Genomic DNA, 57,671 nt, shown 5'->3' with positions numbered 1-57,671 from the left:
TTTTAGGAGGATATTAATATGAAATTTAAAAATTTTAGAAAGAAGTTATCTACAATTTCTATGGCTATTATATTATCTTTCTCATTTATAACTAATACTCATGCCATAGAAATCACAGAAGATTCATCTAACGAGAGTAGGCAGGAAAAAGTAGTATATCTTACTTTTGATGATGGTCCTGGAGGGAAAATTACACTTCAAGTTTTAGATACATTAAAAGCAGAAAATGTTCCAGCCACTTTTTTTGTTATAGGATGCCAAATTAAAGGACAAGAAAATACTATTTTAAGAATGAAAAATGAAGGTCATAGTATTGGACTTCATAGTTTTTCCCACAATAGAAATAAATTATATTGTGAAAATGAAGGTTTTTTGAAAGAAATGAAACAAGATCAAGAAACATTATATGAGGTTACAGGAGAAAAATATAATATTTTAAGATTTCCATTTGGATGTAATAATCAATCTTACAAGTTAACACAAAAATTAGTAGATACACTACATGAAAATAATTTTAAAATATATGACTGGAATACCGATAGCGGCGATGGTGCAAATCCTAACTCATCTCCTGAATGCATAATAAAGAAAGCATGTAAAAGTCAAGATAAGGATACTGTTGTAATTTTAATGCACTGTACATATATAAATAAAAATTCCGCTAAAGCTTTACCTTCTATAATTAAATATTATAAAGATAATGGATATACTTTTAAAGCTATCGATGAAAATACTCCAGAGTTATACAAAGTAACAAAGAAATAATTTTTGGGAGCTGTCTAAGCACAGCTCCTATTAAAAGTTTTAAATTAACAATTTAACTTATTTACTTATTAGTACACCTGTGGCTTTTAATGCTATTCCAATAGCCTTATATAATATCATGCCTAAGAATACATTCATTATTGCAGCAGGTATAACAACAATACTAATTAGACTAACAAAAGATCCTGGTAAACCTACTAATAAACTTGCAGATCCTAAAAATACTAGTCCACTTACTATAGTCCCAAAACTTAAAGCTATTAGCATTTTTATATTATTGCTTAGTCTATTTCCTATTAATTTAAATATAAAATACATTACGTTTGCTGTCACAACTTTATCTATAATATTTGGTAGTTGTCCACCTGGGAATTTTGTAGTAAGAGCAGTTAATACTCCCATTATAATACCTGATATTAAAGAAGTCTTATAATCATTATTTATTATTATGATTATAAATAACATTGCTAACGCAAAATCTGGTTGCATAGGTAACCCTAAAGCTGGTGTTATTTGATGTAATAAAGCTCCAATAGCTATTAATATTGCATTTAGTATCATTTTTTTTACATTCATATTTCTATTCATATTCAAAATCTCCTTTTTAAAATAAATTTATATCAAAATAGTTTGTCCTCTCTACTTCATAACATAATTACCAGCTCCTTTAATCATTACTTTATTAATTTAAAATAAAAAACGCCCTATACAAAAATGTATAGGACGATATTATCCGCGTTGCCACCTAAATTGCTTTAAAAGCCTCTCTCATCAGGTACTAATATACCCTATTCCCTATATCGTGGGACCTACGGATCAACTACTTTAATAAAATTTCGTATCACTCCTCCGAGGCCCATTCACTATTTGTTATAGTACCGAAATCACACCATCTTCGGCTCTCTGAAACCTTACATAATAGCTACTCTTCCTCATCAAAGGATTAGTTAATTATTAATTTAATAATATACTATGCTATCTATTCATAATTGTCAACAATTTCAAGGAATTTTTTTCTATTCGGAACTATTACCATAAAAATAAATAATCCCAATAATAATAATCCCTTGATTATACTTGTACAACTTATACTCCACCAAACTCCGTTTATTCCAAGTGAAGGTATACTGCTTAATAATATTGCAAGAGGTATTCTAAGACCAGTAAACAATATACTAACCCAAGATGGCGTAACTGTATTTCCAAGACCTGAAAATGCTCCTGCTGTTGTAATTTCTATGCACATAAATAATTGGGAATATCCTAAGATTTTAAGATATATAGCACCTTGTGAAATTGCTTCAGCTTCAGGTATGAATACTGAAAAAACGCTTCCTCCTGCAAATACTAACAGTATAGTAGAAAAAATTCCTACCAAAGTTGCCATAACCATTGTTGCTTTATATCCCTTTAATATCCTGTCCCATCTATTTGCTCCATAATTTTGTCCTACAAAGGCTGTTAATGCTGCTGCAAAACCTTCTGCTGTCATCCATGATATTGCTTCTATTTGTGATCCAACCTTTTGAACTGCAATTGCTACTGGCCCCCATGATGCAATTACTCTTCCAATTATCATAGCAAAAACTGAAAACAAGCAATTTTGAAGTGCCGTTGGAATCCCAAATTTACATATTCTATACATATAACTTTTATCCAAATACTTCTTATTTTTCAAACTTAAGCTATATCCATTTTTTATAAATGATATTATAAATATAATAGTAACAATAGCTTGTGCACTAATAGTTGCTAGGGCTGCTCCAATCACTCCAAGCTTTGGGAATCCCCAAAGTCCAAATATCAATATTGGGTCAAATATTATATTAAAAGCTAGTCCAATAGCATTTATCAAAAAAGGAATTTTGCTACTACCAGCAGCATTAAAGATACCTGTAAATAATGGATTTAAAAAGCTAAATATCATTCCAAATGACACTACAATTAAGTAGTCTATAGACATTTTTATTATGCTTTCATCTCCTAAATTAAAGAATCCTATTAGTTGATTTTTAAAAACTATTAAAATAATCGTATATAATATTGCCATTACTATATTAATAAATAAACTATTATATATAAATTTATTTCTTTCCTTAACATCTTTCTTTCCTATTGCTTGAGCAACACCTATTTCTGCTCCAATTTTGGATATAAATACAAGTGCGCTTCCAAACCAAGTGAAGAAACCTGCTGTTCCTACTGCTGCTACTGACTCGCTACCTATTCTGCCTACCCACATCATATCTATCATATTGTAAGCCATTTGTATGAAAGATGTGCCTAAAATCGGTACAGACAATTTTAGTAGTACATTAAATATATTTCCTGACACTAAATCTACTGATTTTTTCATATGTACCTCCTTATTTATGATATTATTTATCTTCAAATTATATATTTAGTAGTATCTTTTTTCAATATACTTATATTTATTTATTCACTTTTTTTGAATATTAAATATTCTTAATAAAACTTAAAGGATTACCTAGGTAATCCTTTATTTACTTAGCATATTTATTATATTTTCAAAATGCTCAGGTTTACTATAATAAAAACCTTGTACTGTATCACATTCTATACTTCTTAAATAATCTACTTGCTCTTTTTCTTCTACACCTTCAGCAACAACTGTCATGCCAAGTTTATGTGACAATTGAATAATATTTTCTACTATGTACCTACTTTTGTCATTTTCAGACATATCAATAACAAAACTTCTATCAATTTTTAAAACATCTATTGGCAACTTAGTTAAATGATTCAAGGAAGAATATCCAGTTCCAAAATCATCTAAAGCAATGGAAGCACCTAATTCTTTTATTTGTAATAAACACTCTATGTTCTTATCTACTGATTTCATTATCATACTTTCAGTTATTTCTACTTCTATGTACTTAGGAGGGACATTAAACTCATCTATCAAAGAATTAAAGTATTCTAATAAATCACCATCTCGTAATTGTATTTCAGATAAATTAACTGCTATTTTAAAGTTATCATAGCCTTCTAATAATAGATATTTTACCTTTGCAAAAACTTCTCTTAATACAAATTTTCCTATTGGTATTATAAGCCGTGTATTTTCAGCTACAGGAATAAACTCTCCAGGACTAACAAAGCCTATTTCATCACTTTTCCATCTAAGTAATGCTTCAAATCCATTTACTTCATCATCTGTAAGCCTCACTTTAGGCTGAAACACAACAAACATCTCATTATTATCTAATGCAGTTCTAAGACCTCTTTGAATTGAGTAAATTCTATTTATCTCTCTTGATATGTTATTATTAAACATTTGCCATTGATTTTTACCATTGCTTTTAGCTATATACATTGCAGCATCAGCATTTTTAAGCAGCACTTCAAAATTTTCACCATCATCAGGGAAAACTGATACTCCTATACTTGTTGAAGAATAAATTTTATGACCATTTATGTCATATGGATTTTTTAATATTTCCATAATTTTTCTTACCGTAGCATTTATTTCATTTAAGTAACTTATAGATGAAATAAATATTAAGAATTCATCTCCACCAAATCTACATAACAATTGATCATCATTAAATATTTTCTTTAAGTCTTCTGAAAAATTCTCCAAAAATATATCTCCGCATTTATGCCCATAAGAGTCATTTATAAACTTAAAATTATCTATATCTATAATTATTAATGCTCCTCTAGATTCTGAAATAATGTGCTTCTCAAGTTCTTTCTCTATAATATTTTTGAATTGCTTTCTATTATTTAATCCAGTTAATTCATCATAATAACTAATATACTCTAACTTTAAATGTGCCTCTTTTTCTCTTGTTATATTATGAACATATCCTTCAAACCCTAAAAATTCGCCTTTATTACTATTTCTTGACTGGCCTTTAACACTAATCCATATATCTTCCCCTAAAATATTAGTCATCCTAACTTCAATTTCTTCTAAATTATTTTTTATACCATCAATTAATATATCAAAATAATCTTGGCGAAAGTAGCTTCTACACTCATCAAAAGTTATTATACTAAAATCATCTTTGTATCCTGTAATTTCTTTATTGTTCCCATAAAGCATTATTAAATCTTCTTCTTTATTTACAGAAATAAATAGTCCTTTAATAGACCTAATAAAAGATTCTTTTGAATTTAATAAAAACTCTTTTTGTCTATCTTTAAGATTATTCGAAGTCTTATCGTTAAGGGAACCAACATCCATGTTATAACTATTTTCCCTAATCATATATTTAAATCCTTCTCAAAGTATATTTTTATATTTATTATATAATTTAAAACTTATTTATTTTCTTCTACTTTCGCTTCATCTTTTGATTTTTCTTTATTATCATTTATTAATGTTGCAACTAAAGCAGCTCCAGCAGCTACAACTACCGCTAACTTACCCAAGCTTTTCATTTTCATAAATTGTTCCTCCTACCCATTATTTAAATTGATTTTGATCTCTTTCATATTTATATCCTATTGAACTTAATTTGTTTTTTAATTCTTCTTCTGTTACCCCTATGTCTTCACATAATGATGATAAATTAGAGTAGAAATCTCTTAATTTCATATTTATCATACTTAATAGAATATTAGGATCCATAGATAAAATGCTTTCTCTATCCATGCTATTTCTCCTTTTTATATATACAATTTCTATATATTTGGAATCTTAAATAAAATATACCATATATCTTTTAATAAAAAAAGTACATTATACATCTTTTTGTATATTTATTAAGATAAATATAGAATAATAATTTACTTTTTTATTATCGTAATTAATTATATTATTTTTATATGTTTCAACTATTTTTTTATAAAAGCTAAGGAGCTGTTGCCCGATTAAAAATGCAGAATTTATAATGTAGAATGAGGGTAAAAACTACTGAAAGTATTTTTAAAATAATATAAATTTAAATATTTCAGTACGAAATATCACCGAAATTTTAAATTTTACATTCTACATCTTAAATTAAATAGCATTCTGCAACAGCTCCTTATACAAGCTTTATTTAATTAATTATTTAACTTCTGGTACTTTAGAAGCTTCACTTTTCTTTGGAGATTTATATCCATTCTTCTCCCAACTTGCTTCTTGATGTTTCTTAGCCATTAGCTTTCACCTCCATTATATTATTAGTATTCATTATCTATTTTTTAATTATTCTATATTCAATTTAATAAATTATTATTTCATAAAAAAATAAAGATATTATGTAGACAATCTTTCTTACATAATATCTTTATTATAAAACTTTAATTATTCTTCATCGTAAACTTCTAAATACTTTGTCTTTATACCATCTTTTTCCCAACCAAGTATAGAGTCTAAATTAACATTTTCAGCTGCCTTAAATATTGATTTTTCAACGCCATCAAAATTTTTCTTAAGCTCTTTTATTAATTCTTTTATCTCATATCTCTTATTTCCTATTTTCTCAGCTGCAACCATACATGCACAATTTAATGGCCAAATTCCTGCATTATTAGTAAATCTCTTTATATACTCTTCTTCTACATAATAAAGCGGTCTTATAAGCTCCATATCTTCAAAATTAGCTGCCTTAAATTTAGGAAGCATAGTTTTAAAATTACCTGCATAAAGCACATTTAATAATGTAGTTTCTATAACATCATTGTAATGATGTCCTAGTGCTAACTTGTTACATCCAAGTTCTCTTGCTTTACTATAAAGAGATCCTCTTCTCATTCTTGCACAAAGATAACATGGATAATCTCTTGCCATCTTATCTATAACTTCGAAAACTTTTCCCTCATATATATGTACTGGTATTCCAAGATGGTTACAATTCTCTATAAGTAATTCTTTTATTTGTGGATGATATCCTGGATCCATTGCTATAAATTCTAATTCAAAGTTCATTTGTCCATGTTTTTTAAGCTCTTGGAAACACTTAGCCATAAGTAGCGAATCTTTACCACCAGAAATAGCTACTGCAATCTTATCTCCCTCTTCTACAAGATTATAATCTTTGACAGCTCTTACAAACTTAGTCCAAATATGTTTTCTATATTTTTTAACAAGGCTACGCTCTATTTCTTCTAAAGGCTTTTTTTCTTCAGTAGGAATTAGTCTCTCGCAGCCTTTACCTGCTATACTACTCATTTTATCACCTCATTTAATAATCCTTTTCAATTATATCACTTTTTAAACTTATTGTCTTTACATAAATATGGAGTTAGCACAATTAAAAATGTAGAATGTACAATTAAAACTAAAGAAATTTTAAATTTCACATTCTACATTTCAATTATTAGAAAACTTTCCAACACCTATATATAATATTTTACTTTAATTAACTTATCAGTTCATTTATTTCTATATATGGATTCTTATATCTATTTTTCTTTACTGTACTTTTTCCTATATTTATAGCTTTTTTAGGGCATAAATTTATACATGCCATACAGTCTGTACAATTACCTTTCCAAGTTGGAATACTATTTTTCATTATAATATTATCTGCAGGACATGCCTTCTTACAAATTTCACATCCAATACAGTCACTATTAACATTAAAATTTTTATCCTTACTTTTATACACATTTTTCCACATTGAATAAAGGATCTTATTTAATCCAAATTTATAATTGCATTTTTTAATTTTTCTTTCTTTAATTTCATTAATAAAATCTTCTAAAATTTTTTCATTTTTCTCAATTGCTTCAATAGCTCTTTTTTCACTTGGATTTCTACCTGCTCTTATATAGTTAGAAATATATTTTATACATACAAAATTTGATAAAGTATTCGTATCTTTAATTATTTCATTTATATGGGCAAAGCTACTTTTTGCTTCTCCTCCACCAGATACCCCTACTGCAAAAACATAGGAATTTTTCTTTAATTTTAATTTACTTAATAATTCTAAAGTTATTATAGGTAAAGAACCAGAATGTATTGGATATATAAACCCAACTGTATCATCATCACAAATAAAATCATTATCTCTTAATGCTTTCGTCATAGATATTAATTCTACATTTTCATCTAATGCTTCTTTTATTTTCTTTGAGACATATAAACTATTCCCAGTTGAAGAAAAATAATAAATTTTCATAAATAATCCCCTATCCTACTTTGTATAATCTATAAATAATTATAGAACTAATTGAGTAAATTTCTATTTTTCACTTTTAATAACTTGAGGATAATTAAAAACATTATATGGATCATATTGTTTTTTAATCTCTTTTAATCTTTTAATATTTTCTCCATAATATTCTTTTTCGTAATTATCTAATTCATCTAAAGGAAAATTAACAAAAGATCCTTCTGTTAGCCTTTCTATTGCTCTAAAATTACTCTTAACCCATTCCTTATTTATATCTGCATATTCATCTTTTTCCCAAACGGATTGAATTCCCATTATAAACTTAGCATCCCTATAATAATATGCTGTATCTAATTTATTTACATCAGCAATTGCTCCTCCAGCTCCATAAAATGATATTGCAGTATAATATGATCCTTCTGTTGGATTATCTATTATTTCTATAAGTTTTTTTATTTCGTTATTATTATAGTCTCTATATACAAACCTTCCTGTTGACTTATACTTTTCATAATCAGGATGACTATCTTGAATCCATCTATTACATTCTAATATGCTCATATCCTCTACTTTAAGCTCAATTGAAGTTGTTATATCTTCTAAAGGTTTAAGTATTTCTCTTGCTTCATTGGAACTTCCATAAAATAATCCTGTAAGTTTAACTCCTCTTCCTCTTTCAACTGAATTATATATTGCAGTTTTTAAATTCATTCTTCTATCTAAATTTTTATATAATTCTTGAAGAATCTCAATAACTTTAATATTATCTTCATTAGTAATATTAGGATAATTTATATTGATTAACGTGCCCATTTTAATTTTTTCTTTTAACTTTATAGTCATTGAAGTTATAATCCCAAAATTACATCCTCCACTACCTTTACAAGCCCAGAATAAATCACTATTTGATTGTTCATTAAGTATTAATTTTTTTCCTTCATAATTTATCATTTCAACTTCAAGTAAACTATCACATGCTAACCCTAGAAATCTGCTTGAATATCCCCAGCCACCACCAAGTACTAGACCTGCTACACCTACAGTTGGACATCCCCCTCCTGGAAATGCATAATTCCTACTTCCTAGCGATTCATATATTTCTCTATTTCTTACTCCACCTCCTATTTTTACAAAACCATTATTTTCATCTATATTAATTTCATCCATTTTACTTATATCTATAACAGCTACATCATTACCAGTTGAATATCCTTCATAACTATGTGCTCCAGATCTTACTCTTATTTCTATAGAATTCTTTCTAGCCCATAGTATTGCATTAATAACATCTTCATCATTATGGCAATATATAATTACTAATGGATATTTTTCAATAGCTCTATTCCAAGCTAATCTACTTTCTTCATATTCAAAACTTTCTTTGGTAATTATCTTGCCAGTTAATCCTGAATAATCAACATTTCTCATTTAATCACCTTCTGTATATTATTTTTATAACTTTTGTAAATTATTTTATATATAAGATGATAACATATCATTCCTTAAAATCAATAAAAAGAGTCATAATAAAATTCATTCATAATTATGATTTTTTCAATAATATAAATTATCAAAAAAAATTTTAATATTTTTTCAAAGCTTTACTCTTCTTAGGCACATTACGAATTAATATAATTCTCATTTTGGTCTTAATTTTACTTGAACACACTTCTAAAATATTCAACATTATTTATTAAATATCTTTATTTTTCATCTAATATATCTACAAATATTTAACTATTTTTAAATCCTTTTTATTTTTTATTTATTTTTTATCACATTTCTACTTTTTTCTACATAGTTTATAAATATAGATGATAAATGAAAGGATGTTAATTTATGTACTATCGTAAAGATGATGATTGTGAAAAATGTAATGATTGTGTAAAAGACCCTAGCAAGATTTATTGTGATATATCTTGTCCAGATACAAGTAAAAACTGTCGTGAATCATATAAGGTTTTTAATCCTCCTGTATATGCTAAGGCATTTATTGCACTTCAACCATATGAAAATTTATTTAATATAGAGGATGCATTTGCTGCTGGAACAATATTTAAAGACTTATATAGTCCTTATTGTGATGTTCAATATATTAAAGGAGGACATAGATAATGAGACGTGAAGACTACCTAGAAAAAATACAAAAATTACAATTTTTTGTTGTGGATTTAAATTTATATTTAGATAACTTTCCTGATTGTGAAAAAGCAAAACATGATTATGAAGTAATATCTTGTGAACTAAAAAAGACAATTTGGGAATATGAAAAACAATATGGTCCATTAACCAACTTTGGTTCTTCTTACTTCCAAAATCCTGAAGCTTGGGTTAATAGTCCATGGCCTTGGGAAAACATGAAAGGAGGAAAAAATTAATGTGGTATTATGTTAAAACATTAGAACACCCTGTAAACTTAAAATCAACAGACTTAAAAATGGCTAAGGTTCTTATAACTCAATATGGTGGCCCAGATGGAGAACTTAGTGCTGCTCTTAGATATTTAAATCAAAGATATTCAATGCCTACAAATAAATCTAAAGCACTATTAACTGACATAGGAACAGAAGAGATGGCTCACGTAGAAATAATAGCTACAATGGCTCATCAAATTATGGAAAATGCATCAATAGAGCAAATTAAAGCTGCTGGCATGGATGGTCATTATGCTGATCATGGAAAAGCTACTTTCTACACTGATGCTACTGGAAATCCTTGGACTGCTACTTATATCCAAGCTAAAGGTGATGTAATTGCAGATTTGCATGAAAATATGGCAGCTGAACAAAAAGCTAGAGCAACTTATGAATGGTTAATGAACTTGACAGATGATGCTGAAATAAAAAAAATATTAGGATTCCTAAGAGAAAGAGAAGTTGTACACTATCAAAGATTTGGTGAAGCTTTAATGGATGTACAAGATAATACTAATCTTACAGACTTTTGTAAAGAAAAATAGTATCAGGACTACCTTAAAAGGTAGTCCCTTATTTTTAACTCATTTATTAATTAAGGTATTATGCGAGTTCTATCCCTAGGAATAAGCGATGCCTCTCTAACATTTTCTAAATTTAATAATTGAGATGTAATTCTTTCTAATCCTATTGCTAATCCTCCATGCTTTGGCATTCCATATTTAAATATATCTGTATAGCTTTCATAATTTTTTGGATTTAATCCTTTGCTTTTTATACTTTTCATTAACATATTATAGTCATTAATTCTCTGTCCGCCTGTTGTTATTTCAACACCTTTAAAAAGTAAATCAAAACTTCTAGTTCCATTTTCTTCAAAAGGCATTGTATACATCGGTCTCTTACTCCTTGGATAATTTGTTAAAAAGATAAAGTCACATCCATACTTTTCTTGTGCATATTTACATATTAGTTTTTCTCCTTCTGGGTCTAAATCTCCATTTAAATCTTTCTTAGCATATACATTTTTTAATATTTCTATTGCCTCATTAAGTTCAATTCTCGGTATACTATCTCCTATTTTAGGCAAATTAACATTTAATATTTCTAAATATTTTCTTCCTTTTTCTTCTACAGTCTTTAATATAAACTTTATTAATTCTTCCTCTAAGTTCATTATTTCAAACTCATCATCAATAAATCCCATTTCCAAATCCATGCTTATATATTCATTCAAATGTCTACTTGTATTATGCTGCTCAGCTCTATATACATGAGCAACTTCAAAAACCCTTTCAAATCCAGCTCCTACCATCATTTGCTTATAAAACTGAGGACTTTGCGCAAGATAAGCAGTTTTTTCAAAATACTCTAATTTAAACACTTCTGTTCCACCTTCTGCTCCTTCAGCAACTATTTTAGGTGTAAATATTTCTGTAAATCCTCTATTTATTAAAAATTCTCTGAAGCTTTGAACCATTATATTTTGTATTTTAAATATAGAATTAACTTTTTCATGTCTTATACTAATTGCTCTATTGTTTAATATAGTGTCTAAATTTAGATCTAACTCTTTTTTGTTTATTTCTATTGGAAGTTCCTGTGCTTCACTTATTATTTGAAATTTTTCAACTAATATTTCAAATGGATTTAGCGAATTATTACTATCTTTAGCTATTCCAATGATTGATACTACAGATTCAAGTTTTAATGAGTTTAAATCAATTTTATTATTTTCTATAACACATTGTACCAATCCAGATCTATCTCTTATTATCAAAAAAGTTATTGATTTTAACTTTCTTATTCTATATAACCATCCTTCTATTTTAATTTCTTTTTCTATAAAATTAGGAATATCATTAATTAATACTCTTTTCATATCTACTTTCCTTTCACTATTTTATAATTATTTTTATAGTTTAAACCTATTAATCTTAATTAGTTATTGATAAAAAAATAGCCCCTTGAACAAAGTATGCTCAAGGGGCGATAAAACTTCGCGGTGCCACCCTTTTTTAACTTTATAAATATAAAATTAACTTTAACTTTAAGAAGTACATTTAAAGCGGGCCCACCTTAAATAAAAAAAGCCTCCACTCCATATAGGAGCGAAGGCTATGTTCACGGTACCATCCTAATTTAACTTAATTAAATAATTAAAAAGTTATCTCTATCTATTAACGCTAGAACACGTCTTACTCTACTTAATTTCAAGTAAGCATCTCAAAGATGTCTTTCGATATCAATTTCTCATGAAGCTCTCACCATCCTTCACTCGCTGAAGATACTCTTTAAATATCTACTCTTCTTTTCATCGATTTTTTCTTTTAATTTATATTATTCCCTTAATGAGTAAATGTCAATATAAATTACAAAAACTATTAAGAATATATTCAAATCCTTTTACTAATAATAAAATTGGAGGTGATACATCATGACTTCAAAAGAATTATTATATATTGAAGATGCCTTAGGACATGTACAATTCATGCAAACAAAGTGCCAAGAAACTGCATCAAAAATTCAAGATGCAGAGTTAAAAAATCTAGTAACTCAACTAGAAGCTAAGCATAAAGAATTGTTTGGAAAATTATATTCATTATTATAAAAGGAGGGTTGTAGCATGGATGATAAAAATTTAATGGAAAATATTTTATTACTCACAAAAGGTGCTGCTGATTTATATTTACATGGAACAATTGAATCTTCAACTGAAAATGTATATCAAACCTTTGATGATTTATTATGTGAAACATTAAAAATACAACATGAAATTTATAAAAAAATGGAAGCTAAAGGCTGGTATCAAACAGAACAAGTAGATGCTCAAAAAATTCAACAAACAAAACAAAAATATACTATGCAATAACATATTAAGAGAGATGCTAAGTAAAATTAACGTCTCTCTTTATCTTAGATAGTATTATCAATTAAATTAAATAAACTACTATTTTTATATTCTAATTATTAATTTTATAATAAACTTATATAACTAATCATCTACTATTTTCTTTCAAAACTCATAAATCTGCTTCATTGGAATTAAAGAATCCACTATCCCCTTATGCTAACAATTCCTATTCTATACCTAATAATTTTATTTCACACTTCCCTATTAGAAAATTAAAAAGTTAAATAATATATTGACATAGAATCTTGGTGATTATAATGAAAAACTGATTCCCTCTTCGATACAATCAAAGCTTCAGCTGGCATAATAGGCTGTTTATTATTACTCCATTACTACCACTATTTTCACTTGATTTCAATTCACTAATAGCTTTAATTATTGCATCTACTATATCTGGAGATGTTGTTAAAGGTTTTTCTTCTAAATCTAAAGATGCGTCATTTAATGCTTTGGTCGCTGATTTAATTTCTTCAATATTTGAATTATCATTGTTCATTATATTTAGCGCATTAACATATGCTTCTTTAAATAATATCCATGTTTCTTCTGTATAATCTTTTTCTACCTTATCTTTATTATTTTCAATACTTGTCTGCAAGTCATTTTTATCTAGTGGAGAGTTTGCTTCAGGTGAAAGGACCTTAAAATAATCCAGATTTACTTGATATTTACCAGAACGCTCTTTAGAAGTTAGCTTAATAGTATGCTCACCATTTTGTAAGTTTTTAAATGATGCAAGTAGTGATTGTCCTTCATCATTTCCTTCTAAAGAATAATTAGCTTTTTCTCCGCCATCAATAGAAATATCAAAACTAGCAAAATTAGTATGCTTGTGAACATAGACATCTATTCCAGTTCCATTAAATGTGTACTCAATACTACTGCCTATTGTCCCAGCTCCAAGCCCTGTTTCAGTCTTAGTAACACCATGATGTTTAGTTGGTTCTCCTGCCCATGTTGACCAAGTGCCTGTCCATATAAACTGAGAATTTTTTGTCCATCCATTGTTGTTTACAGCATCTTCTACAATAGTTTCACTTATTGATGTTGGTATAGCAATTTTAACGTCGATTGAATTTTTTATTTCTTCATTTTCTTTAGATATAACAGTAACCTTAACTACTCCATTCTTTGAATTTATAGTTAACAATCCATTTTCATCAATAGCCGCAAGATTAGTTGCATTTCCTAAACTATCTGTAACCTTCCATGATACTTCTTTATTAAATGCATCTATAGGCGTAACATTAGCCAACATTTGTAATCTGCTATTAGCTTTGCTTAATGTTTTTATACCTGAATCCGAGGATATATCAATCCCCGTTACAATTGTTGCTGAATTATCTATAACTTTAAATGCATCTAGTTCTACTTTAGCCCTACTTGCATTAGGATTTTTTGTTGCAGTTGCCCTAAGCTTAATTGTATGCTTTCCCTTTTTTAAATCATTAATAGTATATATAACCTTTTTTCTTTCTGTAGATGGGCTATAAGTATCTACTTCGCCTTTGCTAGCACCGTCTATAAACACTTCATATTTACCTCTATCTGCGTTAGTTACTACAAGCACTTCTATTCCTGTGCCTACAAAAGTTAATTCGGCTGTTTCATTTCCAGTTGGATTCTCTAAAAACTTTACTGTACCTGCATAATTAGCTGATTCAGACCAGTTTCCCCAATTCCCTACATAAGTTATACGAGGGTCTTGATCATCAATATATCCTGCCATGTTTCTTAAATCTTTAACACCTACTTCATCTGATAGCTTAGTTTCAATTCCATCAATAACTGCTGAAATACTATATTTGAATGTTCCTAAAATGTCCTTAGCATTTTCATCTGTTAAAAATGTACCTTCTATATTATTACCAACTAGTACTAAATCTCCCTTATCTATTTGACGATACACATTATAAGTTACATTTTCTCCTTCTACATCATTCCATTCTAGATCAATAACTTCATCACTTATTCTATAAGCACTTAATTTAGTTGGTGCATCTAATTTTGAAGTTGGAATATTAGTTATTATATAAGTTTCACCTTTAACTGTATCAAAAGATATTTTTTCATTTTCTAAAGCTCTATAATTAATCAAATTTCCTTTAGAATCTTTAACAATTGATAATCCTATATTTTCATATTTTCCAATAAATTCTCCACCATTATTTGAAGTTATAGAAAACTTAGTAGCTTGGTTATCTTTCCATTCCATACCAACTTCAAAATTTCCTCTAGCAACCAATCCAGATACAGAACCATCTACCCATTTATCAGGCATAGCAGCCATAAAATTGACATATCCCATATTACTTTGCATAAGCATTTCAGCTACTCCTGAAGTCATACCAAAGTTTCCATCAATTTGGAATGGTGCATGGGTGTCCCAAAGATTTGTAAGAATACCACGCTTAAATAATGTACGAATTAAACTGTATGCACGATTTCCATCTCCTACCCTTGCCCATGTATTAATTCTTTGTCCCATTGCCCAACCGGTACTTTGATCGCCACGATCATTTAGTGATACAATAGCTGCTTGAAGTAACTCCGGAGTTTCTACAGAAATTAAATCCCCTGGGAATAAACCTAAAAGATGAGACATATGTCTATGTCCTTTTTGCCCCATACTTCCTAATGTTGTTTCTTCATACCATTCTTTTATTTGACCACTATCACCAATTTCAATAGGACCCTTTAAATTTCTTTGTATATCTTCCCATTTTTCAATCTTCTCTGGATCTTCATCTACTAACTTAGCCGCTGTTATAACATCTTCGTACATTTGCCAAATTAAAGATTGTTCATAAGTATTCCCATTAGTTCTTGGTCCATGTTCTGGAGAATATGCTGGTGAACAAACTAATTTACCTGTTTCTGGATCTTCGATTAACATTTGCTCATATAAAATAGCCTCTTCCTTTAACATTGGATAAATTTTAGTTTTCATAAATTCTACATCGCCAGTGTACTCATAGTATTCCCAAACATTTTGTAAAATCCAAGGTACTGCTGCTGGAGACCACCCCCAGTCAAAGCTCCAACCTGGCGCGGTCCATCCAAATGGCGTATTTTGTGTATGAGCCATAAATCCATTTTCTTTATTTTCATCAGTACTCTTTATATTTGCATAAATTTCTGCTGTAACACGACCTGGTTCTCTTAATGATTCTATATAATCAATTAATGGCAAAGCTGTTTCCGCCATATTTGTTGAGTATGATGGCCAATAGTTCATTTGAAGATTAACATTCATATGATAATCTGAATGCCATGGAGAGTTGTTTCCCCCTGCCCATATTCCTTGTAAATTAGATGGTAATGATCCATCACGTGAGGAAGCTATTGATAAATATCTTCCGTATTGGAATAACATAACCTCAAGATCTCTTTGTTCAGTTTCTGGTGCAGTGCCATCATTATATTTCTTCAATAATTTATCAGTAGTCATACTTGATGGTGTTTGACCTAAATCTAAATCTACTCTTGAAAATATACCTTGATAATCTGATAAGTGCGACTCTATAAGAGCATCATATCCCTTTTTGCTTGCCTCTACAATATTTTTATTAACTCTAGCATCTAGATCTTCATCAGATTCTCCTGTTCTATATTTAGGATAGTCATTTTTATAATCTGTTCCTATTGAAGTTATTATAATAACTTCATCAGCATCTTTTACATTTACCTTTCCATCTGCTAAATCAGTAATTGTACCACCACTATTTATCACTTTAGTCTGAGAGCTAAACTTCATTTGATTATCATCTAACTCACCAGAAATAGTGATTAATCCATCTTTTGCAGTTTTATCAAATGTCCTACTATATCCATTATTTGTATTAGGCCCTCCACCTCTAGTATTATCTGGCTCTACTCTAACATCTAAAGATAATTTTCCTTTTTCACTAGCAGAGAGCTTTGTAACCATAACGTTATCAGGATAACTCATAAAATACTCCCTTCTGTAGTTAACATTATTATAATCATAATTAACGCTTGAAATTGCAGTATATAAATCTAAATCTCTCACATAATTTTTTACATTGTCAGCTTTTATATTATCTTTAAAATCTAAATACATGTTTCCGTAACTTAAAAAATAACCATATCCTTTTGTTCCTGCGTCGTCACTAACTCCTGTTAATTTATTGCATAAACTATTAGCTGTAGCTATATCCCCTCTAGCAAATGCATCTTGAATGGCCTTCATTATTGGAACATCTACCCCATTAACTTTAACGGTTGCATTAGATTCTATGTTTCCCCCATTATAATTAGGTCTACTTTCACTTGGTCCACCTGACCAAAGTGTTTTTTCATTTAATTGTACTCTTTCATACTCTACTCCACCAAATATACTTGCCCCCATATGTCCATTTCCTATAGGTAATGACCATTTCTCCCAACCATTATAGCTATCCTCTGCTGGAGCATCATACCATAACCTCAACTTATTATTATTTGTAACTTTGCTGTCATTTACTTTATTATCTAATGCAAATATAGTTCTACCAGTAGATAATAGCATTGATAAGGTTAGTATTGCTGATATTATCCTTTTTTTCCTTTTCATTTTTATCCTCCTTAAAATTTAAGACGTCCTGAACTATATTTTTGCTTATATTTCAAGACGTCTTTATACTTAATAAATTACTTTTATACTATTGTTTTTTCTTTTTTAACATAAATGCACCTAATAATGAAACTATTGTTCCAAATAGTCCTACTGCTGCTGGTGAAGTTCCTCCTGTAGCTGGTAATCCGTTATTACTGTTATTACTGTTATTGCTGTTATTACTGTTATTGCTGTTATTATTATTGGTACCGCCGCTATTATTATTTTCCCAATTACTACCACCATTTTCACTTGATTTTAAATCACTAATAGCTTTAGTTAATTTATCTGTTATGTCGTTAACTTCCTCTTGAGTAGCATCTTCCTTAACTAAAATAACCTTAGCATCTTTTAAAACACTTATGAAATTCTCCCAACTTTCCTTTGTATAATCTTCTTCCTTTAGAGCTTCTGCTATTGCTATTGATTTCTTTAATTCCTCTTTATTTACTTCTACTGGTTTTTCATCATCCACTTTTTCTAATTCTTTAATAGCCTTTTCTAAAGAAGCTTTTATGTTATTTACTTCTTCTTGTGTTGCATCTTCTTTAGATAAAATTGCTTTCGCTTCTGCTAAGATATCTACAAAGATTCCCCAACTTTTTGCTGTATAATCTTTTTCTTTTAATCCTTCTGACTCAGTTATTAAATTAGATAATTCTGTTTTATCCACTGCTTCTGGAGTTTCTCCTCTATTCCCAACTTTTATAGTCACAACATTAGAGGATACAGATTTCCCTTCAACTGTTACTTTAGCTGCTAAAGTAGACTCTCCATCTTTTAATCCCTTAATTTTTCCATTTTCTATTGCAATAACATTCTCATCTGAAATAACATATTCAACTGTTGCTTTTGATAAATCTACTTTTTTTCCATTAGACATAAGTGCATTGACATCAAAATCAACAGATAAATCTACTGGCAATTCATTTACACTTGTATTTAGATTTACATTCTTTATTACTGAATCAGATTCTTCTTTAATTTCTGAGACATAAATATCATCTAAAATAATCTCTTTAAATCCATTACCTTTATCTAAAGATATATAGTAATCATTTACATCTCCAGTAGTAAATTCCTTTACTATTGGCTTAGCATTAATATATTCTCCTGTTTCAACACCAGTATCCTCTAATGGGATATTTAATAATGTTCCTTGTGATAACGATTTAACATTAATAGAATATCCAGGTGCTGCATCTGCAAGTGAATATAAGAATCCAAGCTCATATTTAGTATTAGGCTCTAACTTTAATGTTGATGAATCTGTTACTATCATTTCCCCTACTTCGCCTTGTTGTTGATTACTCTTTAATGAGAATCTTCCATTAATAACCCAGCTCATTTTTTGTCTTCCATATAAATCTTTTTCTGCTAAGTGAGTTCTATTCGAAGTTCCTCTGTCTGGTGCTAAGAAGAATGGTGTTATTCCTTCATCAACATTTTCAAAATTTTCATAGAATACATATCCATCTTTATTTGTATGACCAGGATGCTGCCAAATTCTAAAATCGTCAATTAATACTAGATTTTCACCTTCCCCTGCTTCTATATAAATAATGGCTTTATCTATATTTTTAGGCACTGTAAATTCTACTTCCATTCTAACGTAAGTATCATCTAACCATTTAACACCTTCTCCTTGTCTTACTCTTCCACCTCGATTAATAGTGTTATTAAAACTCTCATCCCCTACGTCTACACCTAAAAGAACTTCTCTATTACCACTATTCTTTACCCAAGCAGAAATTGAATAAGTTTTTCCAGTTTCTAATCCACTTATTTCTTGGCTTATTTTCCCTTGCTTTTCTCCAATAGAAACTATATCATTTCCTTTTCTTCTATTTTCAGTTTCATTAACAAAAGTTATATGATCTGTTTCACCATTTTCTGATTCTTTAGTCCAGTAATTCCAACTTTGAGAATCAAATCCAGGATCATTTATTTTACTGCCTTCACCCCATGAATCTATTCTATCTTCTGAAACTTCTCCCTTAGTTACTATATATGGAGTATTTTGTTTAACATCTAAAGTTACTTTTCCATTGACAACATTTATACTTTTAACTTTAGTTCTACCTAAATCAGATAATTCATAAATCTCAACATTCTTTAAATTCCCCCAACTTTCAGGTAGTTCCCACTCCGAAGTAGTACCCATTGGATTCCAATGATAAATTTTCTCATCTTCTTCAACTGGATCCCAAGGTAAAAATAAAGTAGTCTTTCCTTCTCCAATTGAATTAATTGTATCTTCTGGAGTTGTTGCAACTAACCTCCCCTCTTTATAGTAATTTATATCATTTCCTTCTCTTACTGCCCTTAGTCCTTCATTAAAAATAACTTCATCTTCTGTCATTTTCATTATATCGAAATGTTGCATATACTTAGTTGGTAAAACTTGATTATAGAACCTTTCTACTCCATTCACTCCTTCTATTGAGTGATTATTTCCCCATCCACTTGATAATAAATGCTTACTTCCCTTTAATAACGGATTTGATAAGAAACCATCCTTAGTACTATTTCTTATAAATCTTAAAATATCACTTGTTCCACCTTGATTTGGATATGCTGGATCTGAACCCCAATGATTCCAAATTACATGTTCTTCTAAAGGACTATGAAATTCAGTAGCTACTGGATAACCTATATCATTAAGTTTTTCTCCAAGTTGATGAGCATTCCATCCATTTCCTGTATAAACATCAACATAAACCCATCCTAAATCTGGTACATCTTTTTTTAATTCATCTAATCTTTCAAACAACTTACCAGTTACAATATCAGCTCTTTGATCAACATAGTAAGATTGATCAAGCCATCCCCAACCAGGTGCCTTTTCATTTACTATTCCATCTGGATACTTAAAAGCATCTAGTTGATACTCTGTTGCATTTATATGGACACCAAATTTTGCATTATACTTAGCACCTTCATTTATTAATGTATTAAAATCTTCAACGCCTCCTTGTCTAATCCCTATATGTCCGCCATAATCTGGGATAGAATCATCATGTCCTTCAGCTTGATATCCTTTTTCAAGTACCATTTGTCCAAATCCATCTGTATAATTATATAATTTCTTTACAGTATCTAAAGTTCTTAAAAATGGACTTTGAGTATATCCAATATTGAACGCTATATAGGAAAGGCTATCTTTAATCATATCTCCTCCCATAGGTGCTTCAACATTATTTCTATATTCTATAGCTGCATCTTGCCAATCTATTGTTTCATCTGAATTCATATCCTTTGTTATCATGACTTCTGTCCATAATGTATCTTCGGCATAAACTTCTACTTCTGAGTCTAACACCTCTCTATAAGTCCATTCTCCTGTTCCCATTGCAGTAGACTTATATCCATTTTTATTTTGAGTATCTAGTATTATTCTACTTGAATATTCAATTACATTATTATTCATTGTTATAGCAAAATTATCGTTATTTATAAATGCATATGTTTTATTTTTTAATGATGGTTCTAAATCTTCAACTGTACTTATCTCATCAGTTATTTGATGCCATGCTCCTGTAGATAAAACTCCTGCTATTGCTCCACCTTCATTACTCTTAACTGTTGCAAAACTATTATTAGGTAAGTATATTTTCTTTACTTTAAAGTCACCATTTTCTTTTATATCTGTTATCTCCATTCTTATCTTGTTATCATTTACAGATACTTGCATAGTTAATGTAACTCCTATTTCGTCAATAGCCAAAGTATACGTAGCTACATTATTCTCAATATTGAATGAAACCTTTGGAGAATATTTTTCATTATTTATTTGAATTTTATTATATCTATCTTCTTGACCTATTAACTTTGAATTATCTCCTTTCCACACATAATCTACTATTCTTGGAAAGGTATTATCTAAATTAACTTTTATTTTATCTGATTCTATACTCTGAACTTGAACCTCTGGTAACTCTTCTTCAATTTCTGTGGTAATTTCTTCAACTTTTATATTATCTAATGTTACGGTTTTATTACCAAACCATCCTACTAGACCTATTTTACCTGCATTACTAGGTATACTTCCTGTTGTTGTACTTCCTAATAATTCATTATTTATCCATAAAGTAATAGTATTATCTTCAACTTTCAATTTTAATTTATAATTTTTATTTGCTTCAAGTTTAGTTGAACCTGGAAATGCTCCCCAACTCTCTTGTCCATTTTTAGCAGATTTCCATACCCATGAACCTGAATCGTAACATAATGCTCCCCAATTATTTACATCTTGGACTCTAAACCCTAATCCAATTCTTCCAGTATCATTATTTACACTAAAGTCTGTCTCATAAGTAAAATTCTTAATATTAGGAGACTTGTTATCATATGCTAAAGAAACTCCATTCATTGGAATCTTCACAGATCCATCTGATACAGTTACTGCTATCCCTATTGGTTTTAATACTTTCCAGTCCCCACTTGTTTCTGATGTATCAAAATCTGCTGAGTAAGATATTTTCTCTCTTACAGTTATATTTGCAATTGCTTTAGGAGCTTCTTCTGATGCACCCCTTATTGTTCCTTGAACTGTAAAGTTCCCAGCACTTTCATAACTACTTGGATCAACATAATCCCAAATAACTACCTCTTCAGCAGTTGTTCCATCTTCATATGTTACAGTAGTTGTATAAGGTAACTGTGGCTTAGCTTTAACTAAAGTTTCAATATCTATTGGTTTTACACTTGTTATATCATTTTTAACTTCATCATCAAGTGTCTTAATTTTTAAATAGTCAACTGTTATATCTTTACTATCAAACCAAGTTCTAAACCCAAATTTTCCTGCTTCTTGTGGAAAATTATTTATTGATATAATATCATTAAATATTTCTTGCCCATTAACCGTCAATGTTAAAGTATTTCTCTTAACTTTCACTTTCATAGTAACCCATTGTCCACTTTCTAATTTTGGACCTGCTATATCATCTTTCCAAGCGGTAGGTGATTCTATTAACCATCCTGTTCCTGTATTGTATCCTACAAAGCCATAACTATTAACACCTTTCCCTCTAAATACAAGACCAAACCTTCCTGGTAATTCCCCCTCTTTAGCTTCAAACTTAAATCTTGTTTCTGCTTCAAAATCTTTTAACTCTGGAGATTGATCTTCAATGAAAACCAAGTTATTACCCTTACTATCATCTCTTTTTATTGTTAAAGCACCTTTTGAACCCCCTTCAGTAAAATCAAAAACTTCTTTAATTTCACCATCCCCTGCAAGTCTTGTCCAAGAGTTACTATCATAGTCACTATACTCTTGATTGTACACAAAGGAGTCATTTACCTGTTTGATGTTGCCTACTTGCGTAGTATTAGTTGTTTCAGCTAAAGCCGATACTGGAATTTGACCAACTGCAACTGCAGCTGCTATTATAAAAGCAATACTTTTATTAATTGATTTTTTTCTCATAATATCCCCTCCACCTTTTGTATACATTTACAATTATATTTTAATATATAATACAATTTAATAATTTAGTAAAATTGGTAATTTTTTTAATAATATTGCTATTTTAAATATCTATGTTAAAATATTGTTCTCAATAAATTAACTTATATATTCGAATAAAAAAAATAAAAAGAGGTATATTAAATATATCTCTTTTTATTTTATAGTATTAATCAATAATATTAATTTAATAATTCTAAAACTTTATTGGTATAACCACATTATTTACACTTTTCTACTTTCGTCTTTTCTTTTTGGCTATTCTTTTACCTAATTATTATATCACGCAATTCTAGATATAATTTGAATCACTATCAAATGTACAGGATAGAACATATAAAACATCCATTTTGTAAATTTATTTTTTAATCCCAACTTACCATTGTATAATAAAATTAATGGTAATGAAAATACCATCATCCATTGGTAATCAAACAGCATAAGTTGCTCATATGCATCTTGTCCAAAAAACGCTGTAATAACAGGCAAAATAGAAAAAGCTATGTACGAAATTGATAATAAACATTTTCTATTTCTGAAGAAATAAAATATTAATGTCATGAAAAATCCATAAAAAGATGATTCCGTAAACATATATGCAACACCTAAAAATATTACTATAATTGTTGTTACAATGTAAGCCTTTTTATTATTCACTGCCTTGCCATACTCTAATACTAACAAAATCAAAATTGAAAGAGCTAAAGATAAAAATATATTATTACTTATTCCTAATAAATTATCTAGTCCTATCATTATCAATCCAAATAGAGATAAACGACCTAAATATTTCATTCTACTTTTAGTATGAAAGAATCCCTCTATTATAAGATAGAAAAATATAGGAGCTGAAAGCTTTCCTAAATAGCCAAACCAAATTGGGATATCATAAGCTCCACCTAAATATGTATATATATGATCCATAAGCATTGTAACAATAGCTATAATTTTTAATGTAAAAGAACTAAATATCTTCATTAACTTAACCTCCCTAATTTCATAAAACTATTGTACCTATGATTTATATTTCTATCTATTTATATTCCTTTCATTTACCTTACATTATTGTAAGACAGTAAAATACCACTAGTCTTCATCCTAGTGGTATCAAAATTAATTCATTGTGTTTTCTTTATGACCGCATTCTTCACATTTAAAATATTTCTTTCCATATTGATTATTATCATATGCATAATCAAATTCCTTCATAGTTTCTCCACAAATTGGACAAATCTTATCTGTAGTATTTTTCAATAGACTCCCTCCTCTAACTTACTATTCAATCTTTTATAATAAATAATTTTAGTAATTTAATTCTTTTATATAATAAATCAATAATAAAAAAGTTAGCCATTTTGACTAACTTTTTTATTATTGATTTATTATAACACATTATCTGCTTTCATTTCATTTAGTAACTTTTCAGCTAGTTTTAAATAATTATCCCATGCTGTATTTCTCTTAGTATATCCGCTTGATTTATAATCACCTGTATCCTCTATTGCAGGTAATCCTGTTAAATCTAGCATATCTTGAGTTTCTACAACCTTGTTATTTAATTCATCCATTTGAATATTAAACCCTATACGTGATGGCTCATGATACTCAATACTTTCATACTTTGATACTCTATAATACTTCTTTAATTCTGGATCTTCTATTTCATCTTGTGAATTTGCAAATATCTCATCATATCTACACTCTAAAATTTTACCATCTTTAACTATAACCTTTAATTTACCTGTTAATCCACCACCTAGTTCTTCTGCAATTGCATAGTACTTAATTCCAGAAGGACTTGATAATTCAGTACTAAGCTTTTCAGCTAATGGTGCCATAGCTTGCTCTATACTATTTGAAGCTCCAGATACAACATCGAATTCTCCTGTTAATCTTTGTTCATCTATCATTTGCTTTTCAACTTGAACAACACTTTGAATCCAAGCTGCCCCTTTAGCTAATCCCATATCAAAATTATACTCTGAATTACGCTTAGGAACATCTTGATAATATCTTTTATAGTAATTTGGTCTTGTCATTTCATTAAACTCAACCTCTACTATTTTCCCATCATTTTGAACGACTTCTAATATTCCTAAATGACCTTGTCTAAAACGTTCTTCAATTTTGTAGTAATCACCTTTTATTAATCCTAATGTAGGTTGAGCATCCCACTCTAAATCAATATCTTGTCCAACTGTTGTTGATGCTTGTGTATTTGCATCTGCTTTTTCTTCTGGCTTTTCTTCTTTAGCACATGATGTTAATACTCCCATTGCCATAATAATAGCTAAAGTAGAAATCATCCCCCTTAGTTTTTTACTTTTCATTTACTTATCCTCTTTTCGTATAAATATTGTTAAATTTTTGTCAATATATTATCATAATTTTAGATTCTCAGCAATTATTCCCATTTATATTTAACACTTTATAAATAATGTTTACATCAACTTAATAATCCGTCCTATTTTTCTATTTTTTCTTTATTTTATTTACCTTTCTATATTCAAATTATACAAATTATGGATTATAATTAATATAAAGTATATTTAAGGAGGTTATTAATATATCTAAATTATTTAAAAATAAAGCTATGATTACCATAACAATTATTTTAATCTTAGTAATTATAGCTATATCATCATTTTTTTATTATAAAGAACGTTCATCTGGTAACATAAATGCTAAATCAAATATATCTGAAATTGAAAAAATAAATAAAGAAATTTCTAAAGAAACAAGTATTGAAATCAAGGATGATGAATATTATCCTATTGAAAAAGTTTATGATATACTTCATAGAATGAGTAATACAAAAATAATTGCAGAAGATAATCAAATTTGGGGAAGAATATCTATGGACCCTAAATATATTGCATCATTAAAAAGCTTAATAGAAAGAGTTGATTATGAAGATAAAGATTACATGTTAGAAGTGCTTTCTAGATGGGAAAATAACGATTTTTCGAAAGCTGTTGAGGAACATAATTACTTTTGGAAAAAGCTTGGTGGAACTATCGGAAAAGCAATTTCTTTAAAAGAATAGCAAATTGTTATACACTTATTTATAAAAATAGTACAAGTTATAAACTCTTGTACTATTTTTATATTTATTTACTTAATAACTCTTTAATTTCTGGAATGCTATAGCCCTTATTTTTTAACTCCTTAATTTCTTCAATCCTCTTAACAGCATTTTCACGTGGAAATCTTCTTGTTAAATTTTCTTCCTCTTGCTCAAAAGGTATCATACCCTCTTCTGTATAATATTTAAGTGTACTATATCTAGAGTTAGTAATCCTAACAAGTTCTCCAATTGATACATACTCTGATTCTAATATTTTTTCCATCGATCTTTGTCTTGACATTAAATTTTACAACTCCTTTAAATAGGATATCTTCTAAGACGTACCCCATGAATAGCTACTCTTCCTTGAATTGCTTCTGGTATAGCTTCATAAATTATATTATCTATTTTAATTAAAGGAACTGCTCCTTCATGTATGACAGTATAATCGTGACCATTTTCCTCTAATCTTTTCCTTACTTCTCCTAGTCTTTGACTTGCGTTAGGAAACCATTCCTCCATATCAATAAAGATAGATTGAGAACGTTCAATATCAGGAAAAATAAAGTTTATTCCAGTACCTGTTGGAGTTTTAATTGCATTTTTCTTCATATTTAAAAATCCCTTTACAGCCATTTCAATTCCATGATAAATGTGAATATCATAAAGTTTCTTTGATATTTTATTATTTATAACTAAACTATGAATCTTTTTATATACTATTTCTAAATCTCCCTTAGAAAAAACATCTTGCATGCATCCACTTTCTCTAAGAAGCCACAGCATAAACATGTTTTCATCACTTAAAACTCCATCTTCTAAAATTTCAGCTCTAAGGAATTCAACTATTCTAGAATATTCATCCATATTACTTCTATACTCTCTTAATGATAGTCCAGCTGTTTTGTAATACATATCACAACCTAATAAACTAGGTATTTCCTCAATATAATCATATCCTTTTAAAGAATCTGTCATAGAAATTTCAAGATTTTTTAGATGTTTATTAGCTAAATTAGATGCTTTTGATAGCCACCAATTTAAATCTTCTTCTATAATTTCCTTCTTATTAAAAAGTGGTTTAAAAACTGCTTCCTGATATAAAGTGATATTAGGATTTTCAAGATATGATTTTTTTAAGGATAGTTTATCATTAACCTCTATAAAATTACCATTTAAATAAGACTCTAAGATAACTGCTGCTGAAATACAATGAAGTGATATTTTTTTGACTGTGGTCATATGCTTACTGTCCTGTGCATTTAAAGCAATAATTGAATAGCTTTGTGATAATTTTAAATCTCTCATACAATTCTCCTCTTTAACCCTAATTAATTTCTTATTATAAGTAAATTATATACAACTTACTTACTACTTACTACTTATGATTTGATAATACTACTATAACACTTATTTGTAAATACATTCCAAGTTAATTTTTACTTATTTATTTGTTTTATAATATAGAAAAAACTGTACAAAAAAGTAGCTAAACTTATACCATTAAATTTGGCTACCTTTTATCAATATAGATTTTTATAAGATTACTTTCATCACAAATTAACTTTTCAACTTCATTTAAATTTTTACCTATTTTATATTTAGGTTTTAAAATAGCTTATCATATATCCATTTATTAAAATATCCTTAATCTTTTCCATTTTAACCCTCTTATTTGCATATTTTAATTTATATATTTATTTTAAATCTCTATTAAATCATAAGCAATTAAAAAGCTATTTTTATAACTAACCCAAAGGACTTTACTCCTTTATAGAATTAAATATAGTTTTATTAAAGATTAAATTTCATTATCGGATAAATACTTTTATTTTCAAAGGGGCTCGCGTTTCGCGAGCCCCTTTAAAAGTTAGTAAAATTAACAACTTAAAATACTTTCATATGTAATATTTTCATATAATTATATATGCAATAAATTTAAAATTTTGGTGTTTTCAGTAAAATTTAATCAGGTAATTGATTCTTATATTGCTCATTACTTATTTTCTCAATTTCTTCAACATAAGTATTATCATCGTAATCATATTCATATTGTGGTGCATTTCTTATTTCATTAAACCTTCCAACAGATTGATAACTATCTTCTTCATCAAATCCTATTTCATCTTTATCCCCATATCTTGATTTATGACCAAATGGATTTCCAATTACAGTTTCTTCTACTACTCTTTGATTAGAATTATAAGTTTTTATTGTACTAACAACATCTTGACAGTCAATACAATTTAATGCATAAGGTAAAAACTCTAACCTCTCCTTATCTATCTCTTTTCCACAGTTCTGACATTTACCATAACTTCCTTCATCAATGGCTTTTAAAGCATCATCTATCTTATCTAGTAATGCCCTTTCATTAGCTTCTAGTGCTCTACCTTTTTCAACTTCAAAGGTTTCACTAGCTATATCAGAAGGATGATTATCATAAAATGATAATTCACTTGCAACCTCTGCATTAAATCTAGTCATTCCATTATCATCTAATTGCTCAATTAGATCATTAATTCTCTTTTTCTCTTGATTAAGTTTATTTTTATAATATATTAATTCATCTTTATTCATATAAATCATCCTTTCAAAATAATGCTCAATTATATTCTTCCTAAAAGATGATTTTTTAGTACATCAATTTATAATATTTGCTTAGAACAAATTTTTAATAAATATCCACCTAGCTTACAAACCAAAAATTCATTTATTTTAATATTTTTTAATTAAATTTTATATTTAAGAGCATATTTAAAAGAAATTTTTCTCCTATAAATTACTATCATAGTTAAAAAGTGCAGATAGAGATAAATTAAATCTCTATTTGCACTTTTATAAATTATATAATATTTATAACTCTCTCTTATGCTTAATATTATTTATTCACATTTTTTAGTTCTGCCAATTAACAACTACTGTACCTGTTGAATTTTTAGGTACTGTATATACATGATTATTACCATTTTCCCAAGTTACTGAATTTCCATTCTTCTTAATAAATTTGTATTCAATACTACTTCCTGCTGGTACACTTACATCATAATACCAAGTTGGATATTTATACACTACTTGGTTATATAATGATCCGATAGCTTTGGTAGCATTCCATGAACCTAACTCTGGAACATTCCCAACAAGAAATACATTTTCTCCTAGATTAGTATTAGCATTATTTACAACAAATCTTAAAGTTACTAAATCACCACTTACAATATCATAATTTTCATATATATTACTCTTTATACCTTCAGCTGTTTGAAGTGAAACTTTTACCTTTCCTGCAGAAACATTTGGTACTGTAACCTTAACTTCATTGTTAGTCCAAGATATAACTTCTGCAGCCTTATCAGCAAAATACACAGTTCCCTTCACATCTCCGAAACCCTCTCCTGTTATTACAACTTCTTGTCCTGCTTTAGCCATTGGATGAGCTACATTACCTATATTAGGTTTACTAGTGTTAGTATTATAACTCCATACTGCAGCAGAATTGCCTGATAAATTAAAACTAGAAACTGTACCTTGATTTACTACAATATCATTTCCTTTAACTCGTTTACCTAATACATCACTATAATTACCTGATGGTAATGATGTTACAAGACCACTAACATTAATACTATTATTGCTCTTATTCAAAGCAATCACCACAACATCATCACCAAATTTTCTTTCATAAATATAAACATCATCATTTATCCATCTTTGTTTAGTACTACCATAAGCAAGTGCAGAATTTGATTTTCTCAAAGGTGCCAATGCTTTAATAATTTGATAAGCATTTGTATTAGTGTTAAATCCACTCATCATTGCTCTATTATATGGATCTCCATTTCCTGTCATATATTGCTCTGTTCCATAGTATATAGCTGGTACACCTCTTGATGTAAGTGTTAAAACTAATGCTTGATCAACAGATGTATTATTATTTGCAACAGAGAATCTATCCATATCATGGTTATCAATAAAAATAACTTGATTATTAATATGTTCATAATCCTTTGCTGTTGAGGTAAACATTTCATCTAACTTATACATATTACTTTTATTATCTCTTAAAACTTGTCTAACTGTTTGTGCATATCTAAAATCTAATAAACTCATTCCACTATTATTTGCAAAATTAGTATTATTTGAATCTACTTCACCAGCACCTAAGAACCATTCTCCAAATGTAAAAACAGGATTATACGAATAAATAGCATCCATATAACTCTTTTGCCATTCATACGGCATGTGCTTTACTGCATCCATTCTAATACCATCGATCCCCATACCTATCCATAACTTAATTGCATCTTTTAAATACAAATCTACAGTTGGATTTATATGATTTAAATCAGCTAAATCATATAAATTTCTATATATTCCATCTTCCAATGTTGAAAAATCTGTACCACCATAATGGTTAAATAAGTTTTTACTATCATTAATTATTCCACCAAGTAATGTACCATTATCATATAACCTTCCATTTTCAGCGTAATCAGGGGTAATTTCTCCTGCTGGTGATGTATGGTTAGGCGCGAAATCAATTATTACTTTCATACCATTTTTATGAGCAGTATCAATTAATCTTTTAAAATCATCAAAGTTACCAAAAGCTGGATTAGTTTTCTTAAAATCTCTAGCCCAATATCCATGATAAGAGGTTCCTGCTTGGCTTAACACTGAGTAAATATTTTCAACTGGTTGAGAAACCCATATTGCAGTTATACCCATACCAGTTAGATATCCATCATTAATCTTATCTATAATTCCTTGCCAATCTCCCCCAAAGTATTTTTTATAATTACTCTTAGTTGAATCATATAATTCTCCTGTAGGATTATTTGCTTTATCTCCATCATAAAATCTATCTGTCACTACCTGATAGATTACATCATTTGAGTAATCAACCTTATTTAATTTGCTTTCTCCTATATTATTAATTTCCGCATTTGTCAAAGATTGAGCAAATACAGTTTTGTTATTAACTGGACCTAAATAACTTCCTACAAGTAATACTAATGATAACATTGAAACTGCAAATTTTCTTAAAACTTTCATTTAATACTACCTCCTTAACTATTCTTACTATACTTTTCTACAATTATTGAATAATTTTATTTACATCTTAAATCTTATGGTAAATTAACTTTTACCATACAACAATTTCCTTATCACCACCTTTTCATTCATAAATAATAACTCTATGCTTAAACCAATTGTCGGAAAACGATTGCAATCATTTATATTTTTATTATACTTATTACTATAATTAAATTTTGGTTTAAATTGTATTTTTTTGTTTATTTTGTATATATGTTTTACTATAATTAATATATAATTTACTTATCATTATTTTTTGGGGAGGATAATGCTATGTATGATTCTTATGATTCAGATGAGTTTTTATTTGTTAATCAGATTACTTTCTTAATAGAAAATAAAGATTATGAGACTTTGCTAAAACTAAATTTAGATAAGCATGAAAAAGAAAAAAAAGAAAATATACCAATACCCACCAAACAAAATGATCTTATTATGTGGAATGTAGTATTTGCTAGAGAAGTTATTAAAAATGGTAGTACAAAAACTTATCTCCATACTTTGTATAATAAATATTATAACGCTATAATAAACACTAAAAAACTTCATTCTTTACAGCAATTAGAACTAGATATGATAAATTCTTATTTTGATATATTAATTAATCATGTTGAATTAAGAAGCAATTTAATATTAAATAAGATAATTGGATATCTTTATATTAATCTAGAAAACACTTTAACTTTAGAAAGAATCGCTAGTGAACTAGATTTATCTGTTGGATATTTATCAAATACCTTTAAAAAAAATATGGGAATCTCAATAATGAAATACTTTAAGGAATTAAAAATTGAAAGGGCTAAGGTATTACTTCTCACAACCAATAAAAGTATTTTAGAGATATCTACTTCACTTTATTTTTGTGATCAAGGGAACTTTTGCAAAACCTTTAAGAACATTGTTGGTTTTACCCCAAGCCAATTTAGAAACAACAATATACAAGTATAAGCAATGCTTAATTATTATTTAAAGAAATTATTTGTAATAATACCATAAATAATAAAAACAGAAATTAAAAATTTCTGTTTTTATTGTTTTCCAATATTATGTCCACAACTCATTATTTAATGTTGTATTAACCACAATTTTTTCATCTATTTCTTTAATTTCGAGGGTAATTAATCTTAAATCTTTTCCACTTAATTTATCATAAGCAACAACGGTATTACTTATATCTTTATAGGTATAAGTTAGAATTAGATTACACCTGTTATTTACTTTCTGTGTATATAATGATACTTCTCTAGATTCATTACTTTTAAGTTTTTTTATCACTTCTTTATGATTACCATTCCACTCACCATCATGTGTTAATTTTATATTAGTTATAATATCATTAGTTAGGTTCTTAACAACAACTTTTTGCATTATGTCTTGCATTATAAACATATTTACCAACTCCTTTAGTATAATATTTATTTAATTTAATTACCTTCACATATTTTTCTTATTTTCACTCCTGCAAATAATTGATAAAATCCTTATTTTAAAGTAACCTTTTGTGATATTATATGAGATTACACTGTACCATAAAAAGGTACCTTTTCTCTCTTTAATATTTCTTTCTTTAATATTTCATTTTTTAATATTTCTCTATCATTATTATATTTTCTAACATCAATTCTTTCCTTTAAATAAGTAATCATATTATACTTATTATTGAAATCCAATAATTATATAATAAATACTAATGTTTAAATTATATCACCATTGGAATTTAATGTATAGGAACCCATATAATTACTATTAACTTTAATATCTATTATTTCCTTCTAATAAAGAATTATCCGGCTATACCTCTCACTTATTCGTTTTTTCTTTTATTTACAAAAAAATAGAGGATTTATGCCAATAATTGTAAGCATAAATCCTCTATATAAATTATCTTTTAAAATTAATTTCCTTTTCTTCACTCATATTTACAAACGATTTACTAGGAGTAGTTTTAGCAATAACTCTTCCTTCTCTTATGGAATATAAAACTTCTGCTCTTCTTCTAACAGCATCATAACCACTTTCAGCATTTAGTAAAATTAAATTGCCTGGTTTTCCCACTTCTATTCCATATTTATCTTCAATATTTAAAGTTCTTGCACTATTGCTTGATATAAACTTTAATGATTCATTTATATCGTCGTAGCCCATCATTTGACATACATGTAACCCAAAGTGCACTACTTCTAGCATATTTCCTGTTCCCATTGGATACCACGGGTCAAATATATCATCATGTCCAAAGCATACATTAATACCTGCTTCATTAAGCTCCTTAACTCTTGTAATACCTCTTCTCTTTGGATATGTATCAAATCTTCCTTGAAGATGAGTGTTTACTAGAGGATTTGAAACAAAATTTATTCCTGACATCTTTAATAATCTAAATAACTTATATGTATATGCATTATTGTATGATCCCATAGCTGTAGTATGGCTAGCAGTTACCTTATTCTTTAAACCTGTTTCTAAAGCTCTTGTAGCAACAACTTCTAAAAACCTTGATTGCTCATCATCTATTTCATCACAGTGAACATCTACTAATACATCATATTTTTTAGCTAATTCAAAAATCTTATTAATAGATTCTACTCCATATTCTCTTGTAAACTCAAAGTGAGGTATTGCTCCTATTACATCTGCACCTAATTTTAAAGCTTCTTCCACTAATTCTAATCCATTTGTATATGAAAGTATTCCTTCTTGTGGAAAAGCTACTATTTGTAATGTAACATAATCTTTTACTTCTTCTCTAACTTCTACCATTGCCTTTAATGCAACTAAGCTATCATCAGTAACATCTACATGAGTTCTTATAAATTGAATTCCATTAGCTACTTGCCATTCTATAGCTTTTTTAGCTCTATTTTTAACGTCTTCCTTAGTTAAAAATTCCTTTCTTTGAGACCACCTTTCAATTCCTTCAAAAAGAGTTCCACTTTTATTCCATTCTGGCTCTCCAGCTGTAAGAGTAGTATCTAAGTGAATATGTGGCTCTATAAAAGGAGCTGAAGCTAATGCTCCATTTCCTTCTATTACTTCTTCATTTTCTAATACTTCTAAATTTTCATCTATCTCTGTAAACTTTCCATCTACTATTCTTATGTCAAATAATCCTTCTCTATCTAAAAGTCTTACTTTTCTAATTAACATATTTTATCCTCACCTTATTTATTAGTTATTTTTGTTCCTATCACATAAACTAACATTGTTGTTATTATTGCATTTAATGCTATAACTCCTACTTGCACAACATTTGCAACGATAAACCCTGCTAAGAATGCTACTATAGCAATCCAGTTTATATCTTGGAATTTTGTCTCTTGTATATTATCATACTTTCTTTTCTTTATAAAGAAGTAATCAGCTATTATTATTCCACCTACTGGAGGTAACATTGAGTTTAAGAAAGTTAAGAATGCTGTAAAGTTATTATTTAACCATATTGCTCCTACTGTTCCTATTAACCCACTAATAATTACTAACTTCTTTTTAGGTAATTTAGTTATATTTGAAAGTCCAAGTCCTGCTGTATAAATTGCATTATCATTAGTTGTCCATATATTTAATCCTAAAACTAATATCGCAGGTAAAATTAACCCTTGTGAAAACATAACATCGGCTATATCTGAGTTACCTGTAACCATTGCCCCTACTGCTCCAAATAAGAACATTAATGAATTTCCTATGAAAAATGCTACTACAGTTGTTGATACTGCTACTTTTTTATTTTTTGAGAATCTCGCAAAATCTGGAGTAGCTGTTCCTCCACTTATAAATGATCCAACACATAATGTTACTGCTGTTACTAATGCCATCTTACTGCTTGGCTCTATGTTCATTAAGCCTTGAACTCCACCTACTGAATTTGTTGCCATTACTGCTGATGTACTACCCAATATAGCTATTGCTGGTACTGCAATTGAACTTAAAATCGTTAAAGATTTCATTCCAAAATAAGCAGTTGCTGTCATTAATAATCCTGTTATTCCAACTAATAAGTATAAGTTTATATTAAATCTATTTGCTACTGGTATTGCAAACATTGCTATTCCAACACCAAACCAACCTATTTGTGTAATACTCGTTATAAAAGATGCTAAATATGATCCTTTTTCACCAAAAGAATATCTAGCAAGTAAATGCATTGAAAGACCTGTGTCTGCTCCTATATATGCTAATAATCCTGTATAACACGCTAATATTAAATTTCCTATAAGTACTGCTATAAAGAAATCCTTCAACGGTAATCCTGTTCCTAAGTTTCCTCCTGTAAGCATACTTGCAGAGAAAAATGTAAATCCAAGCATAACCACAAACATTGAAAAGAATCCCTTCTTATCTTTTTTGTGCACATGATCTAACTCATAATCATGATTTTCATTAATAACTTCTTCTAATAATATCTTTTGTTCCATTTGTATCCCCCTAAATATTATATTTAAGGAAAACCAGTACTTATATTTAATAAAAAACGACCTCTCTATTATATAGAAAGGTCGTTAACGCTTAAAATTAGATATATAAATTAACTCTATATAACCTAATTATTCTATCTGCCGTATCATATCGACCTTATCAGTCTCTCTGGACTAAATTTAAAGGACTAGTTTTCTTGAGACAATTATATATTGATTCTCTAAAGAATGTCAACATATTTCTTATGGTAATAAATTAATTTTTAAATAAAATTTATACAAAACTTATTTTTTATTAGTTAAAAACAAAATCTTTTAATTTATCATTTATTTTATCTAATATTGATGGAACTATTTTTAGTATACTTGGTAAAAATAAAGAAACTACAAATGCCACAGCACATATTACAAATACCTCATAATACATAGGTTGTCCAATATAAACTTGATAGCCATGTATAGAAGCAACTGCAATTGCTGCTATTATGATAACCTTAGTCGCAATCCAAGATATTAAATTAATTATCTTACATAAAAATATTATTATAGATAATATGGCTATTATAGGCAATGCTATTATTTTAAATAAAATTATAATTACTCTACTTACTGTATCTATTTCACTTTTTTGTTTATTTACATCTTTTTTAGAACTTTGTCTTTTATACTTATCTTTATTACTTTCCTTATCTTTATCATTTGAAGAATTCTTTTTATTACTTTTTTGCTTCTTCATTGATGAATTATTAGAAGACGATTTTTTGCTTTTCTTCTTAGTTTCTTCTTGGTCATCATCATACTCAAAATTATTGTTATCAGCCCAATTATCTCTTTTAAAATTATTTTGAAAACCTTCATTTAAACTGTTATTATTAGAGTCATTAACGAAATTTTCTTTATATTGATTTTTTTCTCTTTCCTGTTTTATTTCTTCATAAGCTTTATCAAATACCTCTATAAAAGCCTTGGCTCTTTTCTCATCTCTAACTTCTTCTTTCAACTTATTGACTTTATTTTCATATGCTATTTTTATTTCTTCCATTGATGCATTTTCATCTACACCTAAAATCTTATAATTTTCCATATCTCTTCTCTCCATATTATTTTTTATATAATATATCCCCCATCTTTTGATTAACACTTATTATATCAATATCTATAAACTAATAAAAAGGTAATTCCTTCCTATATACTATTCTATATAAGTAAAAAGCCTAAAAAAGATAAATAACCTCATTATCAAGTTCTAATACCTCTTTGCATATGACTGTCTTCCCAAATCAGCAGTAACTTCTTTTTTAAGTTATTCCTAAATAAATCTCTAGTAAATTTATTTATTCATAAAATTATACTAATAAAATGTGCCCCTTCTCATTACAATTTTATCATCAGACAATTCTTGCAATTTTGAACTAACAATTATATCTTCTCCATATGATATTACTATATAATTGTTGAGTTCCATTAAAGACATTAGATTTTAATATAACTTCTTCTTATTTCGTAGCATTTGATACCATATGACACTCTAAGATATCTCTTGTCATCATATGCCATAATATTATGTTATATCATTTTGACATTAACCTTTATTAAGCATATACTAAGGATACAAGTTAGCAAAGCTAATATGTAAATTTAATATCGCGGGATGGAGCAGTTGGCAGCTCGTTGGGCTCATAACCCAAAGGTCGTAGGTTCAAGTCCTGCTCCCGCAACCAAAACCTTACTCTTACTGTAAGGTTTTTTATTATATTTAGAAAAGCCTAGTGATGTAACACTAAGCTTTTCTTATTTATCATATATAAAATTTTATAAACATATTAATAGTTACTAATTTGCTTGTCTTATTTATCAATTCATACAAATTAAATATGTAATCTATATGGATATATTATGGTAAATAATTACATAGTTCCTTAGATACCCTATACTTAATCTACATTGCAGTTAATCCACCATCTATAATGAATTCAGATCCTGTTGAATATCTTGATTCATCTGAAGCAAGATAAAGAACTAAATTTGAAACTTCTTCTGGTTTAGCCATTCTTCTCATTGGAATTTGTTTAGCAAAATTCTTAATTATTTCATATGATTCTCCTTCAGTAACCATTGGTGTTTCTATTACTCCAGGATGCACTGAGTTAACTCTAATTCCAAATGGTGATAATTGAAGTGCTGCTGCCTTTGTCATTCCACGAACTGCAAACTTAGTGTCTGTATAACCAATTGCTCCCCCTACCATTCCATTCATAGATGAAATATTAATTATTGAAGCTGATTCTGTTTTCTTCATAGAAGGAGCTAATGCCTTAATTCCAAGAAAAACAGACACTTGATTTATATCTACAATTTTTCTATATTCTGCTTCAGTCATTTCTAAAATAGATTTATTCATAGTTATTCCAGCATTATTAACTAAAATATTAGCTGGTCCAAATATTTTTTCAGTTTCCTCTACAACTTTCTCCCAACCTGAAGCATCAGTAACATCATGTTTAATAAACTTTGTATTACTACCTAATTCTTGTTCTAATATTCTACCTTCTTCTTCATTTAAGTCAGTAAATACAACTTTTGCACCTTCACTTACAAATAATCTTACATGTGACGCCCCCATTCCACGTGCTCCACCCGTAATAATAGCTACTTTATCTTTTAAACGTTCCATTAATAAATCCTCCTTAGTTAAATCTTCAAATTTATATTATCCTCTTAACTAGCGTTAACAACTTATTATTAACTAATAATTATTAATTAATATTACTATATTAGCAGTTATAAAATATATTATCAAGTTAATTACTATTCAATAATTGTATATTATTTATATTAATTTTATTCTTATAATCCAAGCCCTAATAGTTGAAATAAATAAAAGGTTGTCTCACTAAACAGCAGTGGGACAACCCATTAATATACATATATGTGAACTTTAAATAAATTAAATATATTTACAGCTTTAATAATAATCCTTCTTTTAAGTAATATTTTTACTAAACTAATTATGCATACAAAATCTTAATAAATATCCATTTATATCTTGTACAAGAAATTCTTTTTGTAATATTATTCTCCCATTAGATTCATATTCACTTATAGTTATATCTCTAAATAATTCTATATTATTTTTAACTAGATTATCTCTTATTTTTTCAACATTAGATACTTTCATCTCAAAATTTATTCCTCTTCCAAATGGGTACACTAATTCACCTGTATTCCAATAGCCATTTACCTCTTCTATCATAATTTGTATATCTCCCAGTGATAAAAAAGCAAATTTATCTTCTACTCTTTCGTATTCTAAGTTGAAACCTAAAATATCTATATAGAATTTCTTAGATTCTTCTATATTAATAACGGATAATTCTGGTATTAAACTGTTAAACTTCATTATTTTCATCCCCTTTACAGTAATTTTATCACATAATGATAAATTATAAATAAGCATCATCTTAAAATATTAATTGGTAACCATAGTTACATACTAAATTAATAATTTATATATAATTGTATATGTAATAACATTTAGTAAAAAACTTTAGGAGGTCAAATTATGAGTTGTGGTTGCGGAACAAAAAAAGATGGAAAATCTATTGTTGATAGACTTAGAGAAAAAGGGAAAGCAAATTTGAAATTAAATACTCCTTATCCAATAAAATGTTCATGTGGAGAAGATATCATAATGGAAACATTTGTAACTGTATGTCCAAATTGCAAAATGACTTATGCAATTACTCCATGTTCTCAAAGTGATATTAATAATATAAAAGAAGCTGGCATTAATTATTAATTAAAAGGTATGAGATTTCCCCTCATACCTTTTTTAACACTTCCATACTAATTTCATGTGCCCATATCACCATTCCAAATCTATTTCCTAATATTATTATAATATTTCTTATCTCTACGTCATATTTTCACTTCTTTTTGGTAATTCTAGATTTTGTTACCTTAACTTCTTTACTTATATATTGATTTCTTATATCTTTTTAATATTTATATTACAATCAATTTCTAAACTCCCTAAAGCATTTAATCTTATAATTTCTAACTAAAAAGAAGTTATCTTTTATACTTACTCTTCTTATAATCTAAGAAATTCCAAATGAAATTCACCTATCCTATTCTCTTTTACTTCTTAGTTTTAACTAAATTCATTTAACTAGGTTAAACAATTTTAGTAGCAAATAAAAAACTACGTTGGATGTGTATTTTATAGCAATTATTCTATAATTACTTTTTTCTTGCAGATACAAGTAACATCATCGGTCTGCGTAATTCATCAAACATACCAGGAATAGTATATAGTAAGTTCTCTGCTGGTTTTGGTTCAACAATTCCTGTTATTTCAAATCCCGCTTTTATAAGACTGCTTAAGTATGTTGTCAATGTTCTATGATATTTTATAACTTCTTCGCCTAAAAAACTTGCATTACGAAGACCTTCTGTAAAATATTTGTCAACTGGCCAATGTAGAATATTACCTTTGTCATCATAATACCAATCCTGTGTCCCTTGTGCAGTAAAAATAGGATGTTCTACAGAAAAAATAAAATCTCCACCTTTTGAAATACACTTACTTATTTTACTTAAAATATCCTCAAATGATTGAATGTAATGAAGAGCCAATGAACTTATAATAACATCAAATGAATTGTCAGGAAAATCAATATCCTCTATTGGCATGCATATATACTGAATATTTTCTGATTCTGTTTTGTTACTTGCTTCATTTAACATCTTTTCTGAAATATCAACTCCAATAACTGACTTTGCACCATTTTCTATTGCAAATCGGCAATGCCATCCAAAACCACAGCCTAAATCTAAAACTTTTTTACCTTCAAAATCCGGAAACATTTTTTTAAGTTCATGCCACTCTCCAGCACCTTTAAGTCCATTTTTCGAACGATCCATATTACTGTATTTATCAAAAAAATTTTTATCATCATATTTGTTTTGTTTCATTTCTATTACCTCCGTTTTTACTATATTGTATTGTTTCAATAAAGTGTATTCAAGATAAAAAATGATTCTGTATAATTTTTTATAAGTAAGGTCACCAATTGGAAACCCTACTTAATGATTTTTTGTGAATTATTTTCTTTATTTTAATACTCAATATAAAACGCCACCATAATCACATACTGACTTTGTATGAAGTAAATCAACCTTTCGATCTATTATAATATTTTAACCTCCTATATATAAGAAGATAGAAGTTAGTTCGTAATTTTGAACAAATTTATCCCAATATTATATATCGAATCTAAATCCATCGAAATAATAAAAAACAGTAATAATACTTATTAGTACTATTACTGTTCTGTTCTATTCTATAAAATAAATCTATATTTAAGCATCACTTTAAAAATTAACAAATTTTAGTAGTCCAATCCTCATATACCTTTCCACAAAAAAATTTAAATTTGAGAATAACTTTAGCTGGATGTTTCACACATAAAATTATAAATACTCTACTATAAAATTGTTACCCTTGGCAACTTTAATAAACCTAATTTTTTCCATCAGTTCTTCTCTTGTCAATTCTACCGTATCAAGTTTTGTAAGCTCCTTTTTTAGCTCCCTAATTGACTTTTCTACTTCTAACTTATCATTATCAATAGTATTCTTGCTTCTCTCCAATTCAAGGATTTTATTATTGTTATCCTGAATACTAATTTCTAAGTTATGAATCTTTTTATCAATAACATTTTTCATAACCTCAGAACACTCTAAAAAATTATCAACTAGCTTATCTAACTGTTGCTCTTGCTCACTATTTATCTGCTTAATGGCTTCTATTTCATTGTTGATAGTGATTGTTGACTTACTTTTCAAAGCTTTCAAATCAGCTTGTAGCTTGTACAATTTAGCTTTATTACTTAACTTTATGTTTTTATAGTAATTCTTACATAAGTCATCAATAAAAATATCCACTTTTCTTAATTGCACATTGTCATTATCACATTCATTCTTACCTTTTTTCTTTTTAGTTGAACAAATGTAATAAGGATAACTATTTATACTGCTACCAATCTTTTTACTATGGCAAATATATAAATTCTTTCCACAACAATCACAAATAAGCTTATCACTGGTATCTCTTCTATCAATATGTTTCCCTCTATTCCCATGTAGTAATCTTCTATTTACTTCTGCCATTGCCTGATTCCATATTTCTTCACTAACTATAGGTTCAATTCTACCATTCTTCTGAATAATCCAATCTTCTCTTTTGGTTCTTACATAAGTATGATTTTCAGTAAACAACCCTTTACTTTGCCATTGATTTCTAACATTATAACCACAATACTTTTTATTATGAATCATATTTTTTATTGTTGCAATAGCAAATGGCTTACCTTTAGCATTTAACATCCCCTCTTCTGCTAATATCTGTGATATTTTATCATATCCATTTCCTTGAATACATAAATCAAACATCCTTTTAACTACCTTAGCTTCATCATCTTTTATAACTAAAGAATTAGTTTCTTTAATATAATTATAACCATAAAGGCTATTATTTCTAATCTTATTAGCCTTAGCAGTAGCCATATTTCCAAACTTTGTTCTCTCTGATATATTAGCAGACTCTTCTTGTGCTAAAGTTAAGGACAAATTTAATATTAAACTATCTGTCTTGCTCGATGTATCTTTATTTATATCTGTAAAATGAACATATATGCCTTTCTGCTCAAGCTCTTTCCAAATAGCTAGAATATCAGTGTTTCTCGCAAACCTTGTAACTGACTTTGTAACAATTTTATCAAATAATGGCTTTTTAGTTTCGTCAGCGATAAATACAAACTTCTTTTTATTCTTAGTTATAAAATGTTGTTTTAACCCTGCATCCTTTAACATTTGAATAAATCCATCTCTGCCACTTATTTTAGTTCCACTTATACCAAAGTCTTGATATATTACTACTTCATCATTAGGGTATAATGATTTGATATATTCCTTTTGATTAATTAATGAACTTTCCATTTCCTCTCTTGATACTCTTACATATAGTGCTATTCTCATTTTATGCAACCTCCATACTTGTGGAAAGGTTGTTGTTAATAGTATATAAAATATTGTTTAATAGTTCAACTTCCCAAGCATCCCTATTCCCATATAGTAAAGCTTCTATTATTTCTATCACTTCCCTAATACTTCTACCCATTAGAATTAAAATGCCATCATTATAAATTTTAATGTCACCTTTCTCTTCAATTCTTATCATTGGTTTTCTCCTCCTTATACTTAATTCCCTCTATTATCCGTAAAGTATAAAAAGAAATGTAAAACAAACTAACTTTATTGCATAAATATCAATAAAATCAGTATTTCATTATATCAATTTGATTTCCTTTCAGTTTGTAATTTCTACAATCTTTACAACCTCCTTATATTAGTTTCGAGTTATTTTGAAAATTTATTTTTTCTACAGAAAGAAAAAAATGGGGATGCAATTACTGCATCCCCATTTGATTAATTCATTGATATTTTTACACTTGCACCAAATCTAAACAAATCATTTCTTCTCTGCTTTTCTATATAGCTTTTTATCTCTTGAAGTTTTTTATCTTGCTTTTCATACAAACTTTCCCTATTCTTATTTAAAACAAACTTCTGAGCTTTCTTCTCAGCACTCGCATAACTTCCAGCTTTAAATCCACGTGCTGAAGAATATGCACCTAAAGTCCACTTATCAAGAATAGATATCTCTCGAAGTTCTTGGAATGAATCAATTATCCTTATGTAGTCTATTCCTTTTTCATTAGATGAAGCTTTTCTTTCATTACCACATATAAATCCAAAGGAAAAACTAGCATTATCTTCTGATACATCTTCAAGTAATTCTAGGTTTCTTTGGGATTTGGGCAATGTAAATAAAAACCTTAATTCTCGCTCATCAACTTCATCAAACTCTAATTCATTTTCATATTCAAATTCATGGTTATATGAATGATTCTTTAAAAGCTTTGTCTTATAACCATGAGCTTTGTTACTCATTAGTGCTAACTTAAATGCCGAAGGCTCTACAATCTCTCTAAACTTTTTACCTGTCTTTCTATCTGTTATTGGATGACTTAAGCTTCTAATTGGCAAAGAACCACAAATATAAATGTGATTCTTATCCATACGTATTTCTATGTTTGAAGCTCTAAGACTTCTTATTTCATCTTGTAAAATTCTTGTTTCTATCATTATGCTATATCCTCCATAACATCCTCAAGATAAATTATCTTTTCTTCTATTCTGCTCTTGATTTCAGCTATCTTTGATGTAGCCATTAGATATAACATATTGTTTATATAATCTTCCTCAACTACATTAAAGGTTTCTTCTATACTATGAAGTTCTTTCCTTAATTCTTCTGCTTTAGCTTCACATGATTTCCTTAAGTCCTTGTTTAATTTTCCTATCGTAGAACCTTTTAAAACTTCTTTCTTAATTTCTGCTTCAAGTTCTAAAATTCTAGATTTTCTTTCTTCTGCTGGGAAAACTTCTTCAAGCTCTCTTTGCTCTATCATTTTCAAATAATCATTTCTATAGCTCATATAACTACAATTGCCAATATTTCTAATAAGCACTTCTGTTTCAGTCAACTCAGTATTTCCACCAAATATTCTATTACAATCAATCTCTTTAATATCAATATCGCAACCTTGTAATTCCTCTCTTAACTCTTTTAACTTTTTCAAATTCAATTCTAAACCGATTGGATTAAGAACTACTTGTTGTATAAGGTTTGGATTAGTTAACATCCCCAGTGAATAGCTATAATTCTCAATTTCTTGAATCTTCTTTGTGTTTATACCTTTGTTTGTTGTAATTTTTCTCATAATATTAATTTCTCCTTTTTCTCTAGTGTTTTGCTTTATCTATATCTTCTATCAGCATTAATTTTCTTCTTTTTCTTCTCAAGTTGTAGCCTTCTATCATTATCTACAATACTCTTCCATTCCTCACTGTCTAATCCATATTGACTTTTATAGAATTCTCTCAGCAAATCAAAAAGTGGGTCACCAATTAGATATGATGTATAATCTTTGCTACTGTTAATATTTTTTTTAATTAGTTTCTTAGCCATCATCCTTCCTCACTTTCATATGTAATGAAAATTTTATCTTTTGTTGTATTAGTCAATCCGTAACTCTTCATTATTAAATCAAGCTTAGTGATACTCTCATTTCTCTTAGCCAATAGTTTAAGATAAAGCTCTACATTATTCTCACATTGAGCCATGTAAGCATTTAACTTGCTTATTGTAGCTAACAACATTGCCATTGTAGTAATTGGAATAATATCTACATTCGTAATGTTTGGTATAGTCTTTATTAGCCATAAAAAGTATCTCCTTTCTTCTTTTGATGCTAATAACTCTAAGTCATTCCTTTTTTCTGCTAAATCGAAACCTATAGCACTATGAAACTCTTGTAGTTCTTGTAGCTTATCTTCCATTAGTAAAGCTCCCACTTCCTATCTTTTTTTATTTCTCTATTTGCAGTAATATCAAAGCTTCCCTCAAAGCCATGAAGTGAATAATACTCACGAAGGCTTTCTCTTATTGCGTCTGATAAACTACATTGTTTACTTTTGATTAATTCATTAATTGCTTCTCTCTCATCAGAACTAACCTTAAATGTTATTTTATAAATCCTTTTCAAAACTTTGCTCCTTTCTGTTGACAATAAATTTATTTTTATGTTAAGATAATCTCACAACAAAAAACACGTTAGAACTTGTGATTGTAACCACTAGTTTAACGTGTTTTTTTCTATGCCTTTTATCTTTAATTGTTCTAATCTGTCTTACTTAATTTCATTGAATAAAAAAGCACACATATTTTATTCTGTTGAGGGGCTGAACCCTATCAAGATAGCAATAAAAAAAGAAGGTCATCATCCCCCATTGTTAACTATACCAACAATAGAATTTATCCTCTTTTCCTCTATTTTTTATTTCTTCATATTTTCAAATATTATTTATAATCATATTTATATTATCTATTTCATCACACTCTTTAATTGTAATCATTACTTATATTTCTATAACCACATACTCATCTACTATATTTATTTCAATATGAATACTTAATCTAGAGCACCAATTTAATGATGCTCTAGCCAATACAATCAGTATTATGAATAATACTATATTACACTTCCTATATAAATTTTAAATATGAAACTTAGACTAAGCTATTACTACAAGAAAGGAAATAGTAATAGCTATTTGAAAGCTATAATTAAATATGGACTTTAGTTATCTTTTGGAGATATCTTGGTATTTATTATAGCCTTTAAATAACCACTATTTATCTCTATTTATCATCTGATGTACACAGAATCTAATATATTGACTTAATGTCATAAAATTGCTCTCTGCATTTATCTTAAATTTTTCTTTTTCTTCTTGTGTCATATTTAATAATAATTGATGTTTCTTTTTCTTCAAGTATTACTTACTCCTTTCTTTTTTAATAAATTAAAGCTCCAGTAAAAATCCCTGAAGCTTTAATAGTTTTGGTCGTTCCTATTTATGAGGAAAGCTCTTTCCTCCCTCAATTTTAATAGTATATAGTTTCCATATATTTGTCCTAAAGAAACGAATTTTTTTATTTTTTTATATTTATTTTTTGCTCGTTGTACCTAGATATCTTCTGACAAATCTTCTTAAACCTCTTTCTTACTCCGCTCTCTTGGATTCCAACTTTTAAACTAATTTCCTTAAGTGTATATCCTTCATTTATCATATAAACTACTGTTATATCATCATCAGTAAGCAATCCTTTATTCTTCATTTCATCTAATGCAACTGATATATCATATGCTATTAAACACATCATATTATCAGGTATTATATCACCTTTTAGATATATGTTTCTTATAATAGCTTCTACATGGTTCTCATTAGTGTAATCAATGGCATCATAATCCACCTTATCACCAAGCCACTGTTTAGATTTTTCTTTTTCAGTAGCACTCTTGCATATTTGTTTAGTAAGTAACATATCATCATTAATGTTGCCCATTAATCTTCTATATACCTTAACACTAAGTTTTCCAGCCTTCTGAAGGTCATCTAATAGATTCTTGTAAGTTTTATATTGTCTTAATATTAAACCCATTGCAGAATCTTCTATTAAATCCTCGTCAGTAATTTTCCAATCCATATTTATATAATCATTTTTTTCAGCTACAAATATATTAAGTGGCTCATTAGGATTGTCCACTTCTAACCCAACTCTTTGTCTTTCAATATAAGTATCAAATTCATTCTTATTCATAAGTAAGTATTTCTTTTTAATACCATTATCTCTTGGGACTTTCTTTAACAAATATGTAGATATGAACTCCTTTTGCCCATTTGTAATATTATTTAATTTACCCACTTCAATCAGTTCCTCAATGTGTGCTAACCTTTCTTCAAAAGTTTTTAATTCTAAGTTAATTTCTAATTTCATAATCTTTTATTCTCCCTTATTGTATGTATTTGATAGCCATTAATTAATTGACTATCCAATGAGTTTCCCTCCTATTTTTTATTTACAATAAAGTTATTCCCACATAGGGGTATGGGGAAAATGTGAAAGCTGTATTTTCGAAGCGTAGCGAAGAAAGATACAGCCCTTTTCCCCATCTTTAAAGTATGTACATTTTCTGTGATTTAATATATATATAGCTAGACACTGAAAATGTACATGAATTTTTAGATGCTTATTGTACTAACACTGGTTCTCTTTGCATCTGATAATCTTGAATTTTTAATTTTATATCCATTTTCAATTAACTCTTTAGATATTGCTTTCCACTTCTTTAACCTACCTCTTTCATCATATAGCTCAAGCTCATTACAAAGTTCTTGTTTCTCTTTAGATGTTAATGGTCTATTAAGCCACTTTTTATCTAGGTAAATCTTTTTATTATGTAATACATCATTAGATTTTAAGTAAAGTCTATCTATATCCTTTCTAGCTCTGCTTCTGGCTTGAATCTGAGTTGTTTTATTAGTTGAATTTACTAGAACCCACTCTATATCCTTATTCTTTATATTTATTCCAGTTTGTAACGAAGCATTTATTACTAAAATATCTACTTCTTCAGGAATTAAAGAATCTTTCACAACTGAATCTAAGCATTTTAATTGATAAGTATTCATAGCATTTTTTTTATTATTTAAACTCCATAAGCCAACTGCTTTTAAGCCTACTTCATAGCAGGTATTAACAATAAACTTTACAGTAGTTATCCTATCTGTATACACTAACATCTTTACTTTATTCTCTAATGTTAATGTCTTAAAATCTTTAATTATCTTTTTAATATCTTTATTTGTTGAGTATGGAATTATCATATTTTCTTTTAATCTTTTAATATTAGGCTCGTTCCTGAAGTCGAATATATTCTCTTTATTCAATCTCTTTAATTTTATAATTTCAGGAGTAGCACTTAATAATATAACTTTTGCTTGTTTACTCAAAGAATTAATTGTTTCAATAGCAACTCTATAAGTCTTCTTATCATCTTTATCAAATTTTCTATGATAATCTATTGCTTGATGTGCTTCATCACAAATTATCAGCTTTACTTTATTAAAAGAGTTTGGATATTTTTCAGCTAATAATCCAAATTGAGCATATGTCATCACAGTTATTTTATTTTCGCCAATTCCTTGACCAAATACAATAGAATTATTAACTACATTATTATCATCATTTTTAAAGTAAAATCTACATAAGTTCGAATAATCCTTATCTAAAGCAACTGCATTTTTTAAATTTCTTGTATCACATAAATAAATTATATTCTCTAGCTTCTCTTCTTTGATTAAAGTATTAAATGTAAAATAAGTTTTCCCACTCCCACAAGGTGCTACAATAAGATTAATTCCATTAGATATTTTATAACCTCTTTCATACCATAATTCATTAAGAGTCTTATAATTTATAATTTCATCCAAAATCCTATTTCCTCCATCTTTTGTATAACTTTGCTGGAGCTTTTATTACTCCAGCATTAATTGATTATGCAAGAAATTATTCTTCAAATAATCAATTACACTACTTTGAGTAGTAAAACAAATGCATTGATATTCTTTTTGATGTTGTAAAAACTCTACAAAATAATATCTATCATCTTTACATTTAGATATAGTAAAACTAGTTAGATAATCATAGTAACTGATTTTTTTAATACATCCATCATATTGTACTTTTATTTTTCCTTTCATGGAGCGTAAGTATTTTAGTATTCTCCATATGTCGTCATTAGTTTTTATCATTATCTGTTACCTCCATTTTCTAATTCATTTAATTTCTCTTCAATTATTTCTCTTATCCAACTTGAAACTCTCACCCTGTTTTTCCAGCAGAAATCTTCTACTCTCTTATTCAGTTCCTCACTCATTCTAATATTTATTGCTTTAGTCTGTTTTGTCATAATATCATTCTCCTTTTTCTATTTTTAATTTTCCTAACGTGTTATTATCCGGCTAAAGCGTTTCAAAATGTAAAATTATATTGTTGTTTTACTAAAATATTATTTTAAAAACAAAAAAAAGAGCTAGATTAACTCTAACTCTCTTCAATAAACATTATCTGTTATACTATTGTTCTTTTAACTTTTGAATATTTCTCTCTTAAATCATCAATATTTAATTCTAAGTTGATATTCTTTGCAAAATCTAATATTAGATTCCATAAACCACACTTTAAATATGCTGGTATATCATTTATTGGCTGATTTACAAATCCATCTAAATACTCAGTAATAGACATATCTTTTATCATACTAGCTGGAAAATCCAACTTTTGATTTGTGTTGTATACTAGTTCACTTCTTTTTAGTGTAGCAATGTTAAACCCTGCTATTATAGGCTCTGAAACCTTAATATCATTCATACCATTTGCAACAGTAATATCATATACTTCATTATATAACTCTATCCAAGAATGGTCAAAACCAGTACCTTTAAATCCTCCTACAACTCCAATACATAGTTTTGGATTTAACCCTATTTCATTCAATAAAATATATTGAATAGATGATAGTACGTGACAAGCACCTTGCCAATCATTCTTCTTCATAAATTGATATGTATCAAACATAATAGTTTTTAGCTCTTCTTTCTTATCAACAACTATATCAAGCTTATCAAAGTTCTCTTTCCAAACTAACTCAGGATTTTGTATTTTAATCATACAACACTTTTTATATTTCTTACCACTTCCACAAAAGCATATATCATTCCTACCAATATTCATTAATCTTATCCCCCATTTTACTACACTAATATAAATTTGACTTATACTCTCTCCAAACAACTTCAACAAAATTAAATACTCGTGTTATATCTACATAGTAACTATCTTCATATAAGTTCTTTTTTTCAAACAACACTTCATACTTTTTTGTGTCTGTTCTTTTAAATAGGTTATGTGAAAATGAACGCCTTAACCTCTGATTAGTTGACATTTTGAACTCATCATCATTTAAAAGAAACTCTTTAAACTCTTCTCTTAAATCTTTCAGTTCCTTTTCCTTTTTCGCCTTTTCTATAGCTTCCATTTCAGCTTGTTTTTCTTCTAACTCATAAATTTTTTCTTCATATTTTCCTTTTAATTCCTCTATCTTTTGATATGCTTCTACAACTCCATGTTCTTCAATCCAATTTTCATCTTCTATAAATGTAATATTATACCCCTCAAAAATTGTAAAAACAATTAATATATTAGGTCTTGAGAAATCTATTTTTTCCACTTGCTTATTATGAACTTTAATATCATTTTGCATTAGAGAATATATCTCTTCTTCAAGCTCTTCTTCAAATTCATCACCAATGATAAAATCTACTTTATCATAGTAACCATATGTATAGAAAACATTTTTTATATTATTAACCTTACAAAATCTAATCAACTCACTTATGTCACCTTTTTTTAAGGCAATCGATACTTTATCATAATCAGTTATTAATCCTTCTGTTTCAAAACAAAACAATTCTTCTTTTGAAAATAACTCTTCCAACTCTCTACTAAGAATCATACTATCCATCCCCTTTCTTCTATATTATACCATATTTGTTAAACCAATAAAGAGCTGAAACCATAAGCTCAGCTCTTAAATGAAATCAATATTTTATTAGCTAATATAGTATCTATCCACATATAATTACTCAAATTAAAGACGAATTAATATTTTTCTATTAATTCATCTACTGTCATTTTGTGACCATGAACCTTTCTATGACAATTTGCACATACAACCCTTAAATCAGATAATTTAGTTTTATGTCCTTCTTTCATATTAAATACTTCAACTTTATCATGGTGAACATCTAGAGCTACAATATCATCCTCACTACAAACTTCGCAAACCACTTTACCATCTCTTTTTATAACCTGTTCAAATTTTAACTCTCTTGCTTTTTTATTTCTCTTTCTAGAATTTATTACCCTCTTTATTTGTTCACCTTCATCAAATTCTAAACTCTCTAGATTTAAATTTTCATCTTCTTCTATATAATCTATTTCTACATCTATTGAATTTAAAATAGCGTTTACTTCTTCTATAGTTATTGTCTTTCCTGATACAATTGAATTAGAAAAAACTATTCCTATCTTACTTAAATATATAGGTTCTTCAAACATAACAATTTCATCAAGTATTATACTCCCTATTTCAGCTTCATCACTATTTAATTCGTACATATTATTTATTTTATCACTAAACAATTTAATATTACTACAACCATTACCTACTCCATATATATTCCAAGCATCTTCAATTGTTAATACTTCAAACTTTTTAAATATACCATATCCTACAATTTTTCTTTCTAATTTTTCTTTCTTCTCTTCAGCATTATTCTTTTTCAAAAAAAAGAATATATCTCCATTTTCAATAGCTTTAAATGAATGTTTTTTACACCAAAAATTAGCCTTACTTATACTATTATCCTTTATAAATTTAGCCCAATTATTATCTGTAACTCCTATATATCCTTTATTCATTTACTCTCTCTTATAACTCCTATTCTCATTTCATATTAAATACAATTATCTATTAATATACTTTATCATAACTAATTTCATTACATTAAATCATACTTTTATTAACTTTAAACATTCTATAGATTAAAAAATTCTTCTGATTTTAACATTCTAATATTGTGTTCATCTACTCCTATAGATAAAATTTTTTCCTTATACCCTACTTCATCGTCTTCGTTATAATAATAAACATTCCACATTGTATCGGCATTAACACTATTCCTTATCTCTTTAAAGTATGGTATATCAACGTCTCCTAGAGAATGCCCCACTATATATATATCATTAACCTCATTTAAACTTCTAAAGAAATGCTCGTTTTCACGCAAAAATTGTGGCACATCTTTCAATGTATCTCTATAATATCTTGCAACTGCATTATAAATACTGCTTCTTTTTTCATTATATTCTTCACTTGCTTCTTGAGAGATTTCAGTCATTTCATCAATCTTTTCTCTATCACCATGTCCAATTACTGGCGAAATATCATTTTCATCTATTGAACCATGTATATGTACAATATCATTCTCATCAATATTGTAAATCTCCTCTAGAACTAACGTATAATTAAATGTTAGGAATTTATCATTATCTTCTTGTCCTATAATGCTTGTTCGTCTATCTGAATGTATGTCCACTCCTTTAATCCAAGACATAACATATTCATTTAACTTTGTAATAAAACCATATTGCTCTTTCCAATATTCATCCAAGGTATCTTCAATACCTATATCTCCACCTTCTAATCCTAAATCTATATCTTCTCCATTATAGATAATTACTTCATCTATTTTTGAAAGGTTTGATTCAAAATCTCTCCATAAATAATTCTTAATTTGTTTCTTCCATAATTCTTCATCTATATGGTCTATCCAATCTCCTATAGCTATTCCATACATAGCTTCTAGACTACTTAAAAACTCCCAGTTTTCTTTCTCTAGATAATCTCTAAAATCACCATATGAAGTATTCAAATTATGTGCTATATCAAATCCATTTCCAATAATAAATAATCTCATATCAATCTCCTACTTATATACTTTATGTTAAGTTATATTTTACCATAAGTTTTATATTAAATAAAATTCATCTTTCATTTACACAAAAAAGAACTGGATTAGTCCAGCTCATTTCTTACAATTAACTTCTCTTATTGTTCTTCACTTAGTTTTCTATTCAAAATTCATCTATTTATTAATAAGTTTCATACTTTTAATCATTGGATAAATACCAACCATGCTCTCTCTTTGGTAGTGGTAAACCACTACTTGGAGTTTTATCATATATTATTTTGTCTATTAATGACAATAAGCTTTGTAGCTTAGAAGCTAATTTATAGTCTTTCCCAGCTTCACAAAAAGCAATTCTAACTTTTTCTCTAATCTTATTAAGTTGTTCTAAAGATAATGATTTAAGCCACTTAACATCATCCTTTGAATCACCTTTACCAAACAAAAACAATCCAGCTCCAACAATCCCCACTCCAACAACCGTTCCAGTTATTGCTAATACTTTTTTAATTCTCATAATACCCTCCTTATACTGCCTGAATCTCTTTATTATATTTGACCTGATAGTTCCTCAATGTTTGTAATGCTAATCCAGTTATAGTTAAGATTTCTTTAATTTCAAATCCATTCTCATTAAGCTCTACAAATCTTTCATAATTGGACTTTACTGCTGTAGCATCTTCCACTGGTACTATCTTAGTTGTTTCTATTGTATCATTACCACTTAATAAAATTACCCCTATGAGGTCTCTATAAGTATTTTCTAATGGTGTTAATATTTTTATGTTATATTCTTTTAGAATTGCATCAGTAAAACTTTCAAGTAATAAGTTACTGCCCCCACCACAAAATACTACCATTGTATTACTTGGATTTGATAATCTAACCACACCATTATAAATATCATTCCATAATATACTTACATAGGTCTTGTTTATCTCTGATATGCTTCTACCTTCTTCTTTCCATCATTTAACCAACTACTTAAAATGGAGCTTGTAGGTGCTTTTGTATATTGTAGATACTGATATAATTCTTCTCCTTGATATTTCTTGTTAAGCTACAACTGGATATATACCAGATTCTAATTCTTTTAATGCTTCTCTTAACTCTATTTCATCAGCTATATCACTATATTGCTTTATATCCATTTCCCCATCTAGCTTCCTAACTGCATTTATCTTCTTTAACATTATTGGATTAAAATCCATTTTGTTATTGTAATACTCTTGTATAAGAATATTTCTAATTGTTTTAGCACTTAAGAATTTTTCATTTTTATTATACTTAGCTTTTTTCTTAAATTCCTTAACTGCATTTCTAACTAAGTCAACATCAGCAAAAGTTAATATATCCTTATCAAATTTTGAATTATCAATGTTAGCACCTTGGGCACTTCTAACCAATCTTACATTTTCGTGATTGTCAATTTTAGTTTGTCTACTTTGCTTTACTGCTTTAACCTTCTCAGCTTCTCCAGTAACTTCAGTTATATCTATTTGATTATCTATAACTTTGTTTCCGTTACCATCTACACCAGTTTTTAACTCATTAGTTGAATACCAATAAATATTTTTCTTTCCTTGCTTCTCAGTATATTGAAATACTAATCCAGCTTGTCTTAATTCCTTTATCACCTTATCAAAAGTGTTAACACTTAACTGACTATCTTTAAGAATTGTTGTTTTAGAAAGTTTGAATCCACCAATGCTAGAGTAGTATTTTATTTGAATGTAAACTAATTTAGCATTATTGCTTAAGTTAGAAGTGAATAGTATAGAGTTTTCCGCTTTTGTGAATCCTTTGATAGCCATTGTGTTAACCCCCTCTCCTAGTAGCATTACTATACGTTACTTTGTTTATGGTTTTATAATAACACAAAGTGACGTTACTGTAAAGCAAAAAAAATAAAAGCTGATAAGATTTTTATTTCTTACCAACTTCTAGTTCTTGCATTATCTCATATAAATTCTTATTTTCCATTTCTCTTTTTAGTAGCTCTAATCCCATTTCAATAATTACACTTTGCTTTTGTTTGTTCCTATCACATACTTGAGCTAAAAATTCAAAGTGCTCATAGCTTAAAGATGTACTTAATCTTTTTCTGTTTGTTATTGCCATAACCAAGCCTCCTTAGTGAATCACCTTAATATCATTATACATCACTTAGTGTTATTTGTATAGATAAGCAAAGAAATAAGTATTATGTTTCATTGTCAAAAAGTGTGCCTTAAGCACTATTAAATAGTAATATTCTTATTATTAATAGTAATATTCTTATTATGCTCCCCAAAATTTGTGGAGGTGAAACCATGTTTCTATACTTGATTTCTTGTAAAGTGGCTTATTTTCTAAGTTTATTTAGATACCCCAAAATTGTGGAGCTGAAAAATATAAATATTTAAAACTTATATAAAAAAAGACTTAAACCAGTATTATTACTGATTTAAGTCTTTTTATTATCTTGTTGTGGAAACTCCAGCTAAAGTTGTCCATTCTTCACAGTTCCATATTTCTGTCACAACATCTCTATAAAACTCTGGTTCGTGTGATACAAGTAAAATTGATCCTTTGTATTCTTTTAATGCCCTCTTTAATTCATCTTTTGCATCTACATCTAAGTGATTTGTAGGCTCATCTAGGATTAGTATATTAGTTTCTGTATTTAATATTTTACATAATCTAACCTTTGCAGCTTCTCCACCTGATAAAACCATTATTTTTGATTCTAATTGCTTTGTTGTTAAACCACATTTAGCAAGGGCCGCTCTTATTTCGTATTGTGTTTTGCTTGGAAACTCTTGCCACACTTCTTCTATACATGTGTTTGTATTTCCACTTCTATCTTCTTGTTCAAAATAACCTATATGTTGGTAGTCTCCTCTATGAACTTTTCCTGATAGTGGCTGTTGTATTCCTAATAAGCTTTTAAGTAATGTTGATTTACCAAGTCCATTTGCTCCAACTAAAGCTATTTTTTGTCCTCTTTCCATATAAAGATTTAATGGCTTTGTAAGTGGTGAATCATATCCTATAACTAAATCTTCAGTTTCAAATATTGTTTTCCCAGCTGTTCTTGCTATTTTAAAGTTGAATTCTGGTTTTGGTTTTTCTTTTGAAAGTTCTATTACTTCCATTTTATCAAGCTTCTTTTGTCTTGATTTAGCCATATTAGCAGTAGCGACATTTGCTTTATTTCTAGCAACGAAGTCTTCTAGTCTAGCTATTTCTTTTTGTTGTTTTTCATATGCTGCTTCTAATCTCTTTTTATTTTCATCATATAGTCTCTTAAACTCATAATAGTCTCCAACATATCTTGTTAATTTTCTTTCTTCAACATGATAAATTAAGTTAACCACTGAATTTAAAAATGGTATATCATGAGAAATTAATATAAATGCATTTTCATAATTATTTAAATATCTCTTTAACCACTCTATATGCTCTTCATCTAAGTAGTTAGTAGGCTCATCTAGAAGTAATATATCTGGATTTTGAAGTAATAACTTTCCAAGTAAGATTTTTGTTCTTTGTCCACCTGATAAATCATCAACATCTTTGTCTAAACCTAAATCTAAAAGTCCAAGTCCCTTTGCTACTTCCTCTACCTTTGCATCGATTATGTAAAATCCATTATGATCTAGTAAATCTTGAATTACTGCTGTTCTTTCAAGCATCTTTTCTAGTTCTTCTGGAGTACAATCTCCCATTTTTTCATAAAGAGAATTCATTTCTGTTTCTAAATCAAATAAGTACTTAAATGCATCTCTTAGTGCATCTCTTATACTTTGTCCTTTTACTAAAGCTGCATGTTGATCCATATATCCAACTCTAACATTATTTGACCAAATAACCTTTCCTTCATCAGGCATAAGTTTATCTGTAACTATATTCATAAATGTTGATTTTCCTTCACCATTAGCTCCAATTAAACCAACGTGCTCCCCCTTTAATAATCTAAAGGATACATCTTCAAAAATAGCTCTATCTCCAAAGCCATGACTCATATCTTTAACTGTTAAAACGCTCATTAATTATCCTCCTGGTTATTAAGTCTATTTTTAAATTTAAATTTTTACTTCTTCATTTTCAATTAATATATTACACAAAAATAAGGTATGATTATAATCACACCTTATTTATTATAAACTATAATTCTACAAAATAAATAGATTTTTTAAAACAATTTTAGTATTCATATTCTTTTACGTCTTCGCAAATAGATATTTTTAATGTATTATCATCAATAACTTTCTTATAAGAGCATAAAAAATCATTTAATTCTAAATCGGTTAAATCAATTTTACCAAAACTTTTTAAAATAACATTTTCTCCTTCTGTTAATATTCCTATATTATTTTTATCATTTTTTATAAAATAATTATTAACAGTTGTTACTTTAATCCTGTCCTTATATTTTTCTTGAAAACTCATTGTTTTTCTTACTTTTTCAATATCTCCTGAGCCTGGTATAACATTGTTAAGTCCTAGTGATTTTATTTGCTCTTCTATAGCAGAAGCATCAAATCCATATCTCTCCATTAACTTAGTTTGCATTTTCAAAAACTTATCTTGTGATATGTTATTTTCCTCCATATACTCCATCATCTTTTTTGTGAAGTCTGCCATGTTTAATTTTCCAGAAGACATATCATAATATAAGGAATATATATACGATTCAAATTTATCTATATCTTTATCATTAACTTTATTTTTTAGCTCATTAAAATCTATAATCTTATCCATAATATACTCAACTCCTACA

General features: G+C 28.1%; 57 protein-coding genes, 1 tRNA gene and 2 other annotated features. Of the genes, 10 read left to right on the top strand and 48 right to left on the bottom strand.

What is annotated here, in order from left to right:
* The first annotated feature begins 18 nt into the window (after positions 1-18).
* Positions 19-765, top strand: a complete 747-nt coding sequence (locus tag I2E83_RS07305; protein WP_195264901.1) for a polysaccharide deacetylase family protein — start codon at positions 19-21, stop codon at positions 763-765.
* 57 nt (positions 766-822) lie between these two features.
* Here I2E83_RS07305 and I2E83_RS07300 read toward each other — a convergent pair whose 3' ends face one another.
* The 8 genes from I2E83_RS07300 to I2E83_RS07270 form a co-directional block, all read right to left on the bottom strand.
* Positions 823-1,341, bottom strand: a complete 519-nt coding sequence (locus tag I2E83_RS07300; protein WP_195264943.1) for a tryptophan transporter — start codon at positions 1,339-1,341, stop codon at positions 823-825.
* 140 nt (positions 1,342-1,481) lie between these two features.
* Positions 1,482-1,713 (bottom strand) — a binding site (T-box leader).
* Positions 1,714-1,744: 31 nt separating this feature from the next.
* A complete protein-coding gene (locus I2E83_RS07295) occupies positions 1,745-3,121 on the bottom strand; it encodes an MATE family efflux transporter (RefSeq protein ID WP_195429311.1) in 1,377 nt (458 codons plus the stop codon).
* A gap of 144 nt (positions 3,122-3,265) precedes the next feature.
* The gene (locus I2E83_RS07290; protein ID WP_195429309.1) at positions 3,266-5,002 is read right to left on the bottom strand and encodes an EAL domain-containing protein; all 1,737 of its coding nucleotides are present in this window, start codon (positions 5,000-5,002) and stop codon (positions 3,266-3,268) included.
* 53 nt (positions 5,003-5,055) lie between these two features.
* Entirely contained in the window at positions 5,056-5,181 is a 126-nt protein-coding gene (locus tag I2E83_RS18160; RefSeq protein ID WP_257443197.1) for a hypothetical protein, read from the bottom strand.
* A gap of 19 nt (positions 5,182-5,200) precedes the next feature.
* Complete coding sequence (locus tag I2E83_RS07285; RefSeq protein ID WP_195264906.1) at positions 5,201-5,389, bottom strand: DUF4250 domain-containing protein; 189 nt, start codon at positions 5,387-5,389, stop codon at positions 5,201-5,203.
* A gap of 636 nt (positions 5,390-6,025) precedes the next feature.
* Positions 6,026-6,892 (bottom strand): ATP-binding protein, encoded by an 867-nt coding sequence (locus I2E83_RS07280; RefSeq protein ID WP_195429307.1) that lies wholly within the window; start codon positions 6,890-6,892, stop codon positions 6,026-6,028.
* Between the two features lie 190 nt (positions 6,893-7,082).
* Complete coding sequence (locus tag I2E83_RS07275) at positions 7,083-7,847, bottom strand: EFR1 family ferrodoxin (protein WP_195429305.1); 765 nt, start codon at positions 7,845-7,847, stop codon at positions 7,083-7,085.
* Between the two features lie 63 nt (positions 7,848-7,910).
* Entirely contained in the window at positions 7,911-9,269 is a 1,359-nt protein-coding gene (locus I2E83_RS07270) for an FAD-binding oxidoreductase (protein WP_195429303.1), read from the bottom strand.
* Positions 9,270-9,680: 411 nt separating this feature from the next.
* Here I2E83_RS07270 and I2E83_RS07265 point away from each other — a divergent pair, with 411 nt between their 5' ends.
* Genes I2E83_RS07265 through I2E83_RS07255 form a run of 3 tightly spaced genes read left to right on the top strand, consistent with a single transcriptional unit; the run spans position 9,681 to position 10,800 of the window.
* Entirely contained in the window at positions 9,681-9,956 is a 276-nt protein-coding gene (locus I2E83_RS07265; RefSeq protein WP_195264914.1) for a spore coat associated protein CotJA, read from the top strand.
* Positions 9,956-10,219, top strand: coding sequence for a spore coat protein CotJB (locus I2E83_RS07260; RefSeq protein WP_195264916.1), 264 nt, complete (start codon positions 9,956-9,958; stop codon positions 10,217-10,219). The genes I2E83_RS07265 and I2E83_RS07260 overlap by 1 nt, the downstream gene beginning before the upstream one ends.
* Positions 10,219-10,800, top strand: coding sequence for a manganese catalase family protein (locus I2E83_RS07255; RefSeq protein WP_195264918.1), 582 nt, complete (start codon positions 10,219-10,221; stop codon positions 10,798-10,800). The genes I2E83_RS07260 and I2E83_RS07255 overlap by 1 nt, the downstream gene beginning before the upstream one ends.
* Positions 10,801-10,850: 50 nt before the next feature.
* Here the strand turns inward: I2E83_RS07255 and aspS are convergent, their stop codons facing one another.
* Entirely contained in the window at positions 10,851-12,137 is a 1,287-nt protein-coding gene (aspS, locus tag I2E83_RS07250) for an aspartate--tRNA(Asn) ligase (RefSeq protein WP_195429302.1), read from the bottom strand.
* Positions 12,138-12,359: 222 nt separating this feature from the next.
* Positions 12,360-12,582: a binding site (T-box leader), on the bottom strand.
* Between the two features lie 110 nt (positions 12,583-12,692).
* On the opposite strand from aspS, the gene I2E83_RS07245 reads away from it, so the two are divergent.
* Both I2E83_RS07245 and I2E83_RS07240 read left to right on the top strand, forming a co-directional pair.
* Positions 12,693-12,866, top strand: coding sequence for a hypothetical protein (locus I2E83_RS07245; protein ID WP_195264922.1), 174 nt, complete (start codon positions 12,693-12,695; stop codon positions 12,864-12,866).
* Between the two features lie 15 nt (positions 12,867-12,881).
* Entirely contained in the window at positions 12,882-13,127 is a 246-nt protein-coding gene (locus I2E83_RS07240; RefSeq protein WP_195264924.1) for a spore coat protein, read from the top strand.
* A gap of 328 nt (positions 13,128-13,455) precedes the next feature.
* Here I2E83_RS07240 and I2E83_RS07235 read toward each other — a convergent pair whose 3' ends face one another.
* From I2E83_RS07235 to I2E83_RS07215, 5 genes are all read right to left on the bottom strand, one after another.
* Positions 13,456-17,745 carry a glycoside hydrolase N-terminal domain-containing protein gene (locus I2E83_RS07235; protein ID WP_195429301.1) on the bottom strand — a complete coding sequence of 1,430 codons (4,290 nt, stop codon included), beginning with the start codon at positions 17,743-17,745 and terminating at the stop codon, positions 13,456-13,458.
* Between the two features lie 88 nt (positions 17,746-17,833).
* Positions 17,834-23,221, bottom strand: a complete 5,388-nt coding sequence (locus tag I2E83_RS07230; protein ID WP_195429300.1) for an endo-alpha-N-acetylgalactosaminidase family protein — start codon at positions 23,219-23,221, stop codon at positions 17,834-17,836.
* 321 nt (positions 23,222-23,542) lie between these two features.
* Complete coding sequence (locus I2E83_RS07225; RefSeq protein ID WP_195264931.1) at positions 23,543-24,238, bottom strand: TraX family protein; 696 nt, start codon at positions 24,236-24,238, stop codon at positions 23,543-23,545.
* A gap of 135 nt (positions 24,239-24,373) precedes the next feature.
* Positions 24,374-24,514, bottom strand: coding sequence for a hypothetical protein (locus tag I2E83_RS07220; protein WP_195264933.1), 141 nt, complete (start codon positions 24,512-24,514; stop codon positions 24,374-24,376).
* A 128-nt stretch (positions 24,515-24,642) separates the two neighbouring features.
* On the bottom strand, positions 24,643-25,590 hold the full coding sequence (locus I2E83_RS07215; RefSeq protein WP_243242160.1) for an FMN-binding protein: 948 nt from the start codon (positions 25,588-25,590) through the stop codon (positions 24,643-24,645).
* A gap of 263 nt (positions 25,591-25,853) precedes the next feature.
* On the opposite strand from I2E83_RS07215, the gene I2E83_RS07210 reads away from it, so the two are divergent.
* The gene (locus tag I2E83_RS07210) at positions 25,854-26,306 is read left to right on the top strand and encodes a DUF6241 domain-containing protein (RefSeq protein WP_195264935.1); all 453 of its coding nucleotides are present in this window, start codon (positions 25,854-25,856) and stop codon (positions 26,304-26,306) included.
* 64 nt (positions 26,307-26,370) lie between these two features.
* On the opposite strand, the gene I2E83_RS07205 is transcribed toward I2E83_RS07210, so the two are convergent.
* The 4 genes from I2E83_RS07205 to I2E83_RS07190 form a co-directional block, all read right to left on the bottom strand.
* Positions 26,371-26,628: a helix-turn-helix domain-containing protein gene (locus I2E83_RS07205; protein WP_195264937.1), complete on the bottom strand. Its 258-nt coding sequence runs from the start codon at positions 26,626-26,628 to the stop codon at positions 26,371-26,373.
* A gap of 17 nt (positions 26,629-26,645) precedes the next feature.
* Entirely contained in the window at positions 26,646-27,635 is a 990-nt protein-coding gene (locus tag I2E83_RS07200) for a hypothetical protein (protein WP_195429299.1), read from the bottom strand.
* Positions 27,636-28,292: 657 nt separating this feature from the next.
* Positions 28,293-28,907: a TraR/DksA C4-type zinc finger protein gene (locus I2E83_RS07195; RefSeq protein ID WP_195265414.1), complete on the bottom strand. Its 615-nt coding sequence runs from the start codon at positions 28,905-28,907 to the stop codon at positions 28,293-28,295.
* 318 nt (positions 28,908-29,225) lie between these two features.
* A complete protein-coding gene (locus I2E83_RS07190) occupies positions 29,226-31,382 on the bottom strand; it encodes an alpha-amylase family glycosyl hydrolase (RefSeq protein ID WP_195429298.1) in 2,157 nt (718 codons plus the stop codon).
* A gap of 315 nt (positions 31,383-31,697) precedes the next feature.
* Between I2E83_RS07190 and I2E83_RS07185 the strand changes: the two genes are divergently transcribed.
* A complete protein-coding gene (locus tag I2E83_RS07185; protein WP_195265410.1) occupies positions 31,698-32,372 on the top strand; it encodes a helix-turn-helix transcriptional regulator in 675 nt (224 codons plus the stop codon).
* A 96-nt stretch (positions 32,373-32,468) separates the two neighbouring features.
* Here the strand turns inward: I2E83_RS07185 and I2E83_RS07180 are convergent, their stop codons facing one another.
* From I2E83_RS07180 to I2E83_RS07165, 5 genes are all read right to left on the bottom strand, one after another.
* The gene (locus I2E83_RS07180) at positions 32,469-32,813 is read right to left on the bottom strand and encodes a hypothetical protein (RefSeq protein WP_195265408.1); all 345 of its coding nucleotides are present in this window, start codon (positions 32,811-32,813) and stop codon (positions 32,469-32,471) included.
* 128 nt (positions 32,814-32,941) lie between these two features.
* Entirely contained in the window at positions 32,942-33,070 is a 129-nt protein-coding gene (locus I2E83_RS18155; protein WP_279325040.1) for a hypothetical protein, read from the bottom strand.
* A 235-nt stretch (positions 33,071-33,305) separates the two neighbouring features.
* The gene (codA, locus tag I2E83_RS07175) at positions 33,306-34,571 is read right to left on the bottom strand and encodes a cytosine deaminase (RefSeq protein ID WP_195429297.1); all 1,266 of its coding nucleotides are present in this window, start codon (positions 34,569-34,571) and stop codon (positions 33,306-33,308) included.
* Between the two features lie 14 nt (positions 34,572-34,585).
* Positions 34,586-35,836, bottom strand: a complete 1,251-nt coding sequence (gene codB / locus I2E83_RS07170) for a cytosine permease (RefSeq protein WP_195265404.1) — start codon at positions 35,834-35,836, stop codon at positions 34,586-34,588.
* Positions 35,837-36,131: 295 nt separating this feature from the next.
* A complete protein-coding gene (locus tag I2E83_RS07165) occupies positions 36,132-36,920 on the bottom strand; it encodes a molecular chaperone DnaJ (protein ID WP_195265402.1) in 789 nt (262 codons plus the stop codon).
* 561 nt (positions 36,921-37,481) lie between these two features.
* Here I2E83_RS07165 and I2E83_RS07160 point away from each other — a divergent pair.
* Positions 37,482-37,557: transfer RNA gene (locus tag I2E83_RS07160), tRNA-Met, on the top strand.
* 218 nt (positions 37,558-37,775) lie between these two features.
* Here the strand turns inward: I2E83_RS07160 and I2E83_RS07155 are convergent.
* Together I2E83_RS07155 and I2E83_RS07150 are read right to left on the bottom strand one after the other, a co-directional pair.
* A complete protein-coding gene (locus I2E83_RS07155; protein ID WP_195265399.1) occupies positions 37,776-38,510 on the bottom strand; it encodes a glucose 1-dehydrogenase in 735 nt (244 codons plus the stop codon).
* A gap of 330 nt (positions 38,511-38,840) precedes the next feature.
* Positions 38,841-39,236: a VOC family protein gene (locus I2E83_RS07150; protein ID WP_195265397.1), complete on the bottom strand. Its 396-nt coding sequence runs from the start codon at positions 39,234-39,236 to the stop codon at positions 38,841-38,843.
* A gap of 162 nt (positions 39,237-39,398) precedes the next feature.
* Between I2E83_RS07150 and I2E83_RS07145 the strand changes: the two genes are divergently transcribed.
* On the top strand, positions 39,399-39,635 hold the full coding sequence (locus tag I2E83_RS07145; protein WP_195265395.1) for a hypothetical protein: 237 nt from the start codon (positions 39,399-39,401) through the stop codon (positions 39,633-39,635).
* Between the two features lie 443 nt (positions 39,636-40,078).
* Here the strand turns inward: I2E83_RS07145 and I2E83_RS07140 are convergent, their stop codons facing one another.
* The 23 genes from I2E83_RS07140 to I2E83_RS07030 form a co-directional block, all read right to left on the bottom strand.
* Entirely contained in the window at positions 40,079-40,813 is a 735-nt protein-coding gene (locus tag I2E83_RS07140; protein ID WP_195265393.1) for a class I SAM-dependent methyltransferase, read from the bottom strand.
* Positions 40,814-41,311: 498 nt separating this feature from the next.
* Positions 41,312-42,877 carry a recombinase family protein gene (locus I2E83_RS07135; protein WP_195429296.1) on the bottom strand — a complete coding sequence of 522 codons (1,566 nt, stop codon included), beginning with the start codon at positions 42,875-42,877 and terminating at the stop codon, positions 41,312-41,314.
* A 1-nt stretch (position 42,878) separates the two neighbouring features.
* Positions 42,879-43,079 (bottom strand): hypothetical protein, encoded by a 201-nt coding sequence (locus I2E83_RS07130; protein WP_195429294.1) that lies wholly within the window; start codon positions 43,077-43,079, stop codon positions 42,879-42,881.
* A gap of 248 nt (positions 43,080-43,327) precedes the next feature.
* Entirely contained in the window at positions 43,328-44,047 is a 720-nt protein-coding gene (locus I2E83_RS07125) for an HK97 family phage prohead protease (RefSeq protein ID WP_195429291.1), read from the bottom strand.
* Positions 44,047-44,685 (bottom strand): hypothetical protein, encoded by a 639-nt coding sequence (locus I2E83_RS07120; protein WP_195429289.1) that lies wholly within the window; start codon positions 44,683-44,685, stop codon positions 44,047-44,049. The genes I2E83_RS07125 and I2E83_RS07120 overlap by 1 nt, the downstream gene beginning before the upstream one ends.
* A 35-nt stretch (positions 44,686-44,720) precedes the next feature.
* On the bottom strand, positions 44,721-44,933 hold the full coding sequence (locus tag I2E83_RS07115) for a hypothetical protein (protein WP_195429287.1): 213 nt from the start codon (positions 44,931-44,933) through the stop codon (positions 44,721-44,723).
* Entirely contained in the window at positions 44,933-45,304 is a 372-nt protein-coding gene (locus tag I2E83_RS07110; RefSeq protein ID WP_195429285.1) for a hypothetical protein, read from the bottom strand. The genes I2E83_RS07115 and I2E83_RS07110 overlap by 1 nt, the downstream gene beginning before the upstream one ends.
* On the bottom strand, positions 45,304-45,510 hold the full coding sequence (locus I2E83_RS07105) for a ribbon-helix-helix protein, CopG family (RefSeq protein WP_243249595.1): 207 nt from the start codon (positions 45,508-45,510) through the stop codon (positions 45,304-45,306). Before I2E83_RS07105 ends, I2E83_RS07110 begins: the two co-directional genes overlap by 1 nt.
* Before the next feature lie 646 nt (positions 45,511-46,156).
* Positions 46,157-46,300 carry a hypothetical protein gene (locus tag I2E83_RS07100; RefSeq protein WP_195429279.1) on the bottom strand — a complete coding sequence of 48 codons (144 nt, stop codon included), beginning with the start codon at positions 46,298-46,300 and terminating at the stop codon, positions 46,157-46,159.
* Positions 46,301-46,460: 160 nt separating this feature from the next.
* Positions 46,461-47,309: a hypothetical protein gene (locus tag I2E83_RS07095; RefSeq protein ID WP_195429277.1), complete on the bottom strand. Its 849-nt coding sequence runs from the start codon at positions 47,307-47,309 to the stop codon at positions 46,461-46,463.
* A 245-nt stretch (positions 47,310-47,554) separates the two neighbouring features.
* On the bottom strand, positions 47,555-48,805 hold the full coding sequence (locus I2E83_RS07090) for a DEAD/DEAH box helicase family protein (RefSeq protein ID WP_207738490.1): 1,251 nt from the start codon (positions 48,803-48,805) through the stop codon (positions 47,555-47,557).
* 45 nt (positions 48,806-48,850) lie between these two features.
* The gene (locus I2E83_RS07085) at positions 48,851-49,126 is read right to left on the bottom strand and encodes a hypothetical protein (protein WP_195429275.1); all 276 of its coding nucleotides are present in this window, start codon (positions 49,124-49,126) and stop codon (positions 48,851-48,853) included.
* Entirely contained in the window at positions 49,126-49,284 is a 159-nt protein-coding gene (locus I2E83_RS07080) for a hypothetical protein (protein WP_195429273.1), read from the bottom strand. The genes I2E83_RS07085 and I2E83_RS07080 overlap by 1 nt, the downstream gene beginning before the upstream one ends.
* Before the next feature lie 161 nt (positions 49,285-49,445).
* Positions 49,446-50,108 (bottom strand): SEC-C metal-binding domain-containing protein, encoded by a 663-nt coding sequence (locus I2E83_RS07075; protein ID WP_195429271.1) that lies wholly within the window; start codon positions 50,106-50,108, stop codon positions 49,446-49,448.
* Positions 50,109-50,133: 25 nt separating this feature from the next.
* Positions 50,134-50,889: a hypothetical protein gene (locus I2E83_RS07070; protein ID WP_195429269.1), complete on the bottom strand. Its 756-nt coding sequence runs from the start codon at positions 50,887-50,889 to the stop codon at positions 50,134-50,136.
* Between the two features lie 146 nt (positions 50,890-51,035).
* The gene (locus I2E83_RS07065) at positions 51,036-51,857 is read right to left on the bottom strand and encodes a hypothetical protein (RefSeq protein ID WP_195429267.1); all 822 of its coding nucleotides are present in this window, start codon (positions 51,855-51,857) and stop codon (positions 51,036-51,038) included.
* Positions 51,858-51,973: 116 nt separating this feature from the next.
* Positions 51,974-52,915: a bacteriophage abortive infection AbiH family protein gene (locus tag I2E83_RS07060; RefSeq protein ID WP_195429265.1), complete on the bottom strand. Its 942-nt coding sequence runs from the start codon at positions 52,913-52,915 to the stop codon at positions 51,974-51,976.
* Between the two features lie 193 nt (positions 52,916-53,108).
* Complete coding sequence (locus I2E83_RS07055) at positions 53,109-53,423, bottom strand: hypothetical protein (protein WP_195429263.1); 315 nt, start codon at positions 53,421-53,423, stop codon at positions 53,109-53,111.
* A gap of 10 nt (positions 53,424-53,433) precedes the next feature.
* Positions 53,434-53,796 (bottom strand): hypothetical protein, encoded by a 363-nt coding sequence (locus tag I2E83_RS07050; RefSeq protein WP_195429261.1) that lies wholly within the window; start codon positions 53,794-53,796, stop codon positions 53,434-53,436.
* Positions 53,797-53,961: 165 nt separating this feature from the next.
* Positions 53,962-54,720 (bottom strand): helix-turn-helix domain-containing protein, encoded by a 759-nt coding sequence (locus I2E83_RS07045; RefSeq protein ID WP_195429259.1) that lies wholly within the window; start codon positions 54,718-54,720, stop codon positions 53,962-53,964.
* A 112-nt stretch (positions 54,721-54,832) separates the two neighbouring features.
* Positions 54,833-55,027 carry a hypothetical protein gene (locus tag I2E83_RS07040; protein WP_195429257.1) on the bottom strand — a complete coding sequence of 65 codons (195 nt, stop codon included), beginning with the start codon at positions 55,025-55,027 and terminating at the stop codon, positions 54,833-54,835.
* A gap of 338 nt (positions 55,028-55,365) precedes the next feature.
* A complete protein-coding gene (locus I2E83_RS07035; RefSeq protein ID WP_195429256.1) occupies positions 55,366-56,937 on the bottom strand; it encodes an ABC-F family ATP-binding cassette domain-containing protein in 1,572 nt (523 codons plus the stop codon).
* A 157-nt stretch (positions 56,938-57,094) separates the two neighbouring features.
* Positions 57,095-57,655 (bottom strand): DUF3867 domain-containing protein, encoded by a 561-nt coding sequence (locus I2E83_RS07030; RefSeq protein WP_195429364.1) that lies wholly within the window; start codon positions 57,653-57,655, stop codon positions 57,095-57,097.
* Positions 57,656-57,671 lie beyond the last annotated feature (16 nt).

Origin of the sequence: Clostridium sp. D46t1_190503_E9 (assembly GCF_015555225.1) — a bacterium.
GTDB lineage: Bacteria > Bacillota > Clostridia > Clostridiales > Clostridiaceae > Clostridium.
This window is presented reverse-complemented; position numbering and strand designations above follow the sequence as displayed.

Coding starts and splice junctions, on each gene's coding strand:
- I2E83_RS07150 (WP_195265397.1), bottom strand. CDS start 39,236: ATGAAGTTTAACAGTTTAATACCAGAATTATCCGTTATTAATATAGAA.
- I2E83_RS07295 (WP_195429311.1), bottom strand. CDS start 3,121: ATGAAAAAATCAGTAGATTTAGTGTCAGGAAATATATTTAATGTACTA.
- I2E83_RS07060 (WP_195429265.1), bottom strand. CDS start 52,915: ATGAGATTATTTATTATTGGAAATGGATTTGATATAGCACATAATTTG.
- I2E83_RS07140 (WP_195265393.1), bottom strand. CDS start 40,813: ATGAAACAAAACAAATATGATGATAAAAATTTTTTTGATAAATACAGT.
- I2E83_RS07205 (WP_195264937.1), bottom strand. CDS start 26,628: ATGTCAAGACAAAGATCGATGGAAAAAATATTAGAATCAGAGTATGTA.
- I2E83_RS07040 (WP_195429257.1), bottom strand. CDS start 55,027: ATGGCAATAACAAACAGAAAAAGATTAAGTACATCTTTAAGCTATGAG.
- codB (WP_195265404.1), bottom strand. CDS start 35,836: ATGGAACAAAAGATATTATTAGAAGAAGTTATTAATGAAAATCATGAT.
- I2E83_RS07045 (WP_195429259.1), bottom strand. CDS start 54,720: ATGGCTATCAAAGGATTCACAAAAGCGGAAAACTCTATACTATTCACT.
- I2E83_RS07135 (WP_195429296.1), bottom strand. CDS start 42,877: ATGAGAATAGCACTATATGTAAGAGTATCAAGAGAGGAAATGGAAAGT.
- I2E83_RS07185 (WP_195265410.1), top strand. CDS start 31,698: ATGTATGATTCTTATGATTCAGATGAGTTTTTATTTGTTAATCAGATT.
- I2E83_RS07110 (WP_195429285.1), bottom strand. CDS start 45,304: ATGGAAGATAAGCTACAAGAACTACAAGAGTTTCATAGTGCTATAGGT.
- I2E83_RS07265 (WP_195264914.1), top strand. CDS start 9,681: ATGTACTATCGTAAAGATGATGATTGTGAAAAATGTAATGATTGTGTA.
- I2E83_RS07255 (WP_195264918.1), top strand. CDS start 10,219: ATGTGGTATTATGTTAAAACATTAGAACACCCTGTAAACTTAAAATCA.
- I2E83_RS07190 (WP_195429298.1), bottom strand. CDS start 31,382: ATGAAAGTTTTAAGAAAATTTGCAGTTTCAATGTTATCATTAGTATTA.
- I2E83_RS07215 (WP_243242160.1), bottom strand. CDS start 25,590: ATGAAAAGTAAAAAACTAAGGGGGATGATTTCTACTTTAGCTATTATT.
- I2E83_RS07155 (WP_195265399.1), bottom strand. CDS start 38,510: ATGGAACGTTTAAAAGATAAAGTAGCTATTATTACGGGTGGAGCACGT.
- I2E83_RS07075 (WP_195429271.1), bottom strand. CDS start 50,108: ATGAATATTGGTAGGAATGATATATGCTTTTGTGGAAGTGGTAAGAAA.
- I2E83_RS07270 (WP_195429303.1), bottom strand. CDS start 9,269: ATGAGAAATGTTGATTATTCAGGATTAACTGGCAAGATAATTACCAAA.
- I2E83_RS07280 (WP_195429307.1), bottom strand. CDS start 6,892: ATGAGTAGTATAGCAGGTAAAGGCTGCGAGAGACTAATTCCTACTGAA.
- I2E83_RS07285 (WP_195264906.1), bottom strand. CDS start 5,389: ATGGATAGAGAAAGCATTTTATCTATGGATCCTAATATTCTATTAAGT.
- I2E83_RS07055 (WP_195429263.1), bottom strand. CDS start 53,423: ATGAGAATTAAAAAAGTATTAGCAATAACTGGAACGGTTGTTGGAGTG.
- I2E83_RS07305 (WP_195264901.1), top strand. CDS start 19: ATGAAATTTAAAAATTTTAGAAAGAAGTTATCTACAATTTCTATGGCT.
- I2E83_RS07210 (WP_195264935.1), top strand. CDS start 25,854: ATGATTACCATAACAATTATTTTAATCTTAGTAATTATAGCTATATCA.
- I2E83_RS07035 (WP_195429256.1), bottom strand. CDS start 56,937: ATGAGCGTTTTAACAGTTAAAGATATGAGTCATGGCTTTGGAGATAGA.
- I2E83_RS07125 (WP_195429291.1), bottom strand. CDS start 44,047: ATGATAGAAACAAGAATTTTACAAGATGAAATAAGAAGTCTTAGAGCT.
- I2E83_RS07095 (WP_195429277.1), bottom strand. CDS start 47,309: ATGAAATTAGAAATTAACTTAGAATTAAAAACTTTTGAAGAAAGGTTA.
- I2E83_RS07235 (WP_195429301.1), bottom strand. CDS start 17,745: ATGAAAAGGAAAAAAAGGATAATATCAGCAATACTAACCTTATCAATG.
- I2E83_RS07070 (WP_195429269.1), bottom strand. CDS start 50,889: ATGATTCTTAGTAGAGAGTTGGAAGAGTTATTTTCAAAAGAAGAATTG.
- I2E83_RS07260 (WP_195264916.1), top strand. CDS start 9,956: ATGAGACGTGAAGACTACCTAGAAAAAATACAAAAATTACAATTTTTT.
- I2E83_RS07145 (WP_195265395.1), top strand. CDS start 39,399: ATGAGTTGTGGTTGCGGAACAAAAAAAGATGGAAAATCTATTGTTGAT.
- I2E83_RS07115 (WP_195429287.1), bottom strand. CDS start 44,933: ATGGCTAAGAAACTAATTAAAAAAAATATTAACAGTAGCAAAGATTAT.
- I2E83_RS07275 (WP_195429305.1), bottom strand. CDS start 7,847: ATGAAAATTTATTATTTTTCTTCAACTGGGAATAGTTTATATGTCTCA.
- I2E83_RS18160 (WP_257443197.1), bottom strand. CDS start 5,181: ATGAAAATGAAAAGCTTGGGTAAGTTAGCGGTAGTTGTAGCTGCTGGA.
- I2E83_RS07200 (WP_195429299.1), bottom strand. CDS start 27,635: ATGAGAGATTTAAAATTATCACAAAGCTATTCAATTATTGCTTTAAAT.
- I2E83_RS07080 (WP_195429273.1), bottom strand. CDS start 49,284: ATGACAAAACAGACTAAAGCAATAAATATTAGAATGAGTGAGGAACTG.
- I2E83_RS07240 (WP_195264924.1), top strand. CDS start 12,882: ATGGATGATAAAAATTTAATGGAAAATATTTTATTACTCACAAAAGGT.
- I2E83_RS07225 (WP_195264931.1), bottom strand. CDS start 24,238: ATGAAGATATTTAGTTCTTTTACATTAAAAATTATAGCTATTGTTACA.
- I2E83_RS07180 (WP_195265408.1), bottom strand. CDS start 32,813: ATGTTTATAATGCAAGACATAATGCAAAAAGTTGTTGTTAAGAACCTA.
- I2E83_RS18155 (WP_279325040.1), bottom strand. CDS start 33,070: ATGATTACTTATTTAAAGGAAAGAATTGATGTTAGAAAATATAATAAT.
- I2E83_RS07065 (WP_195429267.1), bottom strand. CDS start 51,857: ATGAATAAAGGATATATAGGAGTTACAGATAATAATTGGGCTAAATTT.
- I2E83_RS07245 (WP_195264922.1), top strand. CDS start 12,693: ATGACTTCAAAAGAATTATTATATATTGAAGATGCCTTAGGACATGTA.
- I2E83_RS07300 (WP_195264943.1), bottom strand. CDS start 1,341: ATGAATGTAAAAAAAATGATACTAAATGCAATATTAATAGCTATTGGA.
- I2E83_RS07120 (WP_195429289.1), bottom strand. CDS start 44,685: ATGAGAAAAATTACAACAAACAAAGGTATAAACACAAAGAAGATTCAA.
- I2E83_RS07195 (WP_195265414.1), bottom strand. CDS start 28,907: ATGAATAAAGATGAATTAATATATTATAAAAATAAACTTAATCAAGAG.
- I2E83_RS07290 (WP_195429309.1), bottom strand. CDS start 5,002: ATGATTAGGGAAAATAGTTATAACATGGATGTTGGTTCCCTTAACGAT.
- aspS (WP_195429302.1), bottom strand. CDS start 12,137: ATGAAAAGAGTATTAATTAATGATATTCCTAATTTTATAGAAAAAGAA.
- I2E83_RS07085 (WP_195429275.1), bottom strand. CDS start 49,126: ATGATAAAAACTAATGACGACATATGGAGAATACTAAAATACTTACGC.
- I2E83_RS07130 (WP_195429294.1), bottom strand. CDS start 43,079: ATGATAAGAATTGAAGAGAAAGGTGACATTAAAATTTATAATGATGGC.
- codA (WP_195429297.1), bottom strand. CDS start 34,571: ATGTTAATTAGAAAAGTAAGACTTTTAGATAGAGAAGGATTATTTGAC.
- I2E83_RS07230 (WP_195429300.1), bottom strand. CDS start 23,221: ATGAGAAAAAAATCAATTAATAAAAGTATTGCTTTTATAATAGCAGCT.
- I2E83_RS07165 (WP_195265402.1), bottom strand. CDS start 36,920: ATGGAAAATTATAAGATTTTAGGTGTAGATGAAAATGCATCAATGGAA.